Origin of the sequence: Streptomyces sp. TP-A0356, from assembly GCF_001417775.1 — a bacterium.
GTDB lineage: Bacteria > Actinomycetota > Actinomycetes > Streptomycetales > Streptomycetaceae > Streptomyces.
In genome coordinates this window covers 1-47631 of record NZ_BBZJ01000040.1, presented here as the reverse complement: position 1 = coordinate 47631, position 47631 = coordinate 1, and the positions used below count along the sequence as shown (strand labels likewise).

The window sequence follows — 47631 nt, the reverse complement described above, 5'->3', positions numbered from 1 at the left end:
AGGCGTTAGCACCTGGCGACGGCGGGCCGATCGACCTTGTACGCGGTCAGGAGATCGTTCGTTCCGGCAGGGGTGCCGATGATCGTGCGGAACTTCTCGATGCGCGGGCAGGTGTCACTCCGACGACGAGCGACAGGAAGAGGTCGCCGCCAGTCTTGACGCCACTGTCCAGAAGGCTCGGGCGGCTGCCGCCGAGAAGGGTCCTGAACAGCGTTTGGCACGAATCTGGCACACGACAAGTGATCAAGAAGTGCAGCATAAAGGCCCGGGCCTTTGACATTGGCCTTCGTCGTGGAGCGGGCGACGAGAATCGAACTCGCGCTCTCAGCTTGGGAAGCTCGTGTCTTCTGGCCCGGGGTGCCCTGCTGACCTGCGACCGAGGGCGCTGGCGTTGCGCCACGCTCGCCTTCGAGTTCTGTTCCTCCAGGTCGGGACGCCGTTCGGCCACGTCCGCGCTCGTTCACCACCGCGTTCCAGACGGCTGGCTCGTACGCCCGTGAACGGTTCCGACCGCCGACGAATGAGACCAAGACTGAGACCGTGTTCTTCCGCGCGGCTCACTCTGTCGGTCCAGGATGCGTGCACACTCCTCGGCCCGCAGTCTGCTTGCTTGGAGTCTCCCCAACGACGGCGAAACCTAGTCCAGTAGTCAGACAAGGAACTCGGCGAGCGGGAAGGAGCGATGGCGACGTGGTGGGACCAGATAGTTCTGCCGGTGGGTCGTGTGCAGGACCGAGTTGATGCCGGCGTGGGGGCTGCGCGGTGCGATAGGGAGTGTCATATCTGGATAGTGGCCGTCCATCGCGAGCCGAACGCGATTGAAGATTGCAATCGTCGGCTGGAACTGAATGAAGTGCAACCCGGCCGCCGGCTTCTTGCTGTAGTGGTCTCCCGTCGGATCGGACGTGTAGTGGAATGGATTGTCCAGCGTGTCGAAATCGCCGCGCACGGGGATGGTCGTCCCCGTGGGGTAGGCCTTCCCGTAGTTGCTGGTCGTCGGTGATGTGGTGCTGTCCACCTGCGACATGCTCCCAGTGTGACCGTAGGCGTGGTACCGCTGGACTCCTTGAGCCACTTCGGCCTCACTTTGACCTGGCGGTTGGAGGGCGTACGTACCCGGCGCGGGCGCAGGCGAGAGGCCGGGCTGGAGCATCGCCTGGACGCGATCCGCGTACTGAGGGAAGTTCTTTTCGTACCAGGTCACCAGATCTTGATACGTGTGCGAGAGACCCATGGTGGTCCCCTGTTTGAAGTAACCGTTGGGCCACTGATCGGTGAGGCCAGGCAGTGTCTCCAGACTGGCGATGTTGCCGGGTCCCATATTCGAGTCCAGGGTGGTGGCGAAGCCGAGGAAGCCCTGCGCCTGTCGCGGAATCCACTGCGCACCGGGGATATCAGCTGCCAGCGCCATCTTGCTCGGGAGGCCCTGTTGCCCGTAGAAACCGCCCCCGGAGAAGCCCTGGCGGATACTCGTCACCTTGAACAGGCTGCCCGCCTGGTTGCTTCCAGGCCCGAAGAGGGCGCTTTGGGCTTCCTTGATATTGGAGAGCGAGTCACTGCGGAGCAGCACGGCCACGTCATTCTGTTCCAAACGGACTGGCCCGAAGCCAGGCGGGGGCTCGTCGCTGGGGAACGTCCTGGCCTCCTGCAGCGCATATACGGTATGGCCCTCCGCCTTGGAGGTCACCAAATCGACCGGCAGATACGCCGGGTAACGTGTCCCCGTCTTGAAGAAACCCGACGCCTTGCCCAGGGTGGGGATGTAGTGCTGGAAGTAGGGAAGTCCCCAGGCGACCGTGGTGGCCACTCCCGTGGGAGTAGGCGGAAATTCTCGTTCCAGACCCAGGAGGGCGGACTCGAAGTGGTGCTGCGCCTCCTGCAACGCCTTGGCATCCGCCGGCACATTCAGCCTTGCGGTAATGACATGATCGTGCAGGGCCGGCACCCGGACCGCAATCGTGCCATTGCTGCTCTTCACGCCCGAGCCATCGACCATGACCACCTGCTCGTTCTGCAGGATATATTGTTCCTGGACGGGCTGGCTCTCAGTGCCAGCAGCGGGCCGGTCCGGTGGTTTTGCAATGCTGTCGATCATCTCATAGATGCCGGCGGATACTAGGAAGGCGCCCGCTGCCCCTTGAAGGAGGCGTCGCCTATTCACATTCGCGGGTGGTCGCCCCGCACGCACATTTTCGTTGCCGTCTGTCATGAAACGTATTCCCTCACTGTGGAGTAGATGTCCGCCAGCACCCGGTATCGAAGTCTGGCGTGCTCGAATGACCGTGATTGACCTTCCTGCCACTAATGCGCATCGGCGGGGCCAGGGATTGAAATAGAGGGTGAGGACTGGGTGAGTGCGCCGTAGCTGAGGGCCGTCACCCGATTAGCCGGCTACTACATCTCCGCTATAAGGGTCTGCTCGCGGTGCGGGGTTCGCAATGCCGATACGGCCTTGCGTACGTGTCGCCAGATAGCCGATGACGGTGGGTGTGCTGGTTAATTGCCATCGCCATCACCTTCACTGTCACGATATAACCACACGCGGCCTGGGTCGTTGAATACAACACGCGGCCTGTGTCATTGGAGCCAACACTAATCCGGTGCGATGGTTTACCAGCTCCCTGGGGTTCCTCCGAGATGCGGCTCTACGACGCTGGCATCGGTGCAGTGGGCGAGCGTGAGCGAGGTCGCATCGGTTGTGCCTTGGCGGGCGCGACCACATGCGGCACTCGTATCAGGTGACGCGCACTCCGCCGTCGACGAACAGGTCCTGGGCGTTGACGCCGCTGTTTTGGAGGAGGAAGTCGGTGGCGTCGGCGACCTCGGCCATCGTCACGAGTCGCCCGATGGGGGTACGTGATACCTGGGGATTCTCGGGCACGTCGCGCCACCTCGGATGGTCGCCCACCATGCCCGGGTGGATGGCATTGACGCGAGGGGCGCAATCTGCACGGCGAGGGTCTTTACCAGCGAGGCCCGAACTCCCACCTGGGCCGTAGCTGAGGCCCAGATGGACCAATCAAGCCGTGACCTGCAGTTTCAGCTGTCGGGATGGCCGGATCTGAACCAGTGAGCCCTTCGTCCCGAACTACAGGCGGGGCGGTCGTTGAGGTCTGCTGCGGTGGTCAGCCGGACGCCTGCGGTTGCTGCCGGTCGGCTGCGATCGCGGTGGTTGCTGTACTTCGCTGCTGCACTCGTCAGCCGAGCTCCCCGGTTCCCGTCGGGGCCTGCGCATGCATCATTGAGCGCTGTGGAGATACGCGTGGCACCGTGCTGGGAGTGTGGCAACTCGGTATGTACCGCCGTGCCGCGGGCTACGCATTCGCTGGGCTCCCCGCAGTCGCGGCGGCGTCGACGTGGCTGGAGTTGCCGGTGCAGCCGAACCTCAGCCATCTGGCCTCAGCAGGCGAGGCGACGGCTATCGCGTTCGGCTTCCGCCTGTTCGGCTGGTGGGGGCTCTTACGCGTGCGTCTCGAACTGACCACCGACGGGATCGTTAAGGTCAACAAGTTCGCGCCTCACAAGTGCTCAACGACGATGGGCTCTCGTAGCCGCTGCGCTCTTTGAGTCTGTCGGGTCTCAAAGAGCGCAGCGGCCACACAGCGCCGCCCCCGTATGCGTGCCGCGCTCACACCAGCACGACACCGGCCCGCAGACGGCGCCTCAGTCGTCGATCTCCTCTCCCAGCGCCGTGACCCGCAAGGTAATCACCGCATGGGCAGAGGCTGACTGTTGACGCCGACGGGGCGGGAATCCGGTTACTCCGAGGTCGAGTTGCGGGTACGGCCGCGGGCGATCGCGAAGCCCGCGGCCGCCAGGCCCAGCACACCGACGACCAGACCGGCGACACCAAGGCCCCGGGCGGTGGAGTCGCTGCCCGCGGCGGTCCTCGTGGAGGAGGGGGAGTCGCTCGGTGTGGCGGCCGTGCCGGACGAGGCGGCCGTCGAGCCACTGCCGTCCGCGGTGCCCTTGGCGGTCAACTGCACGACGGGGGCCGGGTTCTGCGGTTCCGCCGCGCCCTTCTTGGCCTCCTCGATCCAGCGAACGACATTGCCGTCGGAATAGGTCTGCAGCGCCTTGAAGGTCAACTGGTCGGTGTCGTCCGGGAGTCGGCCGAAGGCGACGGTGAAGTCCTCGTACTGGCCGTGGCGGATACGGCCGCCGGTCCAGGTGATCTCGGAGACGGCGTCGGTGACGGTGCCGTCGTCCGTCTTGATCGGCGTCTTGAGCTTGGTGGTGGTCACCTGGGCGTCCCAGCCGTCCCGCGGGGAGACCAGGACGCCCAGGACCGGGTGGTCGGTGGGCAGGAAGATCTGCACCTTGGTGGTCGCGGCGGTGTCCTCCTCGTTGGGGACCCGGAAGGTCAGCGCACCGTCCGTGGCGCCCTTGGCGTAGCTCTGGGGGTGGACGGTGACGTGCGCGAAGGCCGCGCCCGCCGCGGTGAGGACACCGGCGGCGGCGAGGGCGGTGACGGCGCCGGCGCGGCGCAGGGTGGTACGCATGGGGGACATGGGTGGGGAAGCTCCGTACTCGTGCTCGGTATGGGGGGGTCAGTTCGTGTACGGGGCGAGCCGGGGCGGGCCGCGCCGGGACAGGGCGTGGCGGAGGAGCGCCTGCCGGCGGGGGCGGCGCCGGGGGGCGTACGGGCGCGGCGGCCCGACGTACGCGGGCAGCGGCGCCGGGCGCCACCAGGCGGCGAGGCCCGGGACGAAGGCCACGGCCTTGCGCAGCAACGACCACAGGGCCGCCTCGCCGCGCCGCAGGCACCAGGAGGCGAGCAGGGCGGCGGCCAGGTGCGCGGCCATGGCGTGGGGGGTCATCGCGTGTGGCTGGGAGGCCATGTGCATGCTGGCCGGCATGTCCGGCCCGCGCATCGGCGTGTCGGGCGGCCCGGCCGCGTCGAAGGCGAGGTGGAGCCCGCCCTGCACGAGGAGCATCGCGACGGCGATGCCGGGGAGCGAGCGTTCACGCCCGGCGAGCGCCGTGCTCACGACGAACACGGGCAGGAACCCGGCCGCGTCCGCCCACACCGGTGGCACCGCGCCGGTGGCCAGCGTGTGTCCCCCGGCGGCGAGCAGCACGCACACGACGGCGAACACCGCCGCGCGCACCGCCCGCACCGCCCAGGAGACATCCATGGCGTGGGATCCTGCCATGGGGCACGAACGGCCACGTCGGTTTCCGCAGATCCGGCGTGCGAGGGGGCCTCCCGGGCGTGTTGTGGCGGGTACGGCGCGGGCGCCTATCGTGGCGCCCATGCAGTCCTACACAATCGGGCAGGCCGCCCGTCTGCTCGGGGTGAGTCCGGACACCGCGCGACGGTGGGCGGACGCGGGCCGGGTGGCGACCCGGCGGGACGAGAGCGGGCGCCGGGTCATCGACGGCAGGGACCTGGCCGCGTTCTCGGTGGAGCTGGCGCGCGGCGGCACCGGCGAGGAGGACGCCCCGTCGCACACCTCGGCCCGCAACGCGTTCCCCGGAATCGTCACCGCCGTGAAGCTCGGCGACGTGGCCGCCCAGGTGGAGATCCAGGCGGGTCCGCACCGTCTGGTCTCCCTGCTCACCCGGGAGGCCGTGGAGGAACTGGGCCTGGAGGTCGGCATGGAGGCCACCGCCCGGGTGAAGTCGACGAACGTCCATATCGACCGGACCTGAACCGGCGGCGGTCCGGCAGCCGGCAGCCAGGTCCCGGGCCCGCGACGGCCAGGCGCCCACACCCAGGGCCCGCGACGGCAAGGCGCGGACATCCAGGGCCCGCAACAGCCAGGCACCCACACCCAGGGCCCGCAACGGCCAGGGCCCGCAACGGCCGCGCGCCCGCGTTCAGAACCCGTAACGGCCGTCGACCCGTATCGCGTTGATGCCGCTGACGTACCGGGCCCCGCAGCGGTCCTGCGGCAGCACGAGCTGGGGTCCGGACCGGGTGAGCGGAGCGTCGTCCATGCCGGCCGCGAGCAGCACGGGCGCACCGCCGAAGTCCGGGTCTATCTCCGCCCAGGACAGCAGAGCGTGGTGGCCGTCCGCGCCCGTGACGGCGATCAGGAAGCGCAGTCGGTCCTTGCGCCGGGCGGGATCGAACACGGGCCCGGCGGCCGAGAGCACGTCGTGCAGCAGCGGGCCCTCGAAGCGGTGGTGCCGTACGCCGCTGGTGGCGCACTCGAAACTGACGCGCACCCGGTGCTGGGGCCAGGACAGCAGGTCCCGGACGGTCAGCAGGGCGGGACGCGCGAGGTCTCCGGTCAGCGCGAGCTCCGCCGGCACGGCGGCGTCGGCGATCGGATCCGTCAGAGACCGACCCACAGGTCACCACCTCCCGGGTGACGGTACCCCGGCGACGCCCCCGTACAAACGCACATGCGAGTCCCATCCGCCGACGACCCAGCCCATGCGATGCCACAGCAGACTTCCGGATGGCATCTGCGTCAGTATGATCGGCGTAACGGAGGGGTCCTGGGACCCTTCCTGGACGAGCAGAGGAGTGGACCCGTGATGACCCGTTCCGCGTGCCGGACCCGCCGGATGGTGCAGCTGACCGGTGCGGGAGCCGCCGCGCTGCTGGCCCTGAGCGCCTGCTCCTCCTCCGGCTCCGACGCCGCCAGGACATCGGACTCCGCCACGTCCTCGTCGGACTCCTCCGCGTCGTCGGACTCGTCCGCCTCGTCGGCCTCGTCGAAGTTGACCGGCACGGTCACCGTCTTCGCCGCCGCCTCCCTCAAGGAGAGCTTCACCACCCTCGGGCAGGAGTTCGAGAAGGAGCACCCCGGCACGAAGGTGTCGTTCAACTTCGGCGGCAGCGACACCCTCGCCGCGAGCATCACCGGCGGGGCCCCCGCCGACGTCTTCGCCGCGGCCAGCCCGAAGACCATGGCCGTCGTGACGGGCAGGAAGGACGCCGCCGGCACCCCCGCCACCTTCGTGCGCAACCAGCTGGAGATCGCCACCCTGCCCGGCAACCCGCACAAGGTCTCCTCCCTGAAGGACCTCACCAAGTCCGGCCTGAAGGTCGTGCTGTGCGACAGGACGGTGCCGTGCGGGGCCGCCGCGCAGAAGGCGCTGACCGCGAGCAACCTGAAGCTGACACCGGTGTCATACGAGCAGGACGTCAAGAGCGCCCTGACGAAGGTGGAGCTGAAGGAGGCCGACGCCGCGGTCGTCTACCGGACCGATGTGAGGGCGGCGGGTGACAAGGTGACGGGTGTGGAGTTCCCCGAGTCGGGCAAGGCGATCAACGACTACCCGATCGCCCTGCTGAAGAACGCGCCGAACGCCGAGGCCGCCAAGGCGTTCATCGCGCTGGTGCGGTCCGCCGAGGGCCGCAAGGTCCTGACCGAGGCGGGGTTCCTCCAGCCATGAGCCGGCTCGACACGTCCGGTGCCGCGGCCGAGACCCTCGTGGACGGGCCGCGGCACGGACGTGTCCGCCGGCCGGGCGCTCCCCTGCCGCTGCTGCTGCCCGCGCTGGCCGGTCTGGTGTTCCTGCTGCTGCCCCTGGTCGCCCTGCTCGTCAGGGCCCCGTGGCGCACCCTGCCCGACCAGCTGACCAGCGTGGAGGTGTGGCAGGCGCTGCAGCTGTCCCTGGTGAGCGCGACCGCCGCCACCGCGGTGAGCCTGGTGCTGGGCGTGCCCCTGGCCTGGCTGCTGGCCCGTACGGACTTCCCGGGCCGGGGCGTCGTACGGGCCCTGGTGACACTGCCGCTCGTGCTGCCCCCCGTGGTGGGCGGTGTGGCGCTGCTGCTGGCGCTCGGGCGCAACGGGGTCGTGGGGCGCTGGCTGGACACGTGGTTCGGTGTCACCCTGCCGTTCACGACGGCCGGGGTGGTGGTGGCCGAGGCGTTCGTGGCGATGCCGTTCCTCGTCATCAGCGTCGAGGGCACGCTCCGGGCCGCCGATCCGCGCTACGAGGAGGCCGCCACGACGCTCGGCGCCTCCCGCTTCACCGCGTTCCGCCGGGTCACGCTGCCGCTGGTCGCACCGGGCATCGCGGCCGGTGCGGTGCTGGCGTGGGCGCGGGCGCTCGGCGAGTTCGGGGCCACGATCACCTTCGCGGGCAACTTCCCCGGTCGTACGCAGACGATGCCGCTGGCCGTCTATCTGGCCCTGCAGAACGACCCGGCGGCGGCGATCGCGCTGAGCCTGGTGCTCCTCGCGGTGTCGATCGCGGTTCTGGCGGGGCTGCGGGGCCGCTGGATGACGGCGTCATGAGCGGCCTGCGCCGGGTGTGCGGGACGGACCCGAGATGACCGACATCGATCGGACCACGGCCGGTCCGAGGACCGACGGCGTGCGTGCCGAGGGCCTGGACGCCCGGCTCGTCGTCGAACGCGGCTCCTTCCGGCTGGATGTCACGCTGACCGCCGCGCCGGGCGACGTCGTCGCGGTGCTCGGCCCGAACGGCGCCGGCAAGACCACCGCCCTGCGCGCTCTGGCCGGTCTCGTCCCGCTCACCGGCGGCCATCTGCGGCTGGACGGCACCGCGCTGGACCGTACGCCGCCCGAGTCCCGCCCGGTCGGTGTCGTCTTCCAGGACTACCTGCTCTTCCCGCATCTGACCGCGCTGGACAACGTCGCCTTCGGTCCGCGCTGCCGGGGCGCGTCCAAGGCGGAGGCGCGCGCCCAGGCCGCCGAGTGGCTGACCCGCATGGGCCTCGCCGACCACGCCGGGGCCAAGCCGCGCAGGCTCTCGGGCGGCCAGGCCCAGCGCGTGGCGCTCGCCCGCGCGCTGGCCACCCGGCCCCGGCTGCTGCTCCTGGACGAGCCGCTGGCCGCGCTCGACGCCCGTACCCGGCTCGATGTGCGCGCCCAGCTGCGCCGTCATCTGGCCGAGTTCGAGGCGGTGGCCGTCCTGGTCACGCACGACCCGCTGGACGCCATGGTGCTCGCCGACCGGCTGGTCGTGATCGAGCACGGCCGCGTGGTGCAGGAGGGGTCCCCTGCCGGCATCGCCCGCCGCCCCCGTACGGACTACATCGCGCAGCTGGTCGGGCTGAACCTCTACCGGGGACGGGCGGACGGTCATACGGTGCGGCTCGACACCGGTCCCGCGATCACGACCACGGAGGAGCTGTCGGGAGCGGTCTTCGTGGCGTTCCCGCCGGGTGCGGTCACCCTGTACCGGGACCGGCCCAGCGGCTCCAGCGCGCGCAATCTGTGGCGGTGCGAGGTCGTGGGGCTGGAGACCCACGGCGACCAGATCCGCGCGGACCTCACCGGCGAGCTGTCCCTCGCCGCGGATCTCACCACCGTGGCCGCGGCCGAGCTGGGTCTCCATCCGGGCGCCCCGGTCTGGGCGACCGTCAAGGCGGCACAGACGCACGCGTACCCGGCCTGACGCTCCGCGCGGGTCCGGCTCCTCGAATCCCGCTACCGTGGGCCTGCCAGGGACAGATCCCGACAATCCCCCACGTTCCGCGAGGCGTCCCCATGAACCTGAGCATGCGCAACCAGATTCCCGGCACCGTCACGGCCGTCACCCCGGGCGAGGTGATGGCGGCTGTGAAGGTCCGGCTGGCCGGGGGCCAGGACATCACCGCGGCGATCACCGCGGAGGCGGTGGACGAGCTGAACCTCGCGCCCGGCGCCTCGGTGTACGCCCTGGTGAAGTCGACGGAGGTCGCGCTCGCCGGCGCCCCGGTCGAGGGCGTTTCCATCCGGAACCAGTTGCCGGGTACCGTCGACGGGGTCACCACGGGCGGGGCGATGGCGTCGGTCAAGGTCAGGGTCGTGGGCGCGGCACTGACGGCCGCCGTGACCAGGGACGCCGTGGAGGAGCTGCGTCTGACGCCCGGCTCCTCGGTCGTGGCCCTGATCAAGGCGACGGAGATCTCCCTCGCGACGGAGTGACCCCGCCGGGCACCACCGATCGAATCCGGCCGCGTTCACCCGTCCGCCGATCACGGGAACGTTCGCCACCCCGTTATCGTCTACAGTTCAGTAGACGGTCTACATGTCTGTAGTCAGACGCCGGTGACGCCTCGTCGCGCCCGGCCACCCGGATGGAAGGGCTCACGACGATGGCCACATCCCTGTCACTGGGATCACAGCTCGCGGTCAATGTGCTGGACGCCCAGTCCCTGCTCGCGGCGTTCGGCGTGCTGGGCGTGGGCATCGTGATGTTCGCCGAGACGGGGCTGCTCATCGGCTTCTTCCTGCCCGGCGACTCCCTGCTGTTCACGGCGGGCCTGCTGTGCACCGGCTCGGGTCAGCACGGAGTGAAGCTGTCCCTGCCGCTGCTGCTGGTCGCCGCGGCCGTGGGCGCGCTCACCGGGTCCCAGGTGGGGTACCTGCTGGGACGCAAGGCGGGCGGCGCGCTGCTCGCCCGCAGCCGCTCGGCCCGGCTGCACGAGGGCGCCAAGCGCGCCGAGGAGCTCCTGGAGCGGTACGGACACGCGAAGGCGATCGTCCTGGCCCGCTTCGTCCCCGTGGTGCGCACCGTGCTGAACCCGATGGCGGGCGCGCTGCAGGTGCCCGCGCGGACCTTCACCCTCTGGCAGGTCGTCGGCGGCCTCGTGTGGAGCCTCGGCCTCACCCTCGGCGGATACGCGCTCGGCTCGTCGGTGCCGAACGTCGACAAGTACCTGCTGCCCATGATCGCGGTGATCGTCGCGGTCTCCCTGACCCCGCTCGCCCTGGAGCTGCTGCGCTCCCGCCGGGCCGCGAAGGAGGGTGTCCGCGGATGATGTATGCCTTCGACGGGTCGTCGATCGACGGCTCGGCCTATACGGACGTGGTCGACCTGACCCACCGCGTCCCCGCCTGGCTGGACTCCCTGATCTCCGCCTGGTCGACGTACGGGCTCGGACTGTTCGCCGTGCTGATGGTCGTGGGCTGGTGGCGGGCGCGCCGCACCGGCTCCGGGGCCGCGTTGATCGCCCTGGTGGTCCCGCTGGTGGTCGTCCTCGCGTTCGCGGTGAACTCCGTGCTGAAGCTGATGGTCCGCGAGGACCGCCCGTGTCAGAGCCTGCACGTGTCACCTCTGGAGGCGTGTCCCGCCCCGGGCGACTGGTCGTTCCCCAGCAACCACACGGCGATAGCCGCGGCCGCCGCGGTGGCCCTCTTCTTCGTCTCGCGGCGGATCGGTCACACCGCGCTGGTGGCGGCCGGTGCGATGGCGGCCTCGCGGCTCTGGGTCGGCGCCCACTACCCTCACGACGTGGTGGCAGGGTTCATCGTCGGAGCCCTCGTCGCTTCCGTCACGATGATCCCGCTGAGCCGCCGCCCGGAGGACCTGGCGGGCCGCCTGGAGACCACCCCGCTGCGTCCGCTGCTCAGGGCGTCCGCTGCCGGGCAGGACACCGCCGCGGAGCGGACGAGCACGCCGGCATAGCCGGGCGGGGATCGGCTCCCGGCAGCCCCGCCGGACCGGCCGAGCGAGCCCACGGAGGACCATGCGCCACAAGATCCTGGTCGTCGAGGACGATCACGCACTGCGGGACGTGCTGCTGCGGGGCCTGCGGGACGAGGGGTACGACACCGTGCCCGCCGCGGACGGCGCGACCGCGCTGCGGCTGGCCGACGACGACGTCTCCGCGGCCGTCCTCGACATCGGACTGCCCGACGCGGACGGCCGGGACGTGTGCCAGGCGATACGGGCGAACGGCTTCCTCGCCCCGGTGATCTTCCTGACGGCCCACCACCGGCTCACGGACCGGCTCTCCGGCTTCTCCGCCGGCGGCGACGACTATCTGCCCAAGCCGTTCCACCTCACCGAGCTCGCCGCCCGGCTGCGGGCGGCGCTCAAACGCGCCGCCCCGCGCCCGGCGGCCACGGCCGGGGACCTCGTCCTGGATCCCGTCCGCCACGGCCTGACCGTGCACGGTCGGCACGTCGATCTGACGCCGACGGAATTCCGTCTCCTCGCGGCGCTCATGGCGGCGTCCGGGGACATCGTGCGCCGCCGCGAGCTGGTCCGGGCGGGGTGGCCCGAGGGTGCTCAGGTCAGCGACAACACGCTGGACCAGTATCTGACCCGGCTGCGCCGCAAGCTGCGCGAATCGGGCAGCGGTCTGACGCTCGGCACCGCGCGAGGCATCGGCCACCGGCTGTCATGACCGCCGTCCCGGCCCCGCGGGCCACCGCCCTGCTCACCCGGCTGGCGCCGCGCACCCTGCGCGGTCGTCTCTCCCTGGTCGCGTTCACCACCGCGACCCTGCTGATGGTGATCCTCACCATCGCCTTCAACACGGTGGTCCGGCACCACCTCCAGCGCCAGGCCGACGACGTACTGGGCACCCGGGCGGCGGCGGTCGCCACGACCATCGACACCAAGGGCCCGAAGGTGCGCGTCCTGGAGACCTCCAACGACGCGCTCCTCGACTCCAACGTGTGGATCTACGCCGGCCGGCACCTGCTCGAACAGCCCTCGTCCACCGCCGCGCACGGGCCGCTGGGCCGGGTCGCGGAGGGACTGGTGGCGCGGGGCGGCCGGGACTGCGTCACCGTCGACGGCCACCGGGTGCACAGACCCGTCCGGCTGTGCGCCCGGCCCGTGCCGACCCGCGCGCAGGGCGGCGCGGCCACGGTCGTCACCGCCCTGGACCTGTCGCCGTACCGCAGTTCGGCGGACACGCTGCTGCTGGGGTCGTTCGTCCTGGACGCCGTGATGCTCGCCTGCACCTACGCCCTCACGCGCCTGGCGGTCGGGCGGGCGCTGCGGCCCGTGGGCACCATGACCGACCAGGCCACGCAGTGGAGTGCCGTGGCCTCCGACGAGCGGTTCGGCACGGTGCAGCGCCCGGCCGAACTGGCCCGGCTGGGCGCGTCGCTGGACGAGCTCCTGGACCGCATCCGGGCGGTGCTGCGCCATGAGCGGCAGCTGACCGCGGAGCTGTCGCACGAGCTGCGCACCCCGCTCAGCCGGATCGTCGCCGAGCTGGACTGGTGGCAGGCCCGCCCGCGCACGGACGCCGACACCAAGGCCACCCACGCGGTGATCGCCGACGCTGCCCAGTCGATGCGCACCATCTGCGACACCCTGCTGAACGACGCCCGCGAGGGCACGCCGACGGTCCCCGGCACGGCGGGCGTGCTGCCGACGCTGCGGCACCTCACCACGGCCCTGACGGCCCCCGCCCGGGTCACGGTCGAGGTGCACGGCGAGGACGAGCGTCTGGAGGCCGGGGTCCAGGCCGCCCTGCTCGAACGGATCGTCAGCCCCCTGCTCGCCAACGCCGTGCGGTACGCCCGCTCGTACGTCGCCGTCGAGGCCCGGCGCACCGCGGACGGCATACGCATCGACATCACGGACGACGGTCCCGGCGTCCCGGAGTCGTTCACCGGGCAGCTCTTCCAGCCCGGACGGCGGGCCGATCCGGACGACGAACACGGCGGAGCGGGCCTGGGGCTGCCGCTCGCGCGACGCCTGGCCCGCTCCGCCGGCGGCGAGGTGCGGCACGATCCGCGGCACACCCCGGGCGCACGGTTCGTGGTCAGCCTGCCCGCTGGGTGACCCGGTCCGGCTCGTCCGGCAGGGGCGCAAGTACGGCGTTCCGCTTGCGCTCCCGGACCTCGCAGTAGGCCATCAGGCCGAACAGGACGGCGAGCAGCACGGCCGAGGAGCCCGCGGTGCCGAGGTCCAGGCCGCCCTTGGCGACCGGCTTGGTGAGGAGGTCACCGGCGGTGGCGCCGAGCGGGCGGGTGAGCACGAAGGCGATCCAGAACAGCAGCACGTTGGGCACCGCGGGAACCGGCATCAGGGCGACGAGCACCACCAGCAGCCCGGTCACGAGCAGCGCGCCGCCGGCGTAGCCGAGTCCCGAGCTGTCGGAGAGGAAGTCGCCCATCGAGGTGCCGAGGGTGTTGGAGACGAGGATCGCCGACCAGAACAGGGCCTCGCCGCGGAAGCTGACGATGTCGCGGATCTGGAACGTCATCCCGGTCAGCTTCCAGACCCCGAAGATGGCCAGCAGGATCGAGACGAGGATGGCGGCGCCCACGGGGTAGCCGAGGCCGAGGCCCTGGGGCCCCCAGCCGAGCGAGGTGGCCCCGTGCGAGAGGTACCTGGCGCTGGCGTCGCGGTTCATGAAGTCGGACATCGTCGTGCCGGCCATGCTGGTCGACAGGATGACGGTCCAGTAGAAGAAGGGGTTGTAACGGGACGAGCGAAGCTGGACGACCAGCGTCACCACGAAGATCAGGAACAGCGCGACGGTGGTGAGGAAGTAGCCCAGCCTGAGGGTCTGGGCGAAGAGGTCGCCCGCCGTCTCGCCCAGGGTGGTCGCCGCGATCTTCATGATCCAGAAGGCCAGGGTGACCTCCGGCAGCTTCTTGACCACGCTCTTTCGTGCCCCGGCAACCTCAAGATCGGTGAGGACTTCGGACTTGTCCATGGTGCGGACACTCCTGTTCGTGCGACGACACGGGGCGCTCGTCCATGGCGAGCGCCCCGTGCAGACGGAGAGGACGACCGCACTCGGCGGCGGTGTCGGTGTCCGACCCTCTCAGAGCTCCGCGCAAAAGGGGCGCCCGGCTCGCGGCGCCCCTTCTGTTCGGAGCTCTCAGTGACCTCGGTTGGTGCTGAACGCGTGGCGGAGCGTCAGTCGGTGTGTCCCGCCGCCCGCTCCGGCTCGATGACGTCCGTACGGGTCACCGTCAGATAGACGACCAGGCCGAGGATGACCGTGAGGAACAGCGCGCTGGTCACGACGGTGCCGAGGCCGAGGCCGCCGTCGTCGGTCGACTGCGAGAGGTAGTCACCCATCGAGGCGCCGAGCGGACGGGTGAGGATGTAGGCGATCCAGAAGCTCCACACGGCGTTCAGGCCGAGGGCGAAGCGGGCCACCGCCACGGCGGCGATCGCCAGGGCGAACAGGACCGCGGAGAGCCAGTAGCCCAGGCTCATCTTCTCGGCGACCAGGTCGCCGGCCGCGGTGCCGAGGGCGAAGGTGAACAGGACCGCCAGCCAGTAGAAGGCCTCACGGCGCGTGGAGTCGACGTGGTGGATGGACAGGGTGCGCTCGGTGCGGTACCAGGCGGCGAAGACGACCGCGAGGAGGATCGCGAAGACCGTGGTGCTGGTGGTCAGGGACACCCCCAGGTTGTCGGTGAGGTTGTCGCTGATCAAGGTGCCGACGACGCTGATCAGGGCCACGGCGAGCCAGTACACACCGGGGCGGTAGGCCTTCGTGCGGAACTGGACGACCAGCACGACCGCGAGCAGCGCGCTCATCACCAGCGACACACCGTTCAGGCCCAGGCCCAGGTTCGAGTTCAGCAGGTCGGCCGCCGTCTCGCCGACCGTGGTGCACAGGACCTTGATGATCCAGAAGTAGACGGTGACTTCGGGCACCTTGTTCCAGCGCGTACGGGCACCGGGGGCGGCTTCGGCGGAGTCACGGATCCCCGCAGTCTCAGACGTCTCATAGGTCATGGGGCCCGACGGTGCCATCGGAAACCTGAACGCATCCTGACCACGGCGCGGCAGCGGGGCCCGGCCGTACCTCAGCGCCCGTCCTGCCCGGCGTCGTCGTGAGCGTCCCCGGAACCGTGAGAGCTCTGGGAGTCCTCGGAGCCGGTGCTCTCCGGACGTGCCGGCACCAGCAGGGTGAACGTGGCGGGCCGGCCACGCGCCAGGAAGAGGCGCCCGCCCAGCGAGTCCGCGAGATCCCGGGCCAGGGCGAGGCCGATACCCGTGCCCGCCTCGCGGCCCGAGTGGCCGCGCTCGAACAGGAGCGTGCCCTCGCCTTCGACGGTCCCCTCGTCCATGACGTCGAAGGCGAGGGCGTCGTCGAGGTCGCGGACGGTGAGGCGCACGGTGCCGCGGCCGTGGACGTGCGCGTTGTCCAGCAGCACGCCGAGGATCTCGGCCACCGGCCCGCCCGGGACCTGTACGTCGTCCGGCACGTCCTGGGCGACGATCTCCAGCCGTCTGCCGTCGCGGGCGAAGAGCCCGTGCCACCGCTCCCGGCTCTCCGCCAGCAGCTCCCCCACCGGCCGGTCCGGCGCCATGGGCCGGGACAGACCGGCGGATCGCGCCAGCCGGAGCACTTCCTCCACGGTCTCGTGCAGCCTGCGGGCGGCGGCGAGCGCGTCCTGTAGCGCGGGCCGTGCGTCCTCCTGCGCCAGTCCCGCCTCCAGGGTGAGCTGGAGGCCGGTCAGCGGAGTGCGCAGCTGGTGGGAGGCGTTGGAGGTGAAGTTCCGCTCGTGGCGCAGGAGTTCGGACAGGCTCTGCAGCATGTCGTTGTGGGTGCGGGCGACCTGGTCGATCTCGGCGATCGTGCTCGGCGCGGCGCGCGCGGTCAGATCGCCCGCGGCGACCGCCCGGCAGTGCCGGGAGAGGTCCTCCAGCGGCGCGGCGAGCGCACGCGCCTGCCGGCGGGCGACGAGGACGGCGGCGGTGAGAGCGACCACGGCCACGCCCGCCAGGGCGGCCCATGCGGCGAGCACCCGGTTGCGCAGGTCCGCCACCGGGGAGGCGGCACGGACGACACCGATGATGCCCTCGGCATGCGAGACGGGCACCGCCACGACGAGTTCTCCGGCCGTCTGCGCCCGGGTCACCCCGCCCGCCAGTGCCCGGCGGACCGCGTCGTCGCCGGTCCGGGGCCCGGTACCCGCACGCAGGCGCAGCGAAGGGTCGTACAGGCCGAGGCGCTGCCCGGGTGCGGGCGGGGGCAGCTCCGGCAGGTCGCCCCTCGCGTAGTCCGGGTTCACCCGGACGGCGCCGGCCAGGGCCGCCCGCTCCAGCGCGTCCTGGTGGTGGGCGTACAGGGAGTACCTGATGGCGAGCGCCAGGGGGACGGCGAGGAGGACGAGGGCGAGCAGGACGGCGGTGACGGCCACCCGCACCACACGCTGTCTCATACCTTCATCATGCGGGCCACCCACCAGGCCGTACGGACCTCGCCACGCGGTTTTGCCGTCGTCTAACCGTCGGCGATCAGGCCGTTAACCGCAGGGCCCCTAGCGTCTGGAGCGTGAACGTCCGGTCTCAGACGTCCTCTGGAGGGCAGTGGCCATGGCACGTGTACGGACGTCCCTCGCCGTCGGGCTGGTGCTCGTCGCGGCGGTGACCGCCGGGTGTTCCGGCTCCGGATCGGGGTCCGGGTCCTCACCGGCGTCGAGCCCGTCGTCGAAGCCGTCATCGACCGCTTCCAGCGCGCCGAACGCCGCGGCGCCCACCGAGTCCAATCCGCCCGGCGACATCCCGGACAACCAGGCCTACGTCGCCTACCAGCCCTCCAGCGGCTTCAACGGCTTCACGGTGAAGGTGCCCGAGGGCTGGGCCCGCACCACCCAGGGCACCACCACGGTGTTCGCGGACAAGTTGAACCGCGTCCAGGTCTCCGCCGCGTCCGCCTCGGCCGCGCCCACCGTCGGCTCGGTGACCAACACGGTCGTGCCACAGCTGCGCGGCAAGGTGCCCAAGTTCGCGGATCCCAAGGTGTCCGAGGTCCAGCGGAAGGGCGGCACCGCGGTGCTGCTGACCTACCGGGGCGACTCCGCCCCCGACCCGGTCACCGGCAAGGTCGTGCGGGACGCGTTCGAGCGCTACGCCTTCTACCGGCAGGGCCACGAGGTGGACCTCACCCTGTCCGGTCCGGTGAACGCCGACAACGTGGATCCGTGGCGCACCATCAGCGACTCCTTCAGCTGGCGGTGAGCGGCATGACCGTACCGTCGTACGACGACGCGCTCACCGCCCGCGAGCTGTACCGCTTCTTCCGGGCCGGCGAGGAGGAGACACAGGCGCTGCGCGGCGTGTCGCTGCGGGTGGCGCGCGGCGAGACGGTCGCCGTGGTCGGTCCGTCCGGGGCCGGCAAGTCCACGCTGCTGTCCTGCCTGGCCGGGCTCGACGAGCCGTCCGGCGGCGAGGTACGCGTGGACGGCGTCCGCATCAGCCACCGGCCCGAGACCGAGCGGGCCCGGCTGCGGGCCCGGCACATCGGCGTTCTGCTGCAGACCCGCAATCTGCTGCCCCATCTGAGCGTGCGGGACAACGTGCGCCTCGCACAGGGGGCGGTACCCGGCCGTCCCGCCGCCTCCGCCGAGGCGCTGCTGGAGCAGGTGGGGCTCGGGGAACGCCGACACGCGCTGCCCCGGCAGCTGTCCGGCGGGGAGCTGGCGCGTGCCGGGCTGGCCGTCGCGCTGGCCAACTCACCCGCCGTGCTCCTCGCGGACGAGCCGACCGGCGAACTCGACGGCGGCACCGAGCGGCTCGTCCTGCAGATGCTGCGGGACCGCGCGGAGGACGGCTGCGCGGTGCTGATCGTCACGCACAGCACGGAGGCGGTGCGGATCGCGGACCGGGTGATCACGCTGGACGACGGGCGGGCGACGGAGGCGTCCGGGCGGGATGTCCGGGCACCGCACGGTCCGAGGGACGCCATCGAGGGCGTCGACGACCGACAGGGCACGACACGGCTGGAGGCCCAGGATGTCCGCTGACCAGACGCCGAGGACCGACGAGTCCGAGGGCTCGCCCGCCGAGGAGGCGGCGCACGGCGACGTGCTGATCTCCTGTCAGGGCGCCGCCCTCACCTTCGGGCGGGGGCCGCACGCGGTCGTGGCCGTGCACGGTGCCGGACTGCTGGTCCGGGCCGGGGACCGGCTCGCCATCGTCGGGCCCTCGGGGTCGGGCAAGTCCTCGCTGCTGCATCTGCTGGCCGGTCTGGAACAGCCCACGAGCGGGAACGTGAGCTGGCCGGGGCTGTCCGGGCCCCGGGACATCGGGCTCGTCTTCCAGGGCGACAGCCTCATCCCCGCGCTCGACGTGGCCGAGAACACCGCGCTGCCGCTCGTGCTGTCCGGAGCGCCCGAGGACCGGGCCCGCGAGGCGGCCCTGGCGGCGCTCGCCCGGGTGGACGCCTCCGAACTGGCCGACCGGCTGCCCGAGGAGATCTCCGGCGGTCAGGCCCAACGGGTCGCCGCCGCACGGGTGTTGGCGCAGGCACCGCGGGTGATCCTGGCCGACGAGCCCACCGGCCGCCTGGACCACGCCACCGGCGGGCGCGTCCTGGACGCGCTGCTGACAGCGGCCGACGGGACGGGCGCGGCCCTGGTCGTCACCACCCACGACCCGGCGGTCGCCGCCCGCCTCACCGTGCGGCGGACGATGCGCGACGGGCGTCTGCTGCCGGCGGACACCACCGCGACGCCGCAGGCCCGGGCCGAGCCCATGGCCGGCACACCGCGCAACGTTTCGGCCGAGCGGGCCGGCACGGAAGAGCCGACCGCCGGTAACTCGCGGGCCGGCACGGAAGAGCCGACGGCCGGTGACTCGCGGGCCGGCACGGAGGAACCTACCGCCGGTGACTCGCGGGCCGGTACGGAAGAGCCGACGGCCGACCCCGCGCGCCGCACCGCGCACGAGCAGACGCCCGCACCTCCACCCCACACCCCGCGCCCGCCCTCAACCGACCACCCATCCCGCCCCGCCCCGGACGAACCGGGAGCCGACGCGACACACCCCGCCCCGGACGAGCCGACGACCGATGGCGAGCACCCCGCCGCGTCAAGGGCGACGCCCCAACCCCCGCGCCAAGCCGCGCACGAGCCGACGCCCGCACCCCCACCCCGCACACCGCACCCGCCGACGACTGATGGGTCACCGCCCGCCTCGCCCCCACCCACAACGGAACCGTCGCCCGCCACCCCGCGGACCACCGCCGAACGGCCGCTCGCTCCTTCGCCCCGCCCCGCCGACGATCCCGCCGCGCCCTCGCGCGGACACTTCGCCCAAGAGCCCTAGGGAGCCCTCGTCATGATCAGCTCATGGGCGAGTGGCCTCGCCCGCCACCGCACGGGGCGGCTCCTCGCCGCAATGGCCGGAATCGCGCTGGCGGTCGCGCTCGTCGCCGCGCTCGGCTCCTTCCTGACCGCTTCGAAGGCGACCATGACGCAGCGGGCGGTGCGCTCGGTCTCCGTGGACTGGCAGGTCGAGGTGCAGTCCGGCGCCGACCCGAACGCGGCGCTGGCGCTCGTGCGCAAGACGTCCGGCGTACGGTCCGCCGTCCCGGTCGGCTTCGCGCACAGCAGCGGCTTCTCGGCCACCGCGCAGGGCAGCACCCAGACCACCGGCCCCGGTATGGTCCTGGGCCTGCCCGAGGGCTACCGCGACCTGTTCCCCGGTGAGATCCGCTCCCTGACCGGCCGCCCCACCGGTGTGCTCCTGGCCCAGCAGACCGCCTCGAACCTGCACGCGGCCCCCGGTTCCACCGTCGGCATCCGGCTGCCCGGGACGACCGGCGTCCAGCAGGTCCGGGTGGACGGGGTAGTCGACCTGCCGCAGGCCGACTCGCTGTTCCAGAAGGTCGGCGCACCCACCCAGTCGCAGCCCACCGCGCCGCCGGACAACGTGGTGCTCCTGCCCGCCGCGCAGTTCGCCTCCGTGACCCGTGGCGCCACCTCCGCCACCACGCAGATCCATGTCGCCCGGGACGCCGCGCTGCCCCACGACCCGGCCGCCGCGTTCACCTCGGTGACCCGCGCCGCCCACAACCTGGAGGCTCGCGCCTCGGGTTCGCTGCTCGTCGGTGACAACCTGGGCGCCGCCCTGGACTCGGCCCGCCAGGACGCCCTCTACGCACAGATCCTCTTCCTCTTCCTCGGTGTGCCCGGCGCGGTGCTCGCCGCCTCGCTGACCGCCGCGGTCGCGGGTGCCGGCGGGGAGCGGCGCCGACAGGAACAGGCGCTGCTGCGGCTGCGCGGCCTCGCGCCCTCGCGGATCGTGTCCCTGGCGGGCCTGGAGGCCGCGCTCGTCGGTGTCGTCGGCGGACTGGCCGGCCTCGGCATCGCGGCCCTGGCCGGCCGGCTCGCCTTCGGGGCGGCCTCCTTCGGGGCGAGCGCCGGCACCTGGATCGCCTGGTACGCCATCGCGTTCGTCCTCGGCGCCGCGGTCGCCGCGTGCGCGGTGCTCGTCCCGGCGGTGCGCGATCTGCGCACCGTGACGGTCGCCGACACCCGCAGGACGGCCCGCCGCACCCGTTCGCCGTGGTGGATGCGGATCGGCCTGGACTTCATGCTGCTGATCGGCTCATGGCTGGTCTTCCGCGCCTCCTCGGGCAACCAGTACGCCCTCGTCCTCGCGCCCGAGGGCGTGCCCAGCGTCTCCGTGTCGTACTGGGCGTTCCTGGGTCCCGCGCTGCTGTGGATCGGAGCGGCTCTGCTGCTGTGGCGGCTCACCCTCCTGGCGCTCACCCACGGCCGCCCCGCCCTGGCCCGTCTGGCGCGTCCGCTGACGTCGACGCTGTCCGGGACGACGGCGGCCGTCCTCGCCCGGCGCCGCCGCACCCTGGCCCGCTCGATGGTCCTGCTCGCGCTCGCCGTGTCGTTCGCCGTGTCCACGTCGGTCTTCAACTCCACGTACAAGCAGCAGGCCGAGGTGGACGCGCGGCTGACGAACGGCGCCGACGTGACAGTCACCGAGCCCCCGGGAGCCCAGACACCGGCCGGCGCCGCGGCGGCTCTCAAGGTGCCCGGGGTCCGCCATGTGGAGCCGCTCCAGCACCGGTTCGCGTACGTCGGCTCCGATCTGCAGGACCTGTTCGGCGTACGTCCGGAGACGATCTCCTCGGCGACCTCGCTGCAGGACGCGTACTTCTCGGGAGGCACCGCGCAGCAGCTGATGCAGCGGCTGACGGAGCGTCCCGACAACCTGCTGGTCAGCGCGGAGACGGTGAACGACTTCCAGCTCTCCCCGGGCGACACGGTCAATCTGCGCGTCCAGGACGCGAAGACCAAGGCGCTGCGCACGGTGCCGTTCCACTACGCCGGGATCGACAAGGAGTTCCCGACGGCGCCGAAGGACAGCTTCTTCGTCGCGAACGCCTCGTACATCGCGAAGGCGACCGGCAGTGACGCGGTCGGCGCGTTCCTCGTCGACACCGGGGGCAGCCACCAGAAGGCAGTGGCCGCCGAGCTGCGCAAGCAGCTGGGAACCAGCGCCACCGTCACCGACCTCACCCAGACGCGGGGCACCGTCGGCACCAGCCTGACCTCGGTCGACCTGGCCGGTCTGACCCGGATCGAGCTGGCCTTCGCGGTGCTGCTCGCCGCCGGGGCCGGCGGTCTGGTCCTCGCCCTGGGTCTCGCCGAGCGCCGCCGCACCTTCGCGATCACGACCGTGCTCGGGGCCACGCGCCGCCAACTGCGCGGCATGGTGCTCACGGAGGCGATCGTGCTGACGGTGGGCGGCCTGGTGGGCGGCGCGCTGATCGGCTGGGCGCTGTCCGAGATGCTGGTCAAGGTGCTCACCGGCGTCTTCGATCCGCCGCCTGCCGCGCTGGCGGTACCGGGCGGCTATCTGACACTGACCGTGGCCGCGGCGGTGGCGGCAGTGCTCGTCGCCGCGCTGAACGGGGTCAGGCGCGCCCGGCGACCCGCCGTCGAGGAGCTGCGCGACCTGTGAGCGCGCCGATCGGCCCGTCGGGCCGTACGCTGCCGAACATGCGCACGCCGGCAGCCGAGGACCGTGGTCGTATCGGTGTCCTCGTCGTGGAGGACGACGAGACCATCGGCCATCACCTGGAGACAGGGCTGCGCAGCAACGGCTACGCGCCCGCCTGGAGCCGTACCGGGGCGGGCGCGCTCGCCGAGGCCTCCCACGGGTCGTACGAGGTGCTGGTCCTGGACCTGGGCCTGCCCGACATGGACGGCCTCGACGTCGCCCGCACACTGCGCGTCCGCTTCCCCGACCTGCTGATCATCGTCCTGACCGCCCGCACCGACGACATCGACGTGATCGCCGGCCTGGACGCGGGAGCCGATGACTACCTCGTCAAACCGTTCAGCCTGAGCGTGCTGCTCGCCCGGCTCCGCGCCCATCTGCGCCGTCAGTCCGTGGCCTCCCCGCCGCCGGAGCCGGTCAAGCTCGGCGATCTGGTCCTCGACGAGGCGGCCCGCCGCTGCACCCTGCACGGCGCGGACGTCCGGCTGCGGCCCAAGGAGTTCGAGCTGCTCGCCCTGCTGGGCCGGCACGCCGGCGAGGCCGTGTCGCGCGAGACGCTGATGGCGGAGGTCTGGGACGAGAACTGGTTCGGTTCCACCAAGACCCTCGACGTCACGATGGCCGGCCTGCGCCGCCGGCTCGCCGACGCGGCGGACGAGTGCCCTCGCCCGGTCCGCCTGCCCCGGATCACCACGCTGCGGGGACACGGCTACCGGCTGGAGGAGGAGTGACGGCCGACGGCCCCGCGGTCACAGCGCCTTGCGCCGTAGGAGGACGCCGAGCACCACCAGACCGGGCAGCAGGGGCAGCCACACCGTCAGCAGCCGGTAGCCGAGGACCACGGACGCCGCCGCGCTGCCGGGCGCTCCGGCGAGCGTGAGGGCGAGGGCCAGCGCGGCGTCCAGGGAGCCGATGCCGCCGGGGGTGGGCAGCAGGACGGCCGCGCTGCTCGCCACGAGGTAGGCCAGCGCCACCCGCCCGGGTGACAGCGGCAGGCCGAGGGAGAGGGTCACCGCGACCACCACCAGCGCGTGCAGCGAGGCGAAGGCGAGCGAGCCGCCCCACAGCGCGGGCGCCCGGCCGGGAAGCCGGTGCACGGCCCGTACGTCGCGGACAACCGCCCGTGCGGCGCGCCGCGGTGGTCCGGGCAGCAGCACCACGAGTGCCGCCGCGCCGAGGAGCGCGGCGCCCACCGCGACCGCGGAGCCGGGCGGGAGGCGCAGCAGCCCCGGGGCCCCGAGCGCGAGGAGGGCGATCAGCGCGCCGCGTGTCACGGCCCCGGCGGTGGCCTTGACCGCGAGCGCGGTCGCCGAACGGGTGACGGGCAGCCCGCAGCGGGTCAGGAAGCGGAGGTTGACCGCGCCCGCGCCGAGGCCCGCGGGCAGCACGTGGTTGGCGGCGGACGCGGCGAACTGCGCCGCCACCAGCCGCCCGCCGGGCAGCGCCTCGGCCACCGCGCCCTGCTGGGCGAGCGCCGAGCAGGCCCAGGTGAGGACCGTGGCCGTCGCCCCCAGCAGCAGCCAACCGGGGTCGGCGGACGCGAGGCGGTGAGCGCCGGCCACGATCACGGGCCAGTGGAGCCCGGCCAGCAGCGCGGCACCGACGAGCACGGCCAGGGCGACGGCCGCCTGCCAGGGGGCGCGTCTGCGCAGGACCCCCCGCCGGGCGGTCTGCGTCACCTGGGTGTCCGGTGCCACCTCGGTGGCCGTCGGAACGGTCATCCGCTTCCGCCCTTGGTCGTCGTCGAAGCGACGTACATGCGTACGCCGTCGAAGGAGTGGGGGGTCCAGCCGCGCGCGTACGACGGTGGGCGGCCCGTGGGTGTGCCCAGGTACGCGACGGGCATGCGCTGTGCGGCGCCGGCTATGGCGGCCGGGGTGCTGTTCTCGTTGTTGCCGTCAGTCGCCGCGGAGGAGCAGCCGGCGTAGAAGGCGATCGGGATGGACTCGTTGCCGGTCAGCAGGCACGGCGGGCGGACGCCGAGCCGGTGCAGTTCGGCGGCGGTGCGGGACCAGGCGCGGTGGTCGGCTCTGGTGCGGTCCACGGTGTGGTGCAGCACCGTGTACTGCACGGCCAGATGTCCGGCGAGCCCGAGCGCCACCACCGCCGCGGTGATCGGGCGCCACCGGCCGTCCGGCCCGGTGACCAGGTGCAGGAGGGCGGCGGCCACGGGGATGGCGAGCAGGGCGTAGGCGGGGAGCAGGAAGCGGGGGGCCGCGTACCCGATCAGGAAGAGGTACGGGAAGGCCGCCGTCGCCGCGCAGGCCAGCGGTAGCAGGGTGCGGGCCGGGAACGCCGGGCGCCGGGCCCGCAGGGCGATGGCCGCGGCCAGCACGGCGAGCAGGGGCAGCACGAACCACCAGGCGATCACGGCCGGGTTCGGCATCGGGCCGGTGCACGGGCGGCACAGGGCGCGTCCGCCGAGGCTGCGCAGCTGGTCGCCGACGGCGATGTTCCAGCCGAGGCCTCCCTGGATCCGGGAGCCGTCGGAGAGTCGTTGTGCGAGTCCCCCGTAACCGAGGTAGGCCTCGACGATCCACTCGACGGCCCCGACGGCCAGCCCGCCGATCAGCGCGAGCAGCACGGGCAGGCGCCACCAGCGGCGTACGAAGAGCAGCAGGACCAGCGACGGAGCGATGATCCACACCGCGTCGGTGGGCCGCATCCACGTCATCAGCGCCGCGCTCGCGGCGACCCCCCACACCGCCGGGCGGTCGGCGCTGTCCGCGTGGGCGCGCAGGAAGCAGCCGGTACCGGCCAGGGCACCGATGGCGACCCAGTAGTTGGGCATGACCTGCGGGCCGTAGAACACCGTCACCCACAGGCTCGCGAACAGCCCGCCGCCGAGGGCGAGGACGCTGGCGGGGAACAGGCCCCGCCAGGTGCGCAGAGCGAGGAACAGGGCGGCTGCGGACAGCACCGCCAGATAGACCCGGAGCAGTGCGGTGGACGAGGACCACGAGGTGATGGGGGCGACCAGCAGGGATATGCCCCGGGCGCGCGGTGCGCTGAAGTACGCCGCGGGGGCGTGGGCGCTGATCTGGCTGACGTACACGGTCTCGTCCCAGCCGAACCCCATGCGCGGCCCTACGAGGAGGAGTTGGGCCAGCGTGAAGGAGCCCGCCACGAGGGCGTTCAGGCCCTGGCCGCGGTCGCGCCACGACATGCCCGCGACCGACGGCTCTGCCAGCCGGCGGACGCCTGCGAGCGCGGTGTTCGAGCTGTCGGGCATGCCCACCCCTCACCCCCCTACAGACCGTAGGGGAATCACACCCTACAAGCCGTAGGGTTACCGGTGGAATTCGGGAAAGAAGTCGGTAAAACACGGACAAGTTAACGCGAGGGACCCGGGGGTGCAGTGTGAGACCGGCGGTGGCCCGGCCGCCGCACGGCGTGGTTGCCCCGATCGAGTGAACCCGGGCCGCTCCGACCGACGTCGGGCGGCCCCGCGGCCACTCCTGCCGTGCCCCTACGCGCTGTAAGGTTACGGTCATGGCTGGCAGAGGTCCTCAGGGCAGGGCGGAACGACGCAGTGCCGGTGAGCTGGAGAGCGAGGTGCTCGCCGCACTGTGGGCCACGGAGCAGGCGCTCACGCCCGCCGAGATCCAGGCCGAGATCGATGGCGACCTCGCCTACAACACCGTGCACACCATCCTCAAGCGCCTCTATGACAAGGGACTTGTCCTGCGGGACGTGGACGGGCGGCGCGGTGCGTACCGGCCCGCGAAGAACGCGGCGGAGCTGACCGCCGCGGCCATGCACGAGGCCCTCGACCGCGGCCCGGACCCGATCGCCACGCTCCAGCAGTTCGTCTCCGGCCTCAGTCCCGAGGAGGAGCAGGTACTGCGCGACCTCCTCGGCGGGCGCCGCTTCGCCGGTGGGGGCGGCGCATGACGGTCGACGTCTACGTCCCGATCCTGCTCTCGCTGCTGCCGGGCGCCCTCAGCCCGGTGGTCGGCCGACAGGTGGCACCGGCGCTCGCGGCCCGGGTGCTGACCACGTCCGCCGTGTTCACCGCGGCGGCCACCACCTGGTCGCTGTTGCTCCTCGCGATCACGCTGGTCAACCAGGCTCCACCGGTCGTCGCGGAGGCCCGCGACGACGGCCGGCGGCTGCCCGACCCGGTCCCGGAGGCGATCGGTGTCGCCGCGGCGCTGGCCCTCGTCCTCGTCGCCGTGCGCGTGTACCGGGCCGCCCGTGCCGAATGCGTCACGCGCCGGACGCTGCGGGCCCTGTGCGCCGGGCATCCGCCGGACACCGAACTGGTCGTCGCCGCCTCGTCCGTGCCCCAGGCGTTCGCCATCCCCGGCAGCGGCGGGGAGCCGGGCCGGATACTGGTCACCTCGGCGATGCTGCGCGCCCTCGAACCGGCGGAGCGGCGGGTGCTGCTGGCCCATGAGCGCGCCCATCTGGCCCACCGGCACGCGTTCCTGTCGGCCGCCATGGCACTCGCCGTCGCGGCCAACCCCCTGCTCGCTCCCGTCCGCGACACGGTCGCCTTCCTGGTGGAGCGCTGGGCGGACGAGCGAGCGGCCGACGCGGTCGGCGACCGCTCCGCGACCGCCCGCGCCCTCGCGCGCGCCGCCCTGACCGCCGGGCACCGGAGGCCGTCGTGCGCGCTGAACTTCACCGACCGCGCGGTCACCCGCCGCATAGCCGCCCTCCAGACCGGTCCGCCCCCGCATCTGTGGTCCCTCGCCGCCACGACGCTCGCGCTCGGCGCACTGCCGGCCCTCGGCGCCCTGGACGCCACAGGGGATCTCCTGCAGATGCTGGAACACGTGCTCGTATGACCCGGCGGAGCCGCCGACGCTGACGCACACCGCCCACACCACAGACGGCCCCACCCCCACCGAACGCCACCGACCAACCGACCACCTGCCGCACGACGGCCCTACCGACCACCTGCCGCACGACGGCCCTACCGACCACCTGCCGCACGACGGCCCTACCGACCACCTGCCGCACGACGGCCCTCCGAGACGGCCGGACGGCGGCCCTCCGAAGCGGCCGGACGGACCGACACGGACTGCCACAGACCGGCGCGACGGACCGGCGGCACCGACCGGCGGCACGGACCGGCGGCACGGGCCGGCCGGGTGGGGCCGCCAGGTGGAGCCGGCCGACGCCACGGTGGAGGCGGCGCAGCAGCGCGGTGGTGGCCGGGCCGGTGAGCAGCCCGAGCCAGATCCCGAGCGTGCCGAGGCCCGTCGCCAGGTCCAGCAGGGCGGCGGCGGGCAGCCCGACGGGCCGGTAGCCGACGAGGGTGACGCGGAAGCCGCCCTTGGTGTCGTCCAGGCCGCTCAGCAGCCCGACGGCTCGTCGCGGACCGGACGGACCCGGTCACCGTCCTGGACGCGGGTCGCATGCGCCGGCCACGGCGTCGGCCTGACCGGGCGGGATACGACCGGGTGACACCTGGAATGCGGCGCGCGGGGGATGTTCCCGTCATCCGTTCTGTCCCGGCAACGTACTGCTCTTCCCGCTGCCGCAAACGGGCCCGGCAAAGGCGGCGCACTGGGCCGGGCGCGGTGTGAGGCCGCGCGTCGGGCAACCATGGGGCCGCTCCAGGCGCCGGGGCCGTACGCCCTCCCCGACGGCCTTCGGCGGGCGGATGGTGCGAAGCGACGGGCCACCGGACGAGTTGGGGCATGAAGGAGTGCCGCACCCGCACCCGCACCCGCGCCCGTGGGGGTGATGTCCGGATGCCAGAGATCGTCGGCAGTGACGAGCTGTTTCACCATCAGCGAGGCCATCCGAATGCACCGCCTCTGAGTGCCCCGCTCCGAAGACCACCGCTCCCAACTGAGAGAACGCATTCGAAAGGAAGGAAGAAATGAGCCGCTCCCGACTGGGCAGCGCATGGCGATGACCACCGCCGCCGTCGCACTCGGCGCCCTCCCGTTCACAGCTCCCACCCCGGCCTTCGCCGCCTCGCACTCGGTCAGCCTGACCGTTGGGCCGGTGCCGGTCCCCCACGTCCCGCTCTCCGCCTGCATCGACACGACCTGCGTGTCGACCCCGCCCCTCAACAGCGTGACACTCTCCACCACGGCAACCGTGAACGGCCCCGCACTCCCCATCCTCACCCCGGCGCCCTGCCCCAACGGCGGGCGAGGAGCCGCCATCAGGATCTCCAGCCTCACACCCACCACCGTCACCATCAGCGGATCGGTGTCCGGTACCTCCTCCAGCGGCCAGGTGAACATTCCGCTGGGCCCCGTCACAGAGACGATCACGCCCGGCACACCCGGCGTCCTCGTCTCCGCTTGCACCACCTGACATCGGCCAGACCACCGCTGCCAGGCGCCCATGGCTGCCGGAAGCGGAAATGCGTCCACCCTGCTCGGCCCTACGCGGCCGAGCAGGCCTCACCAGCGACGTGGGGCGATCCGCGCAAGAAGGGGCCCAGACCACGCGGCCGCAGGGCCGACTGCCGTCCATGTCGGAGCAGGCCACCTGAGCCGGAGCCGGTGGCCCGCAACCACGGCACCTACGTGGGCGGCGGCTTCCCGGCGGCACAGCTTGCACAGGCCGTCGTCGAGGGCACGGCCAGTCGCCCTTCTGGCGGAGCAGGGCTTCGGAGATCTTCCGGAATCTCAATCTGACTCACCGTCAATCATGTGGTGAGCAATCCCCCGTTGGAGTCAGCCTTCACCACACGAGGGAATCGAACGGCGCCGCGCGCACCGTTTCGCTAGGGCCGCTTGACCGAGACGAAGATCTCGAACATTCGTCCGAGAATTCGCCCCCGGTTACCCGTTACGAGTCCATGATCAGGGCTGTTGTTCGGTCGCTTGTCCGCATCGACACAAGCCCTGGAGGAATCATGAGCCCGGTGCCCGCCCCTGCCGCCCTTCGCCCCGCGTTCGAGAATCGGCCCGTGCGGCCCCCTGCCGCCCGGCGCGGAGTTGACGCCCTCGACCGAGCCCACGCCGGCCGTGCCGCCGTCCGTCCGTCCGCATCACGCCCGGCACCGAGGTGGGGCGCATGACCGCCCGCACACCGATCCCGGCCGCCCTGGCCGGCTGGGCCGAGGACGTCGTCGGTCCCATCAGCTCCGTGCGGGACGTGTCCCACCGCCGGCCCGCATCCCGGGTCTGGGAGCTGACGTCCGGCACCGGCCGCACCTTCCTCAAGGTGGCACCGACACCCACGTTCTACGCCCGTGAGACCCGCGCCTACCGCGAGGCGGCCCCCGCGCTGGAGCGGGGCACCGTGCCGCAGCTGGTGGAGACCGACCCACGGCAGCGGGCACTGCTGCTGACCGCGGTCCCCGGCCGGGCCGTACGGTCCCTCGCGCTCACCCCGGCCCAGCGGCGGGCCCTGCACCGCAAGGCGGGCGCGTGGCTGCGCCGCTTCCACGGCGAGGCGAGCGACCTGACTCCCCGGGACCACGCGGAGGCGGCCGGCGAGATCGAGCGGGCCGTCCACACCGCCGAAGTGCACCTGGAGCGCGCCGGGGACCTCATCGGCGTGCGCGAGCGCGAGCTCGTGCGCCGGCACGCCGCGGCGCTGGCGCTGCTCGGCCCGCTGCCCGTCGGATACGTCCACGGCGACTTCCAGGAACGCAACTGGCTGTACGACACCGGGGCCGGCGCGCTCGCGGTCGTCGACCTGGAGCGGGCCCGCCCGCACGCCGCGGTCTTCGACGTCGTCCGGCTCGCCTGCGGGCCCTGGGCGGATCGGCCCGAACTGCGGACCGCCTTCTGCGAGGGCTTCGGACGGCGGCTGACCACCGAGGAGGAGTTCGCCCTGCGCTGCCTGGGCGCGCTCGACGCCGCGAGCGCCATCGCCTGGGGTGTGCCCCACGACGACCGGGAGGTCGTCGCCCGTGGCCGCAGGACCCTGGCCCGGCTGCTGGAAGGTGGCTTCGCATGAGCAGGCACGAGGTCAACGGCGTCCGGCGCGAGACCGTACCACCGCAGCCCACCCCGGCGGACACCGTCGCTGCGGCGCCCGCGGCGCCCGCGGCGCCCGCGCCGCCCCCGCCGGCGGAGTTCGGGTACGAGGGTCTGCACGGCAGGAACCCGCTGGGCGAGACGGCGTTCGCCGCCCTGTGCGCCCGGCTGCCGTCGGTGCTGGGCCGTACCGCGCTGATGGCCTGGGCCATCGACCGCCGGGCCGTACTCCTGCTGCTGGGCTGCCAGTTGCTGACCGGCGTGTCGGCGGCCGTACAGCTGTCGTACACGGCCGACGCCATGCGTCATCTGCTCGGTACCGGACCGGTGCCCGAGCGGCTCCATGCGGCGCTGCCCACCCTGCTGGCGATCTCCGTCGCGGCGGGCACCGGCCGGGTCGCGACCGCGCTGTCCTCGTACGCGGACGGCCGGATCACCCCGCGGCTGACGACCGCGGCGGACAGCGCGCTGGTGGCGGCCGTGTGCCGGGTGGAGGCGAGCGCGTACGCCGAGGACGGGTTCGCCGACCGGCAGGAGGCCGCGGAGATGGGGGTGGTGCGCACCCATGTGATGGTGCAGGACGCCACCCGGTTCACCGCCGCCCTGGTGCGGATGGTGACCGCGAGCGGCGTCCTGACCGTGCTGCACCGCCTGTTGCTTCCGCTGCTGCTGCTCGCGGTGGTGCCCGCGGGCGTGGGCGCGGTGCTCTCGGCCAGAGTCACCTACGAGACCCACTACGCCAACGTGGCCGACCGCACGGTCCGGCAGATGATGCGCTGGTGGTCGACGACGCCCAAGTACGGCGACGAGGTACGCGCCAACGGCATGCGCGGCTACCTGCTGTTCTGGTATCGGACGGTGTCGGAACGGATCGACGCGCGCACGCTGCGGGCCGCGCCGCGGATGCTGCGGATCGTGCTGGCGAGTTCGGCGATCGGCGGAGTCTTCCTGGTGGCGACCTGGGCGGCACTGGCCTGGCTCACCCTGACCGGGCGGGTGGCGATGCCGATCGCGGCGACGGCGGTGGTCGCCGTGCAGACGACACTGGCGGCGCTGAACCAGTTGGTGATCCATGGCGCGGCGATGTTCCACACCTCGCTGTACCTGGCCGACATGCGCTCCTTCCTCGACCTGGCCGCCGAACACGCCCCGAAACAGAGCGGGTCGCTGCCCAACGGGCCGGTGCGCGAGATCCGCCTCGACGACGTCCGCTACCGCTACCCCGGCAACGCCGCCCCGGCCGTGGACGGGGTCTCGCTGACGCTGCGCCGGGGCCGGATCGTGGCCGTCGTCGGCGAGAACGGCTCGGGCAAGTCGACGCTGGTCCGTCTGATCGCCCGGATCCACCCGGCCGACACGGGAACGGTGACCTGGGACGGCGTCGATGTCGCGACCGTCGCCCCGGACAGCGTGTGGGCCCACACCGGTCTGGTCCCGCAGAACTTCGCGCAGTGGCCGCTACGGGCCCGTGAGAACGTCACGCTCGGCCAGCCGCACACCCGCGACGACGGGCCGGTGTGGGAAGCCCTCGACGCGGTCGGCCTGCGCGAGACGGTCGGGGAGCTCCCACACGGCCTGGACACCCTGCTGGCCCGCGAGGTGTTCGGCGGTACGGAGCTGTCGGGCGGCCAGTGGCAGCGGCTGGCCTGCTCGCGCGCCTTCTACCGGCGGCCCGGCCTGCTCATCCTGGACGAGCCGACCTCCCAGATGGACGCACGCGGCGAGCACGCCATCCTCGAACGCGTCAAGGCCATCGCGGACGACCGCATCACCGTCGTCATCACCCACCAGTTGGAGAACACGAGGGTCGCCGACGAGATCGTGGTCATGCGCCACGGCCGCATCGCGGAACAGGGCCCGTACGAGGAACTAGCCACCGCGGGCGGCCTGTTCCAGGAGCTGCTCACCCTGTCCAAGGACCGCTGAACCGCACAGCCCGCCCCGCCCCCATCAGACTCAGCCCACACCGAGCGGGCGCGGCCCGTACCGAACACCCGGAGCCCCGGCCCCTGCGCACACCACCCACGCTCTCGCACCCACCCCCCACCGCGAGCAGCGTCACGGCGGCGCAGGGGGCGGGCGCTCTCCGGGACGACGAACACCCCCGACCGGTCCCGGACCATCCACCCGACATGAACTGACGCTGCGTCAAGTACTGATTTCTTTGCCTGGCCGCAGAGTGCGTGCACCCAGGATCCTGAGCGTCAACCAAGTTGCCACGTCACAAGGCTGGTTCAGGCACTCGGCGTAGGCCCGAACGCAAACCCGCGGGCGGCAGGAAGATGCGGAGCACTATGCTTCAGTCTCGAACGTAGCCGGACACAAGGTGGGGCGATGACAAGGCAGGAGGTGCTGCGCGCCTATCGCTTCGCGTTGGACCCCACCGCCGCCCAAACTGTCGCCCTGGTTCGATACGCCGGAGCGGCACGCTGGGCATTCAATCACGCACTGGCTATCAAGCAAGCCGCTCACCAGCGTTGGCGTGCCGAGGTCCACGCTCTCGTCGAGTCCGGCACCTCCGCGGAGGAAGCCCGCAAGAAGGCCAAGATCGCGATCCCTTCGAAGCCTGCCATCCAGAAGGCGTGGGTCGTCGAGAGAGGCGACAGCCGCCGCGCGCCGTGGTACGGCGCCACCTTGATCATCCTTCCGCCAGGCGAACCCGTCAACAAGATCTGCTCGAGATGCGGAGCGCAAAACGCACGCGTGACGGTCTCGGACAGCAGGATTGCCTGCCGCCAGCGCGGTTTGGATGTAACTCGCCAGCGGAATGCGGCACGTAACATTATGCGGGCCGGCCGTTGGATCCTCGGGTACGTCACCTCGGGTAACGGGGAGACGATAAATGCTCGTGGAGATGCGGTAAGACCCCACGCTTATTCGGACGTGAGGCGCGCACCGTTGAAGCGAGAAGACATCGGTTCGACTCGACCCGATGCCACCCCGCGAGAGTGATCTCGCGGCGTCCCGCGCGGCTCCTGACAAAGAAGCTCAAACCGACGCTGACTTGTACAGGTATCAGCTGCGCGAGCGGGGCGATCAATCCACTGGGTCCACTACTGAACGGAACGCGAACTAGAATGTTCGCGCTCGGATTGCCCCTGCGGCCAGAGTGCGTGCCCGGCGTCGCGGCGCCGCGGAGATCCCTCAGAAGGGCCCTAGACGTCCAGGATGAACCGGGCCGCAAGGCTGAGGCGATCCAGCGTCTCGGTGTGCACGAAACTCGCTCACCGCGAGGTCGCGGTCGTCGACGCAGGTATGAGCCGCGGGCGCGGCTCCATGCGCGACGGCGTCCTCACTCTGTTCGTCGGCGGAGACACCGAGGCCGTCCAGGAGGCACGTTGGGCCCTCCACCTGTACAGCAACAACATCGTCCACGCAGGCCCGATCGGTAGCGGCATGGTCCTCAAGCTCTGCAACAACCTGCTGCTCCACTCCAACCGTCTGGCGATGCTGGAGGTGGCCCACATTGCGGCTACGGCCGGCCTGCCACGTGAAGCCCTGCTGGACGCCGTTCGCTCCAGCACCGGCAGCAGTTGGGTGCTCGAGCACTGGGGCAAGAAGGACGACGATGCCCTGGACGCCGGGATCGGCAACCATCCCTTCGTGGATCGAACCGCCCGCGAGATTCGGCTCGCGCTCAACTACGCCAAGCAGCTGGGCCTCACGCTGCCTGCGACAACAGCGACGGGCAAGTACCTGCCGGACATCCTCACCGACGGGCTTCCTCGACACTTCGGTTCTGCCGCCTCCGCCGAAGGCAGGGCCGCTGCCCTCGTGCAGCGGAACAGGATCATCGAGGAGTTCCGGGCCAACGGAGGACGGCTGAGCGGTATCAGGGCGGCGTGGGAGATCCTCCTCCTCACGACCATCGGAGCCCGCAGCGGGCGGCACCGCACCACACCCCTGGCCTACCAGCGAGAGGGCGAAGACATCTTCGTCTTCGCCTCTGATGGGGGAAGCGACAAGACCCCGGACTGGTATTACAACATCCGAGCCAATCCAAAGGTCACCGTAGAGATCGGCTCCGAGAAATTCGAAGCGACTGCGGTAGAGCTGTCGCGGGAAGAGCGTGACCGAGTCTATGCACGTCAGGTGGTGCGCGATTCCGAATATGCACGCTACCAAGCCGGCACCTCTCGCTTGATACCCGTGATCCGCCTCCGGGAAATCTCCCGGTAGCCGCGCTCCTTCATTGGTCATGATCATTCGAACCTCGCGGGGGACCAGTGTTGCTCATTGACTTCGGCGTAGCAATGTCGTCGGGGCTGAACGGTGTCGGGTTCAGGGCCTGGGAGATTGTTCAGCACTGTCCCACTACGAGGAGGTGCTGGTACTCACGCCGGACGTGCCCCATACCGACGTATTGGAGACCTGGACCGCGACTCCCTGGAAAGCCACATATGAGGGGCTCGCCCCGAAGATGGACGGCGATATCTATCTCTACGGATTCGCGACTCCCACGGACTCCATCAAGCGCTTCAAGGAGGCCGGCGCTACTCTCATATTCGACGCCATCGTATGGCCACTCGAATACACCACATACCAACGAGTGCACAATTCGAGCAACAGGCCGGCGGAATATCGTGAGCTACTGGACGATTATCTGACACGCCTGCGATTGGCGGATGGCTACTTCGTGGCCAGCGAGTTGGAGAAGCAGGTACTGACGGGACTGCTCACCACATGCCGATTCGATGTGCTCCTGGAGCCGGCCCGGGACATGTCGCTCGACGATCTGATGTGCCTGCTTCCCGTGGGCTACAGCGAGAGAAACGAGCGGACGGGCTTGAAGCCGTCGGGTGAACCACCCGCGCCGGGACCCGACTTCGTGTGGAACGGTGGCTTGTGGAACCACTACTCACCAGTGACCGCGGTACGAGGGTTGAGGTCTCTCCTCCACGCGGGCCACGAGGCGGACTTGTGGTTCCTGTACCCGCAGCGCGGCACCCCTACGACGGCCTATCGAGCCGTCCAGGAGGCGGTCGCCGCAGATCCTCGGCTCGCTCGGCACGTCACGTTCTGCCAGGGCGGCCTGTCCCTGATGGGCCGGATCGCGGTCATGGAGACAGCGCGAGCCGCGCTCTGCCTGTACGAGCCGCATGCGCTGTGGGACCTGTGCCCGCCGATGCGGCTCCGTGAGACCGTTCTCTACCGGTTGCCCGTCGTGGCGCCGCGCCGGAGCGCGTTGGGCGACATCGTGTCGACGCAGGGTTTCGGGGTGACGACAGCCTCCCTGTCCGCGGACGATGTGGCGGCAGCCATGCTGGCCTGCCTGCAGGACCAACCCGCTGCGAAGATGCGTGGGGCCGCTGAGGCAGCGGCAGAGGCATTCCGCTACGAGACCATGATGCCCGGCGTCACCACCTGGATGGACCAGGTACGCGCTCGGTGAAGCGCAGGGAGGTGGTGATCCTGGACCTGGACGGGACCTTGATCGATGAGCGGGGCACAGTCGATCAGGCATTCCTGGCTGTGGGGCAGGTCGTCCAGGCCCATGTCGGCCTCGACGCCTACAGGTTCGCCCGCACGGCGCGGGTCACTGCTCAGAGACTCTGGTGGAAGGCCACATGGACTGATCCGCTGAGCGACATCTTCGGGATATCGGCGTGGGACGGGCTCTCAGAGGACTTCACGGAGGCCGTTCCCGCTCTCGACCGACTGCACGCATGGCTGCCGGCGTTCCGGCAAGCCTCTTGGAGACTCGCTCTGGAAAGAGTCGGGATCACTGACCCGGGGCTTGCCGAGACGATCAGCGTCAGCTACACACAGCACCGTCACCGGGACGCCCGCCCGCTCCCCGGGGCCGTAGAACTGGTCGAAGCGCTCGCCTGCGACCGCCGGCTCGTCGTGCTCACCAACGGCCCTGGCGATGGGCAACGACGCAAGCTTCAATCGTCGGGCCTGATGGACCACATGCGTGATCTCGTGATCTCCACCGAAGTGGGATTCGCCAAGCCCGACCCGAGAGCAGTCTCCCTTGCCGTGGACCGTGTGGGCGGAAAGCGCGAGGAGGCGATCATGATCGGTGATACGTACGAGCGCGATGTGCTCGGGGCGCTTGCCTGCAACGTGCCGGCCATCTGGGTCGCGGATCGGTCCCCTGAGGTCAGACTGGAGCATCCGCTCGTCACCACCGTGGTCTCGACCGCTGCAGTGCTCGCCGCCCTGCATGAGCTGGAGGCACCAGAAGTCGTTCCCCGTCTCAATGCGTGGACTGCCCTTCTGGGTAAGCGCGGTTCAGCTCCAGGGCGCCGGTCATGACGCCCTGATGGCCAGGCAGGTCGCGATACCCTCTCCGGTGCGACGGCTGGGGTCGGCCTGCGGTTTACCCAAGAGCGCACCCCGCCGAAACCGCCACACCGAGTCCGGACAGACTCATCACTTTCCGCAACAAGGACTGGAACAGATGGCTGACGAGCAAGGGCCCACCGCCAGGGAGACCTACGACCCCCACGCCGGCATCGACAAATGGCTTCGGTTGTGGCGGGAAGAGCGGCTCTTCGAGGCGGAGGAGCTAACGCCGACGAGCCCGAAGGACGAACAACGCACCCTTGTCGTCAGCATGTTCCCCTATCCCTCGGGTGACCTCCACATGGGGCACGCCGAGGTGTACAGCATCAGCGACACGATGGCCCGTTTCGCACGAATGCGTGGCCACAAGGTCCTGAACCCCATCGCGTGGGACTCGTTCGGGCTGCCCGCCGAGAACGCGGCCCGCAAGCGGAACCTCGACCCCCGCGACTGGACGTACACGAACATCGACATTCAGGCGGAGTCATTCGAACGCCTGGGCATCTCCTTCGACTGGCGCACCAGGTTTCACACATCGGACCCGGAGTACTACCGCTGGAACCAGTGGCTGTTCCTGAAACTGTTCGAGCGCGGTCTCGCCTACCGCAAGGAAGCCCCTGTCAACTGGTGTCCCAACGACGAGACGGTCCTTGCGAACGAGCAGGTCATCCAGGGCAAGTGCGAACGCTGCGGCACCGACGTGGTCAAGCGCAACCTGACCCAGTGGTTCTTCCGTACCACGGCTTACGCTCAGCGGCTCCTGGACGACATGGAGCAGCTGCACGGCAGGTGGCCGGACGAGATCCTGAGCATGCAGCGCAACTGGATCGGCCGCTCCGCCGGAGCCCACATCGACTTCCAGATCGAAGGGCGCCACGAGCGGGTCCGGGTCTTCAGTACTCGGCCCGACACGCTCTACGGAGCCACATTCTTCGTCGTGGCGGCAGACTCCACGCTCGCGGACGAACTGTGCGACGCCGAGCACAGGGCGGCCTTCGACGAGTACCGAGCCGGCCTGACCTCCAAGGCGGAGATGGAACGGTTGGCCATCGACCGGCCCATGACCGGCGTGTTCCTCGGACGCTACGCAGTCAATCCGATCAGCGGCGAGAAGCTCCCTGTCTATGCCTCTGACTACGTACTCGCCGACTACGGCACCGGGGCCGTCATGGCCGTCCCCGCCCACGACCAGCGCGACTTGAATTTTGCCCGCGCGTACGACCTGCCTGTACGTACCGTCGTCGACACCGGTGGGCCGGACCCTGCCGACACGGGCATCGCGACCGTCGGCGACGGTGTGTTGATGAACTCCGGCCCTCTCAACGGGCTCCGCAAGGAAGAGGCCATCGCGGCCGCCATCGTCGAACTGGAACAGCGAAACGTTGGCCAGGGCGCCGTCACCTACCGTTTGCGTGACTGGTTGCTGTCACGACAGCGGTACTGGGGGACCCCGATCCCCATCGTCTACTGCGACTCATGCGGAGCGGTGCCCGTTCCGGAGGATCAGCTGCCGGTCAAGCTTCCCGAGATTGGCTACACGCTGCGCCCGGAGGGCGGCAAGTCCCCTCTGCAGACGGCCACCGAGTGGGTGAAGGTCGACTGTCCGTCCTGCGGCCGTCAGGCTCGTCGAGACACCGACACCATGGACACCTTCGTCGACTCCTCGTGGTACTTCCTGCGGTACCCCAACCCCAACTACGAGGAAGGGCCGTTCGACCCGGCCGGTGTCGCGGCTTGGCTGCCCGTCGATGAGTACGTCGGCGGCAAGGAGCATGCGACCGGTCACCTGATGTACGCCCGATTCTTGACCAAGGTGCTGCATGACATCGGGTTGATCTCCTTCACCGAACCGTTCACCCGCCTGACCAACCAGGGGCAGGTCATCATGAACGGCAAGGCCATGAGCAAGAGTCTCGGCAACCTGGTGAACCTTCAGGAGCAGATCGCCCAGCACGGCCCGGACGCGGTGCGGGTCACGATGCTGTTCGCCAGCCCTCCCGAGGACGACATCGACTGGGCGGATGTATCTCCTGCGGGATCGGTGAAATGGCTCGCGCGGGTCTGGCGCCTGGCCGGCGACGTCGGCAATGCCTCTCCGGTGCCTGCCGACGTCGCAACGGACGTCGAGCTCCGCAAGGTAGTCCACCGGCTGATCGACGAGACCACCCAGGCCATGGAGACGAAGCGGTTCAACGTTGGAATCGCCCGCCTGATGCAGCTCACCAACACGCTTCGACTGGCTGTCGACCGCCGGCCGGGCCCCGGTGACGCGGCTGTCCAGGAGGGCACAGTGGCGCTCATCCGCATGCTGTCCTGTGTCGCTCCGTTCACTGCCGAAGAGTGCTGGGTCCGGCTGGGTCAGGCCCCTTCTGTGCTCAAGGCGGGCTGGCCGCATGTGGACCCTGCGCTACTCGTCGAGGAACAGGTCACGTGCGTTGTTCAGGTAGCAGGCAAGGTCCGGGACCGAATTGAAGTTTCGCCGGACATAAGCGAGGACGAACTGCAGCGGCTGGCGCTGCAGTCCGAGAGGGTCCAGGCAGCTCTCGGTGGCGCAGGCGTCGCGAAGGTCGTTGTGCGTGCTCCGAAGCTCGTGAACTTCGTGCCGGCCCGCAGCTAGGGGTAGCCCCGCGTCTGCTCGCACGGGTCCGTCCCATGCGAGCAGACGCGTTTCAGGGCCCATGGGCTTCCGCGGCTCCCGATGAATTCGGCCGTGCAGTCCTCCTGGACGCACGAGAGAGGGACAGTTCGACATGGGATACACCAGAGGCCGCAGCATCGGTAGTCTGTTGCAGACTGTCGAGCAGCCCTTTGGAGATTCGACACCCCTCTGCGGCGCGTACGAGGGGTTCGGCTTCGGCAGTACTCCAGTGGTGCACAAAGGCAGTGAGCGCCATGCCGCTCACCGTGATGAATTGACGACGGTCCATCACGCCACCTCCGATCGCCTTGCCCAGTGCCGCCACCATACGGGCCGGAGTCCAGGGCAGATCCGGGTCGAGGTGATCGGCGAGCTGTGCCGTGGCTTGCTGCCCCGGCGGGGGCGGCGTGACACGAGGGAGCGGGACGAGGTCGCCGGGTACGCCAAGTCCTGAGAGGAACTCGACAATCTTGTCGATGTTGGTGAGCCGGCGTCTTCCCGACTCATGCATGGACAAGAACGCCTGGCTTACCCCGGTGAGTTGCGCAATGTCATCTTGCCGTAGCGAACCTCGTTGGCGAATCAGACGGCTTGCTTGGCCGAAGTCCCAGGTCGCGAGGGACCTGCGGACATCCTGATCACCCCACACCCGGTCCGGCACGGAGGGGGCGGGCTGCGCCAGAGCCAGCGAACGTGCGCACGCGGAGCAGAGCGGATCGGAGTTGTACTGGCTGAGTTGACGGCCGCACTGATCGCAGCGCCTCGGTGACTGCTGGAGCACCTCTTGCCTCCCCGTTGAGTGAAGCCAGCGGCCTCAACTACCGCCACCGTAAAGGAAATCACTCAAGTGATATCACCAGGCGAATGTGTGTTCTAACGGTTTCGGCGTCAGCCCGGGAGACGCCCTGCGCGCACCTCAGACGAACCACCGAGTACATGATCGTTTATTCACGTCCGGAGAGCATCGCGCTACGGGGTACGCGCACGGCCGGGGCGATCACTGAACTCGAAGCGGCGATTGGTCCGTCAGGGAACGGTGCAGTGACGGGCCGCGCCCGGCGGCGCTACCGCGACGCCTGGCAGCTGAGCCCGGGCCGAGCACCAACTGACCATGGCGCCAACCCTGCTTGGCCACCTTGGTCCACCGCTGGTATGCCTCCCACAACCTGTCGGCGAGCGGGTGCGGCGTGGGCTGAGCGGTCGCCCTGGTCATTGTCGTGATCACGGGCCGCCGGTCGGCCGGGGGGCCTCAGCCTCGGTGAGCCGCCCGCGGCGTGACCTCTCCCTGCCGCCCTCGCAGGAGTGCTGATGGCTGTCTTCGGCGTGGTATCCGTCACCTGCCAGCTGTACTACGTGACGGTTCACCGCCGACAAGTTCGGCCGGCGCTCCTATCAGAACCTCTTCACCGGCGAGCACAGCATCAGTGCTCCACCGGGCACTCCGCCTGCCTGGAACGGCTGGGTGACCGTGTGCTGTGCCCGCTCACCGCAGGCGTTCGCCGGACGCCGCTGGCGCAGACGACGTGGCCCTCGGCTGGGCGCTGACCGCCTTCGGCACGGTGTCGGTGAGTTCGCCGTCGGCACCCTCGCCCTCTCACCACTCACGCCTCGCGGCTGCCGAACCGTGGCCGACAGGCCCGGCGAGCAGGCACGACTCCAGCTGGCTTACGGCAGTTGGGACACCCGGCACCCTCACAGGGCACCCAGAGCTCTTCAACAGCGTGGACTTCCAAGGACCGAGGTCGAGTCCGTCTCCGCGATGAAGTCGTCGATGAGGCCGGGTCGGTGCTGCATCAGCGCGTGCCGAGTCCGCTTCGCGGCACACCCCGGCCCTGGCCCGACGTATTGCCCGGGACGCCGGGGAGCGCGTTGCCCGAGTACGACCTCGCCGGCCGCCCGGCCGGTGAACTGCACCACGCCACAGACCGAGTTCACGGACGACCAGACCCCGCGCCCCGTCGCCTTCCGCCCCGAGGCGCGCGGCGGCGTCATGCGTGCCCGCTTCACCTCTCCGCGGGCGCGGCGCCCGGGATCTGCCACGCGCGGGACACCGACCGGGCCGCCCACATGCGGGTGTAGCGTCCGTCGGCGTCCGCGAGCAGGTCGGTGTGGGTGCCGCGCTGAGTGATGCGGCCGTCCTCCAGGACCAGGATCTGGTCGGCGCCGACCACTGTGGACAGCCGGTGGGCGATGACCACCACCGTCTTGCCGTCCCCAGCCGGTCGATGGCCTCCTGCACCACGGTCTCCGACGTACTGTCGAGCGCGGCCGTGGGTTCGTCGAGCAGCACGATCGTGGCGTCCTTGAGGAACGCGCGGGCGATGGAGATGCGCTGGCGTTCGCCGCCGAAGAGGGCGGAGCCGATCTCGCCGACGCGCGTGTCGCAGCGGTCGGTCACTCCCCACCCGTCCAGGCACGTCAAGGCTTGGCAACGATTTTCATATCAATCAGATCCAGCCATGGTGGTGACATTCGTTTCCATCTAGCGTGAAGCACGTCCCGGCGCGGTCCGGGGCGCCCAGCCCATCTGAAGACTCCTGTTCCAAGCAGTCGCGGAGGATCCATGCCCACGTCCCCGTCCCGGCGCCTGGCGCTGATAACCGGCGCCTCCCTGGCCCTCGTGGCCGGCTGCGGCAGCTCGTCGGACTCCGGAAGCGGCGGGAGCGACGCGCAGAGCCCGGCCGCCTCGTCCAAGGTCGCGGTGGTGGCCTCGACGAACGTCTACGGCGACATCACCGAGCAGATAGGCGGCGACAAGGTCGCCGTCACCTCGATCATCAGCGACCCCTCGCAGGACCCGCACTCCTACGAGGCCAGCACCCAGAACCAGCTGGCCCTGTCCAAGGCCAAGGTCGTCATCGAGAACGGCGGCGGCTACGACGACTTCGTCGACAAGATGCTGAAGAGCAGCAACAACTCCTCCGCCGAGGTGATCAACGCGGTCACGGTCTCCGGCAAGACCGCCCCGAAGGGCGGCGAGCTCAACGAGCACGTCTGGTACGACTTCCCCACCGTCGCCAAGATCGCCGACCGCATCGCCGCCGCCCTGGGCAAGGCCGACCCCGCCGGCGCGGCCGCCTTCACGAAGAACGCCGAGACCTTCAAGGCGAAGCTCACGCCCCTGGAGACGAAGGAAGCGGACATCAAGAAGAAGCACGGCGGCGCGGGCATCGCCATCACCGAGCCCGTGCCGCTGTACATGACCGAGGCGAGCGGCCTGGTCAACAAGACGCCCGAGGAGTTCAGCCACGCCATCGAGCAGGGCAGCGACGTCTCCCCGAAGGCCCTCCAGACCATGCTGGCGCTGTTCACCGGCAAGCAGGTCAAGGCCCTCGTCTACAACGCGCAGACCTCCGGCTCCCAGACCCAGAAGGCCCAGGACACGGCCAAGACGGCCGGCATCCCCGTCGTCCCCGTCACCGAGACCCTGCCGAAGGGCAAGGACTACCTTGGATGGATGACCGCCAACGTCGACGCGCTCGCGAGCGCGCTGGACAAGTGAGGCTGCCGGGCATGGCCTCCGTGCCGCAGGCTCGCGCAGGCAGGGTCGCGATCGGCGGTGGAGACACCGCCCCGGTGGTCAGCCTGCGCGGCGCGGCCCTCTCCTACGGAGAGCGCACGGTCTGGCACGGTCTCGATCTCGACGTGAGGCCGGGGGAGTTCCTGGCCGTGCTGGGACCCAACGGCTCGGGCAAGACCAGCCTCGTGCGGGCCCTGCTGGGCCGGCAGCCGCTGTCCGCCGGGACTTTGACCGTCCTCGGCCGGTCACCCCGCGAGGCCGCCCGGCACATCGGCTACGTCCCCCAGCAGGCGACGCTGTCCGCGACCGCGATGCTGCGCGCCCGCGACCTCGTGCGCTTCGGGATCGACGGACACCGCTTCGGCCCGCGCCCGCGCTCGGGGGCCGTCCGCCGCCGAGTGGACGAGATCCTTGAGGCGGTCGGTGCATCGGCCTACGCGGACGTTCCCCTCGGCCTGCTGTCCGGAGGCGAACGACAGCGTGTGCGCATCGGGCAGGCCCTGGCGACCGACCCGCGGATCCTGCTCTGCGACGAGCCGCTGCTCTCCCTCGACCTGAACCACCAGCGGGCCGTCACCGAACTCATCGATGCCCGGCGCCACTCGCACGGCACGGCGGTGGTCTTCGTGACCCATGAGATCAACCCCGTGCTCGACCTGGTGGACCGGGTGCTGTACCTGGCCCCGGGCGGCCACCGGGTGGGCACCCCGGAGGAGGTTCTGACCTCCGCGTCACTGTCGCAGCTGTACGGCACACAGGTCGACGTCGTCCGGGTGCACGGCCGGGTCGTGGTCGTGGGAGCGCCCGACGAGCCGATCGCACCCGCACCGCCCCACCACCCCACGCACGAGGCCTCCGCAGCCCACGACAGGGACGGAGTCCGCCCATGACGCTCGCCGACGGAATCTGGCACCAGATCTTCAGCTTCGACAACTACGGCGAACTCCTCGCCCTGGTCCGCAACTCCCTCATCGCCGGCGCTGCCCTCGGCCTCATCGGCGGCCTGGCCGGGGTCTTCGTCATCATGCGCGACCTGCCCTTCGCGGTGCACGGCATCAGTGAACTGTCCTTCGCGGGCGCCTCGGCGGCCCTCCTGATGGAGACGAACGTCGTGGCCGGCTCGATCGTCGGCTCGATCGTCGCGGCCGGCGCGATCGGCGTCCTGGGCACCCGAGCCCGGGACCGCAACTCGGTGATCGGCATCCTCATGCCGTTCGGCCTGGGCCTGGGCGTGCTCTTCCTCGCCCTCTACAAAGGCCGGGCGGCCAACAAGTTCGGCCTGCTCACCGGTCAGATCGTCGCCGTGGACACCCCGCAGATGACATGGCTGCTGGGCACCTCCGCCGTCGTGCTTCTCGCCCTGGCGGTGATGTGGCGACCATTGGCTTTCGCCAGCGCCGATCCGGACGTCGCCGAGGCGCGCGGGGTGCCCGTGCGCGCGTTGTCCGTCGCCTTCATGATCGTGCTCGGCCTCGCGGTCGCGCTGTCCGTGCAGGTCGTCGGCGCCCTGTTGGTCCTCACCCTCGTCGTCACGCCCGCCGCGGCCGCCGCCCGCATCACGGCGTCACCGGTGCTGCTGCCCGTGCTCAGCGTGCTCTTCGCCGTGGCCTCGATCGAGGGCGGCATCCTGCTCGCCCTGGGGAGCAGCATCCCCATCAGCCCCTATGTCACGACGATCTCGTTCACCATCTACGTCATCTGCCGATGGGCGGGCATGTACCGCACCCGGCGCTGGGGAGCCGGAAGGACGGCGAGCTCGTCACGGACGACGACGGAGCCGGCCGTCTCCGGCGCGAGGTAGAAACCGGCCCGGCGCCGCGGGCCGCCGGGAGTTCCCGGTCATCCTCCCGCAGCACGGCTGACATTTCAGCGTCGAAATATCGCCCGTAACGCCCACACCGCACCTGGTGCGCACGCGCACAACCGCGGGTCATGAGCCCTTTGCGGCAGGCTCCAGAATCGCCACGCACTCCACATGATGCGTCATCGAAATCACGTCACAGGAACCCGGAGCCGAAACAACCGCAGGTCAGACCGGGTTTTGCGGCTGCACTGACCACCCTTGCGGACGTCTGGAGCGTCAAACGAGCGTCGTGACGACACGACGGTGATCGCTCGAGTGACGTCCACAACAAAGACTGTGCGGCTGGCGTCGCGGTGTCGGTGGGCTCGGTCCAGGCAGACTGCTGGAGTGCCGCGGTGCCGGCCGGGAATGTGGTTGTTCGGGCTCGCCCAGCGCCCGTGACGTTCTGTCTTCATGGTCCAGTGGGAGATTCGGCGTGATACTCGACGGCATATCGGCACCCCCTGCGCGTGACACCGTGCCTGACGCAGCAGCGCGCAAGCAGCGCCTACGCCGTCGCCTGGAGCGACTGATCGGCGTGGCCGCCACCGAAGGCAATGACCTGGTGCCCCTGCGCAACGGTGATGAGATCTTCCCCGCGATGCTCGGGGCGATCCGTTCGGCTCGGCACACCGTCGACATGATGACGTTCGTGTATTGGCGGGGTCAGATCGCCCACGACTTCGCCGTCACTTTGGCCGACCGCGCCCGCGCGGGGGTGCGCGTGCGACTGCTGCTCGACGGCTTCGGCGCCAAGGAGATCGAGCGGCGGCTGCTGGACCTCATGAGCGCCGCGGGCGTGCAGGTGGCCTGGTTCCGCAAACCCGTGTGGCTGTCACCGTTCAAACAGAATCACCGTTGCCACCGCAAGGCCCTCATCGTCGACGAACACACCGCCTTCACCGGCGGCGTCGGCATCGCCGAGGAATGGAGCGGTAATGCCCGCAACCCTGCCGAATGGCGCGACACCCACGTCCAGGTGCGCGGCCCGGCCGTGGACGGCATCGCCGCCGCGTTCGCGCAGAACTGGGCCGAGTGTCATGACGAACTCTTCGATGACCGCGACCGTTTCACGGAACACCCGCAGGCCGGCTCGTCGGTGGTGCAGGTCGTGCGTGGCTCCGCAAGCATCGGCTGGCAGGACATGCAAACCCTCATCCGGGTCATGCTCACCTCCGCCGAGGAACGCTTCCGGCTGGCCACCGCCTACTTCGCCCCTGACGCCTACTTCATCGACCTGCTGTGCCAGACCGCACGCCGCGGCGTGCATGTCGAGATCCTGCTGCCCGGCCCCCACACCGACCAGCGCGCCTGCCAGCTCGCCGGTCAACACCACTACACGCGCCTGCTGCAGGCCGGCGTGCACATCCGCCAGTACCAGCCGACCATGATGCACGCCAAGATCATCACCGTGGACTCGGTCGCCTCCCTCATCGGATCCACCAATTTCAACCGCCGGTCCATGGACCACGACGAAGAGGTGATGCTCGCCGTCCTGGACGAGGATTTCACTGCCTCCCTCGACCGCGACTACGAGGAGGACCTGCGCCACAGCGTGGGCATCGAGCTCACTCGTTGGAGACGACGGGCAGTGCTGCAACGCGCCAAGGAAGCCGCCGTCACCCCGATCCGGCGCTTCCTGTGAGCCGACCGGCACCCTGGCACAATGGCGAACCGCAGGATCCGCGCGAGCCAGCCAGCGCCGCACGCGTGAAGCGAAGGCACGCCGTACCTGCGGTCCCACAGACCGATCGTCCTCCGGGCGGCGCACGAAAGCGCTCACCGGGGCGCTTTCAGGGCCGGTCGGCGGGGCCGCTCGGCAACAGTAGGCGCTCCCTGGCGACCCTGCCCCGGAACGAGACGTAGCGCACTGCGAGTTGCCGCATCTGGCCGCTGAGAACCGGAAACGCTTCGGTCACCGGTGGACACGCTGCCGCGACGGCCCGCCGCATGGTCGTCCGCGCCCTTGCTCACCGCGGTCCATGCCCAGGTCTGTCAGGTCAAGCCGGCCCGCAGGGGCGGCGTTGAGGGCGGGGCGCGTACAAGAAGCCGGCCTCGTGGTACAGGAGCCCTGGAGGAGAAGGCCCCGCCCCTGCCCGGCTCTGAGCCGCTCCCCGCATCCAGGTAACGAAGCACTGTTACGTCTCCCCAGGGTCAGGCTTCGAACGGAAGCCGACGCTGAAAGGCAACGGGAGGTCCGTACGGGCGTGGTGGGGGCTGCGACGGATCAGCTCGGCCGTGGTCGCTTTCTACCTGGCCACGTCCGTAGCCGCGTCCCGGTCGCCGGCCGCTGCGTCCGGGAGTCGCGCCACGGGACCTCCGCACGTCGCCGCAGCCCGGCTGGGCGCACGGCCGCCGGTAAGGCCGGGGGCGGGGACACGGCAGGAGGTCGCGCGGGTTCCATCGCGTGTGCGTGTCCCGCCCCCGACTGCAACACGCCTACCCCGCTGCCGTTTGGGACACCTATGGGCTGTACGGCCTCTTACGCACCAGGTCGCCTAACGTCCGGCATGCGCACGAGGCCCGGCCGTCATATCGGCCGGACCCCGTGATGAAGGCGCGCTGCGGGTCAGATCACCATCGGTACCAACGACCTCGGCCGCCACCGGCGGTGGTGGAGCGCATGACGAAGCCGAGCAGCCACAGCACCAGGACGGCGACGGCGACCCACCAGAGGATCTTGACGGCGAAGCCGGCACCGAAGAGGAGCAGTGCAAGAAGCAGAACAAGCACCAGGGGAACCATGTTTATCAACCTCCTGCACGTTCGTCTGCCCTGCAATTCCGTCGCCATTCACCGACTACGCTTTGTTTGTGAAAGGAACGCCGGGGCACAAGCGGGTTACCGCGACAGCGGCACACCAGCTATCAGGAGGTACTCTTCCATGACTGCCGGCGAGAAGGCCAAGGCAAAGAGCGAGCAGGCCGAGGGCAAGGCCAAGGAAGCCGTGGGAAGCGCCATCGGAAACGACCGTATGGCTGCTGAGGGGCAGACTGAGAAGAGCACGGGTGATGCCCGCGAGGCCAAGGAAAAGGCGAAGGACGCGTTCAAGCACTAA

Annotated in this window: 44 protein-coding genes and 1 pseudogene; 31 read left to right on the top strand and 14 right to left on the bottom strand. The window is 70.6% G+C overall.

Annotated elements, in window-relative coordinates:
* Window positions 1–649: 649 nt before the first annotated feature.
* Entirely contained in the window at window positions 650–2095 is a 1446-nt protein-coding gene (locus ASC56_RS35260; RefSeq protein WP_055495690.1) for a hypothetical protein, read from the bottom strand.
* A gap of 639 nt (window positions 2096–2734) precedes the next feature.
* Window positions 2735–2881, bottom strand: a complete 147-nt coding sequence (locus ASC56_RS39045) for an SDR family oxidoreductase (RefSeq protein ID WP_234377219.1) — start codon at window positions 2879–2881, stop codon at window positions 2735–2737.
* A 389-nt stretch (window positions 2882–3270) separates the two neighbouring features.
* On the opposite strand from ASC56_RS39045, the gene ASC56_RS35255 reads away from it, so the two are divergent.
* Complete coding sequence (locus ASC56_RS35255) at window positions 3271–3567, top strand: hypothetical protein (protein WP_055495689.1); 297 nt, start codon at window positions 3271–3273, stop codon at window positions 3565–3567.
* Between the two features lie 191 nt (window positions 3568–3758).
* Here the strand turns inward: ASC56_RS35255 and ASC56_RS35250 are convergent, their stop codons facing one another.
* Window positions 3759–4511, bottom strand: coding sequence for a YcnI family protein (locus ASC56_RS35250; protein ID WP_055495688.1), 753 nt, complete (start codon window positions 4509–4511; stop codon window positions 3759–3761).
* A 39-nt stretch (window positions 4512–4550) separates the two neighbouring features.
* Window positions 4551–5138, bottom strand: a complete 588-nt coding sequence (locus ASC56_RS35245; RefSeq protein ID WP_055495687.1) for a hypothetical protein — start codon at window positions 5136–5138, stop codon at window positions 4551–4553.
* Between the two features lie 118 nt (window positions 5139–5256).
* Between ASC56_RS35245 and ASC56_RS35240 the strand changes: the two genes are divergently transcribed.
* Window positions 5257–5655: a molybdopterin-binding protein gene (locus tag ASC56_RS35240; protein WP_055495686.1), complete on the top strand. Its 399-nt coding sequence runs from the start codon at window positions 5257–5259 to the stop codon at window positions 5653–5655.
* Window positions 5656–5823: 168 nt separating this feature from the next.
* Here ASC56_RS35240 and ASC56_RS35235 read toward each other — a convergent pair whose 3' ends face one another.
* Complete coding sequence (locus ASC56_RS35235; RefSeq protein ID WP_055495685.1) at window positions 5824–6300, bottom strand: molybdopterin-dependent oxidoreductase; 477 nt, start codon at window positions 6298–6300, stop codon at window positions 5824–5826.
* A gap of 189 nt (window positions 6301–6489) precedes the next feature.
* On the opposite strand from ASC56_RS35235, the gene modA reads away from it, so the two are divergent.
* The 8 genes from modA (at window position 6490) to ASC56_RS35195 (ending at window position 13443) form a co-directional block, all read left to right on the top strand.
* Window positions 6490–7353: a molybdate ABC transporter substrate-binding protein gene (modA, locus tag ASC56_RS35230; RefSeq protein ID WP_055495684.1), complete on the top strand. Its 864-nt coding sequence runs from the start codon at window positions 6490–6492 to the stop codon at window positions 7351–7353.
* On the top strand, window positions 7350–8201 hold the full coding sequence (gene modB, locus ASC56_RS35225; protein WP_055495683.1) for a molybdate ABC transporter permease subunit: 852 nt from the start codon (window positions 7350–7352) through the stop codon (window positions 8199–8201). The genes modA and modB overlap by 4 nt, the downstream gene beginning before the upstream one ends.
* Window positions 8202–8235: 34 nt before the next feature.
* Window positions 8236–9327: an ABC transporter ATP-binding protein gene (locus ASC56_RS35220; protein WP_055495695.1), complete on the top strand. Its 1092-nt coding sequence runs from the start codon at window positions 8236–8238 to the stop codon at window positions 9325–9327.
* Window positions 9328–9419: 92 nt separating this feature from the next.
* Entirely contained in the window at window positions 9420–9839 is a 420-nt protein-coding gene (locus tag ASC56_RS35215; RefSeq protein WP_055495682.1) for a molybdopterin-binding protein, read from the top strand.
* A 170-nt stretch (window positions 9840–10009) separates the two neighbouring features.
* A complete protein-coding gene (locus tag ASC56_RS35210; protein WP_055495681.1) occupies window positions 10010–10675 on the top strand; it encodes a DedA family protein in 666 nt (221 codons plus the stop codon).
* Window positions 10672–11322 (top strand): phosphatase PAP2 family protein, encoded by a 651-nt coding sequence (locus ASC56_RS35205; protein WP_055495680.1) that lies wholly within the window; start codon window positions 10672–10674, stop codon window positions 11320–11322. Before ASC56_RS35210 ends, ASC56_RS35205 begins: the two co-directional genes overlap by 4 nt.
* 61 nt (window positions 11323–11383) lie before the next feature.
* A complete protein-coding gene (locus tag ASC56_RS35200; protein ID WP_055495679.1) occupies window positions 11384–12046 on the top strand; it encodes a response regulator transcription factor in 663 nt (220 codons plus the stop codon).
* Window positions 12043–13443, top strand: a complete 1401-nt coding sequence (locus tag ASC56_RS35195) for a HAMP domain-containing sensor histidine kinase (RefSeq protein ID WP_055495678.1) — start codon at window positions 12043–12045, stop codon at window positions 13441–13443. Before ASC56_RS35200 ends, ASC56_RS35195 begins: the two co-directional genes overlap by 4 nt.
* Here ASC56_RS35195 and ASC56_RS35190 read toward each other — a convergent pair.
* The 3 genes from ASC56_RS35190 to ASC56_RS35180 form a co-directional block, all read right to left on the bottom strand.
* Window positions 13424–14323: a hypothetical protein gene (locus tag ASC56_RS35190; RefSeq protein WP_055495677.1), complete on the bottom strand. Its 900-nt coding sequence runs from the start codon at window positions 14321–14323 to the stop codon at window positions 13424–13426. The two genes, ASC56_RS35195 and ASC56_RS35190, sit on opposite strands and share 20 nt — an antisense overlap.
* Before the next feature lie 206 nt (window positions 14324–14529).
* Entirely contained in the window at window positions 14530–15363 is an 834-nt protein-coding gene (locus ASC56_RS35185; protein WP_055495676.1) for a hypothetical protein, read from the bottom strand.
* A 71-nt stretch (window positions 15364–15434) separates the two neighbouring features.
* Entirely contained in the window at window positions 15435–16796 is a 1362-nt protein-coding gene (locus ASC56_RS35180) for a HAMP domain-containing sensor histidine kinase (RefSeq protein WP_055495675.1), read from the bottom strand.
* Between the two features lie 154 nt (window positions 16797–16950).
* Between ASC56_RS35180 and ASC56_RS35175 the strand changes: the two genes are divergently transcribed.
* From ASC56_RS35175 to ASC56_RS35155, 5 genes are read left to right on the top strand one after another with little or no spacing between them, the layout of a single operon-like run.
* The gene (locus ASC56_RS35175; RefSeq protein ID WP_055495674.1) at window positions 16951–17595 is read left to right on the top strand and encodes a hypothetical protein; all 645 of its coding nucleotides are present in this window, start codon (window positions 16951–16953) and stop codon (window positions 17593–17595) included.
* Between the two features lie 5 nt (window positions 17596–17600).
* Window positions 17601–18380, top strand: a complete 780-nt coding sequence (locus tag ASC56_RS35170; protein ID WP_079102932.1) for an ABC transporter ATP-binding protein — start codon at window positions 17601–17603, stop codon at window positions 18378–18380.
* Window positions 18370–19683, top strand: coding sequence for an ATP-binding cassette domain-containing protein (locus tag ASC56_RS43360; protein ID WP_371330469.1), 1314 nt, complete (start codon window positions 18370–18372; stop codon window positions 19681–19683). Before ASC56_RS35170 ends, ASC56_RS43360 begins: the two co-directional genes overlap by 11 nt.
* Before the next feature lie 12 nt (window positions 19684–19695).
* Window positions 19696–22341 carry an ABC transporter permease gene (locus ASC56_RS35160; protein ID WP_055495673.1) on the top strand — a complete coding sequence of 882 codons (2646 nt, stop codon included), beginning with the start codon at window positions 19696–19698 and terminating at the stop codon, window positions 22339–22341.
* A 38-nt stretch (window positions 22342–22379) separates the two neighbouring features.
* Window positions 22380–23111, top strand: a complete 732-nt coding sequence (locus ASC56_RS35155) for a response regulator transcription factor (RefSeq protein ID WP_055495694.1) — start codon at window positions 22380–22382, stop codon at window positions 23109–23111.
* An 18-nt stretch (window positions 23112–23129) separates the two neighbouring features.
* Here ASC56_RS35155 and ASC56_RS35150 read toward each other — a convergent pair whose 3' ends face one another.
* Both ASC56_RS35150 and ASC56_RS35145 read right to left on the bottom strand, forming a co-directional pair.
* Window positions 23130–24101 carry a YbhN family protein gene (locus ASC56_RS35150; RefSeq protein ID WP_079102931.1) on the bottom strand — a complete coding sequence of 324 codons (972 nt, stop codon included), beginning with the start codon at window positions 24099–24101 and terminating at the stop codon, window positions 23130–23132.
* A complete protein-coding gene (locus ASC56_RS35145; protein ID WP_055495672.1) occupies window positions 24098–25612 on the bottom strand; it encodes a hypothetical protein in 1515 nt (504 codons plus the stop codon). Before ASC56_RS35145 ends, ASC56_RS35150 begins: the two co-directional genes overlap by 4 nt.
* Before the next feature lie 260 nt (window positions 25613–25872).
* On the opposite strand from ASC56_RS35145, the gene ASC56_RS35140 reads away from it, so the two are divergent.
* From ASC56_RS35140 to leuS, 11 genes are all read left to right on the top strand, one after another.
* On the top strand, window positions 25873–26274 hold the full coding sequence (locus ASC56_RS35140) for a BlaI/MecI/CopY family transcriptional regulator (protein WP_079102930.1): 402 nt from the start codon (window positions 25873–25875) through the stop codon (window positions 26272–26274).
* Window positions 26271–27173 (top strand): M48 family metalloprotease, encoded by a 903-nt coding sequence (locus ASC56_RS35135; protein WP_055495670.1) that lies wholly within the window; start codon window positions 26271–26273, stop codon window positions 27171–27173. Before ASC56_RS35140 ends, ASC56_RS35135 begins: the two co-directional genes overlap by 4 nt.
* A gap of 319 nt (window positions 27174–27492) precedes the next feature.
* On the top strand, window positions 27493–27795 hold the full coding sequence (locus tag ASC56_RS43355; RefSeq protein ID WP_055495669.1) for a hypothetical protein: 303 nt from the start codon (window positions 27493–27495) through the stop codon (window positions 27793–27795).
* 447 nt (window positions 27796–28242) lie between these two features.
* A complete protein-coding gene (locus tag ASC56_RS35125; protein WP_055495668.1) occupies window positions 28243–28662 on the top strand; it encodes a hypothetical protein in 420 nt (139 codons plus the stop codon).
* A 708-nt stretch (window positions 28663–29370) separates the two neighbouring features.
* Entirely contained in the window at window positions 29371–30261 is an 891-nt protein-coding gene (locus ASC56_RS35120; protein ID WP_055495667.1) for an aminoglycoside phosphotransferase family protein, read from the top strand.
* A complete protein-coding gene (locus tag ASC56_RS35115) occupies window positions 30258–32207 on the top strand; it encodes an ABC transporter ATP-binding protein (RefSeq protein WP_055495666.1) in 1950 nt (649 codons plus the stop codon). Before ASC56_RS35120 ends, ASC56_RS35115 begins: the two co-directional genes overlap by 4 nt.
* Before the next feature lie 408 nt (window positions 32208–32615).
* On the top strand, window positions 32616–33233 hold the full coding sequence (locus tag ASC56_RS39040; protein WP_079102929.1) for a helix-turn-helix domain-containing protein: 618 nt from the start codon (window positions 32616–32618) through the stop codon (window positions 33231–33233).
* A gap of 216 nt (window positions 33234–33449) precedes the next feature.
* A complete protein-coding gene (locus ASC56_RS39035; protein WP_079102928.1) occupies window positions 33450–34460 on the top strand; it encodes a nitroreductase/quinone reductase family protein in 1011 nt (336 codons plus the stop codon).
* A 145-nt stretch (window positions 34461–34605) separates the two neighbouring features.
* On the top strand, window positions 34606–35673 hold the full coding sequence (locus tag ASC56_RS35105; RefSeq protein WP_055495665.1) for a hypothetical protein: 1068 nt from the start codon (window positions 34606–34608) through the stop codon (window positions 35671–35673).
* Window positions 35670–36542 (top strand): HAD family hydrolase, encoded by an 873-nt coding sequence (locus ASC56_RS35100; RefSeq protein ID WP_055495664.1) that lies wholly within the window; start codon window positions 35670–35672, stop codon window positions 36540–36542. Before ASC56_RS35105 ends, ASC56_RS35100 begins: the two co-directional genes overlap by 4 nt.
* A gap of 145 nt (window positions 36543–36687) precedes the next feature.
* Window positions 36688–39189, top strand: a complete 2502-nt coding sequence (gene leuS, locus ASC56_RS35095; protein ID WP_055495663.1) for a leucine--tRNA ligase — start codon at window positions 36688–36690, stop codon at window positions 39187–39189.
* Between the two features lie 52 nt (window positions 39190–39241).
* On the opposite strand, the gene ASC56_RS39030 is transcribed toward leuS, so the two are convergent.
* From ASC56_RS39030 to ASC56_RS43345, 3 genes and pseudogenes are all read right to left on the bottom strand, one after another.
* On the bottom strand, window positions 39242–39859 hold the full coding sequence (locus ASC56_RS39030) for a helix-turn-helix transcriptional regulator (RefSeq protein ID WP_234377220.1): 618 nt from the start codon (window positions 39857–39859) through the stop codon (window positions 39242–39244).
* Between the two features lie 1354 nt (window positions 39860–41213).
* Complete coding sequence (locus tag ASC56_RS43350; protein ID WP_371330472.1) at window positions 41214–41411, bottom strand: hypothetical protein; 198 nt, start codon at window positions 41409–41411, stop codon at window positions 41214–41216.
* Between the two features lie 125 nt (window positions 41412–41536).
* Window positions 41537–41608: pseudogene (locus ASC56_RS43345) on the bottom strand (hypothetical protein); the annotation flags it as partial.
* Window positions 41609–41773: 165 nt separating this feature from the next.
* Between ASC56_RS43345 and ASC56_RS35080 the strand changes: the two are divergent.
* The 4 genes from ASC56_RS35080 to ASC56_RS35065 all read left to right on the top strand — a co-directional run bounded on the left by ASC56_RS35080 (window position 41774) and on the right by ASC56_RS35065 (window position 46218).
* Entirely contained in the window at window positions 41774–42712 is a 939-nt protein-coding gene (locus ASC56_RS35080; protein WP_055495660.1) for a metal ABC transporter solute-binding protein, Zn/Mn family, read from the top strand.
* A gap of 11 nt (window positions 42713–42723) precedes the next feature.
* Entirely contained in the window at window positions 42724–43620 is an 897-nt protein-coding gene (locus ASC56_RS35075; RefSeq protein ID WP_055495659.1) for a metal ABC transporter ATP-binding protein, read from the top strand.
* Window positions 43617–44531: a metal ABC transporter permease gene (locus ASC56_RS35070; RefSeq protein WP_055495658.1), complete on the top strand. Its 915-nt coding sequence runs from the start codon at window positions 43617–43619 to the stop codon at window positions 44529–44531. Before ASC56_RS35075 ends, ASC56_RS35070 begins: the two co-directional genes overlap by 4 nt.
* Before the next feature lie 478 nt (window positions 44532–45009).
* On the top strand, window positions 45010–46218 hold the full coding sequence (locus ASC56_RS35065) for a phospholipase D-like domain-containing protein (protein WP_199836157.1): 1209 nt from the start codon (window positions 45010–45012) through the stop codon (window positions 46216–46218).
* Window positions 46219–47147: 929 nt separating this feature from the next.
* Here the strand turns inward: ASC56_RS35065 and ASC56_RS35060 are convergent.
* Entirely contained in the window at window positions 47148–47318 is a 171-nt protein-coding gene (locus ASC56_RS35060; protein WP_055495657.1) for a hypothetical protein, read from the bottom strand.
* A 139-nt stretch (window positions 47319–47457) separates the two neighbouring features.
* Here ASC56_RS35060 and ASC56_RS39020 point away from each other — a divergent pair, with 139 nt between their 5' ends.
* Window positions 47458–47631 carry a CsbD family protein gene (locus ASC56_RS39020; RefSeq protein ID WP_079102926.1) on the top strand — a complete coding sequence of 58 codons (174 nt, stop codon included), beginning with the start codon at window positions 47458–47460 and terminating at the stop codon, window positions 47629–47631.

Bases quoted from the DNA above. Each gene is read 5' to 3' on its own strand.
- ASC56_RS35260 (WP_055495690.1), bottom strand. From the start codon at position 2,095: ATGATCGACAGCATTGCAAAACCACCGGACCGGCCCGCTGCTGGCACT.
- ASC56_RS35250 (WP_055495688.1), bottom strand. From the start codon at position 4,511: ATGTCCCCCATGCGTACCACCCTGCGCCGCGCCGGCGCCGTCACCGCC.
- ASC56_RS35245 (WP_055495687.1), bottom strand. From the start codon at position 5,138: ATGGATGTCTCCTGGGCGGTGCGGGCGGTGCGCGCGGCGGTGTTCGCC.
- ASC56_RS35240 (WP_055495686.1), top strand. From the start codon at position 5,257: ATGCAGTCCTACACAATCGGGCAGGCCGCCCGTCTGCTCGGGGTGAGT.
- modA (WP_055495684.1), top strand. From the start codon at position 6,490: ATGACCCGTTCCGCGTGCCGGACCCGCCGGATGGTGCAGCTGACCGGT.
- modB (WP_055495683.1), top strand. From the start codon at position 7,350: ATGAGCCGGCTCGACACGTCCGGTGCCGCGGCCGAGACCCTCGTGGAC.
- ASC56_RS35220 (WP_055495695.1), top strand. From the start codon at position 8,236: ATGACCGACATCGATCGGACCACGGCCGGTCCGAGGACCGACGGCGTG.
- ASC56_RS35215 (WP_055495682.1), top strand. From the start codon at position 9,420: ATGAACCTGAGCATGCGCAACCAGATTCCCGGCACCGTCACGGCCGTC.
- ASC56_RS35210 (WP_055495681.1), top strand. From the start codon at position 10,010: ATGGCCACATCCCTGTCACTGGGATCACAGCTCGCGGTCAATGTGCTG.
- ASC56_RS35205 (WP_055495680.1), top strand. From the start codon at position 10,672: ATGATGTATGCCTTCGACGGGTCGTCGATCGACGGCTCGGCCTATACG.
- ASC56_RS35200 (WP_055495679.1), top strand. From the start codon at position 11,384: ATGCGCCACAAGATCCTGGTCGTCGAGGACGATCACGCACTGCGGGAC.
- ASC56_RS35195 (WP_055495678.1), top strand. From the start codon at position 12,043: ATGACCGCCGTCCCGGCCCCGCGGGCCACCGCCCTGCTCACCCGGCTG.
- ASC56_RS35190 (WP_055495677.1), bottom strand. From the start codon at position 14,323: ATGGACAAGTCCGAAGTCCTCACCGATCTTGAGGTTGCCGGGGCACGA.
- ASC56_RS35185 (WP_055495676.1), bottom strand. From the start codon at position 15,363: ATGACCTATGAGACGTCTGAGACTGCGGGGATCCGTGACTCCGCCGAA.
- ASC56_RS35180 (WP_055495675.1), bottom strand. From the start codon at position 16,796: ATGAGACAGCGTGTGGTGCGGGTGGCCGTCACCGCCGTCCTGCTCGCC.
- ASC56_RS35175 (WP_055495674.1), top strand. From the start codon at position 16,951: ATGGCACGTGTACGGACGTCCCTCGCCGTCGGGCTGGTGCTCGTCGCG.
- ASC56_RS35170 (WP_079102932.1), top strand. From the start codon at position 17,601: ATGACCGTACCGTCGTACGACGACGCGCTCACCGCCCGCGAGCTGTAC.
- ASC56_RS43360 (WP_371330469.1), top strand. From the start codon at position 18,370: ATGTCCGCTGACCAGACGCCGAGGACCGACGAGTCCGAGGGCTCGCCC.
- ASC56_RS35160 (WP_055495673.1), top strand. From the start codon at position 19,696: ATGATCAGCTCATGGGCGAGTGGCCTCGCCCGCCACCGCACGGGGCGG.
- ASC56_RS35155 (WP_055495694.1), top strand. From the start codon at position 22,380: ATGCGCACGCCGGCAGCCGAGGACCGTGGTCGTATCGGTGTCCTCGTC.
- ASC56_RS35150 (WP_079102931.1), bottom strand. From the start codon at position 24,101: ATGACCGTTCCGACGGCCACCGAGGTGGCACCGGACACCCAGGTGACG.
- ASC56_RS35145 (WP_055495672.1), bottom strand. From the start codon at position 25,612: ATGCCCGACAGCTCGAACACCGCGCTCGCAGGCGTCCGCCGGCTGGCA.
- ASC56_RS35140 (WP_079102930.1), top strand. From the start codon at position 25,873: ATGGCTGGCAGAGGTCCTCAGGGCAGGGCGGAACGACGCAGTGCCGGT.
- ASC56_RS35135 (WP_055495670.1), top strand. From the start codon at position 26,271: ATGACGGTCGACGTCTACGTCCCGATCCTGCTCTCGCTGCTGCCGGGC.
- ASC56_RS35125 (WP_055495668.1), top strand. From the start codon at position 28,243: ATGGCGATGACCACCGCCGCCGTCGCACTCGGCGCCCTCCCGTTCACA.
- ASC56_RS35120 (WP_055495667.1), top strand. From the start codon at position 29,371: ATGACCGCCCGCACACCGATCCCGGCCGCCCTGGCCGGCTGGGCCGAG.
- ASC56_RS35115 (WP_055495666.1), top strand. From the start codon at position 30,258: ATGAGCAGGCACGAGGTCAACGGCGTCCGGCGCGAGACCGTACCACCG.
- ASC56_RS39040 (WP_079102929.1), top strand. From the start codon at position 32,616: ATGACAAGGCAGGAGGTGCTGCGCGCCTATCGCTTCGCGTTGGACCCC.
- ASC56_RS39035 (WP_079102928.1), top strand. From the start codon at position 33,450: ATGAACCGGGCCGCAAGGCTGAGGCGATCCAGCGTCTCGGTGTGCACG.
- leuS (WP_055495663.1), top strand. From the start codon at position 36,688: ATGGCTGACGAGCAAGGGCCCACCGCCAGGGAGACCTACGACCCCCAC.
- ASC56_RS35080 (WP_055495660.1), top strand. From the start codon at position 41,774: ATGCCCACGTCCCCGTCCCGGCGCCTGGCGCTGATAACCGGCGCCTCC.
- ASC56_RS35075 (WP_055495659.1), top strand. From the start codon at position 42,724: ATGGCCTCCGTGCCGCAGGCTCGCGCAGGCAGGGTCGCGATCGGCGGT.
- ASC56_RS35070 (WP_055495658.1), top strand. From the start codon at position 43,617: ATGACGCTCGCCGACGGAATCTGGCACCAGATCTTCAGCTTCGACAAC.
- ASC56_RS35060 (WP_055495657.1), bottom strand. From the start codon at position 47,318: ATGGTTCCCCTGGTGCTTGTTCTGCTTCTTGCACTGCTCCTCTTCGGT.
- ASC56_RS39020 (WP_079102926.1), top strand. From the start codon at position 47,458: ATGACTGCCGGCGAGAAGGCCAAGGCAAAGAGCGAGCAGGCCGAGGGC.